The organism is Streptomyces sp. NPDC056883 (genome assembly GCF_042788835.1).
Classification (GTDB): Bacteria; Actinomycetota; Actinomycetes; order Streptomycetales; family Streptomycetaceae; genus Streptomyces; species Streptomyces stoeckheimensis.
On sequence record NZ_JBHUBS010000005.1, the window covers coordinates 183551 to 236743 of the forward strand.

The 53193-nt window shown below is 68.8% G+C and carries 67 protein-coding genes (1 of these 67 running past the window's edge); 15 read left to right on the top strand and 52 right to left on the bottom strand.

The genetic code is table 11. The features are described 5' to 3' along the window. Positions 1–125: 125 nt before the first annotated feature. The 45 genes from glmM to rfbB all read right to left on the bottom strand — a co-directional run bounded on the left by glmM (position 126) and on the right by rfbB (position 34598). A complete protein-coding gene (gene glmM / locus ACFRU2_RS15425; protein WP_351381514.1) occupies positions 126–1484 on the bottom strand; it encodes a phosphoglucosamine mutase in 1359 nt (452 codons plus the stop codon). 132 nt (positions 1485–1616) lie between these two features. Next, entirely contained in the window at positions 1617–2135 is a 519-nt protein-coding gene (gene rpsI / locus ACFRU2_RS15430; protein ID WP_250751473.1) for a 30S ribosomal protein S9, read from the bottom strand. Positions 2136–2181: 46 nt separating this feature from the next. After that, on the bottom strand, positions 2182–2625 hold the full coding sequence (rplM, locus tag ACFRU2_RS15435; RefSeq protein WP_112447734.1) for a 50S ribosomal protein L13: 444 nt from the start codon (positions 2623–2625) through the stop codon (positions 2182–2184). A 245-nt stretch (positions 2626–2870) separates the two neighbouring features. Then, positions 2871–4130 carry a glycosyltransferase family 87 protein gene (locus ACFRU2_RS15440; RefSeq protein WP_382972155.1) on the bottom strand — a complete coding sequence of 420 codons (1260 nt, stop codon included), beginning with the start codon at positions 4128–4130 and terminating at the stop codon, positions 2871–2873. 66 nt (positions 4131–4196) lie between these two features. Continuing rightward, positions 4197–5816 (bottom strand): ABC-F family ATP-binding cassette domain-containing protein, encoded by a 1620-nt coding sequence (locus tag ACFRU2_RS15445; RefSeq protein ID WP_382972157.1) that lies wholly within the window; start codon positions 5814–5816, stop codon positions 4197–4199. Between the two features lie 59 nt (positions 5817–5875). Further along, positions 5876–6727: a tRNA pseudouridine(38-40) synthase TruA gene (gene truA / locus ACFRU2_RS15450; RefSeq protein ID WP_243333379.1), complete on the bottom strand. Its 852-nt coding sequence runs from the start codon at positions 6725–6727 to the stop codon at positions 5876–5878. 104 nt (positions 6728–6831) lie between these two features. Further along, complete coding sequence (gene rplQ / locus ACFRU2_RS15455; RefSeq protein WP_250751467.1) at positions 6832–7296, bottom strand: 50S ribosomal protein L17; 465 nt, start codon at positions 7294–7296, stop codon at positions 6832–6834. A gap of 90 nt (positions 7297–7386) precedes the next feature. Beyond that, complete coding sequence (locus tag ACFRU2_RS15460) at positions 7387–8409, bottom strand: DNA-directed RNA polymerase subunit alpha (protein WP_008739666.1); 1023 nt, start codon at positions 8407–8409, stop codon at positions 7387–7389. Positions 8410–8567: 158 nt separating this feature from the next. Then, positions 8568–8972 (bottom strand): 30S ribosomal protein S11, encoded by a 405-nt coding sequence (gene rpsK / locus ACFRU2_RS15465; RefSeq protein ID WP_003956432.1) that lies wholly within the window; start codon positions 8970–8972, stop codon positions 8568–8570. Positions 8973–9026: 54 nt separating this feature from the next. Next, the gene (gene rpsM, locus ACFRU2_RS15470; protein ID WP_254387356.1) at positions 9027–9407 is read right to left on the bottom strand and encodes a 30S ribosomal protein S13; all 381 of its coding nucleotides are present in this window, start codon (positions 9405–9407) and stop codon (positions 9027–9029) included. Positions 9408–9607: 200 nt separating this feature from the next. Then, positions 9608–9721, bottom strand: a complete 114-nt coding sequence (rpmJ, locus tag ACFRU2_RS15475; RefSeq protein WP_003956441.1) for a 50S ribosomal protein L36 — start codon at positions 9719–9721, stop codon at positions 9608–9610. A gap of 76 nt (positions 9722–9797) precedes the next feature. After that, positions 9798–10019: a translation initiation factor IF-1 gene (gene infA, locus ACFRU2_RS15480; protein WP_003956442.1), complete on the bottom strand. Its 222-nt coding sequence runs from the start codon at positions 10017–10019 to the stop codon at positions 9798–9800. 203 nt (positions 10020–10222) lie between these two features. Further along, entirely contained in the window at positions 10223–11074 is an 852-nt protein-coding gene (gene map / locus ACFRU2_RS15485) for a type I methionyl aminopeptidase (RefSeq protein WP_382972161.1), read from the bottom strand. Positions 11075–11174: 100 nt separating this feature from the next. Next, entirely contained in the window at positions 11175–11822 is a 648-nt protein-coding gene (locus tag ACFRU2_RS15490) for an adenylate kinase (RefSeq protein ID WP_250751463.1), read from the bottom strand. Beyond that, positions 11822–13138 carry a preprotein translocase subunit SecY gene (secY, locus tag ACFRU2_RS15495; RefSeq protein WP_250751461.1) on the bottom strand — a complete coding sequence of 439 codons (1317 nt, stop codon included), beginning with the start codon at positions 13136–13138 and terminating at the stop codon, positions 11822–11824. The genes ACFRU2_RS15490 and secY overlap by 1 nt, the downstream gene beginning before the upstream one ends. A gap of 186 nt (positions 13139–13324) precedes the next feature. Beyond that, positions 13325–13780, bottom strand: a complete 456-nt coding sequence (gene rplO, locus ACFRU2_RS15500; RefSeq protein ID WP_243333371.1) for a 50S ribosomal protein L15 — start codon at positions 13778–13780, stop codon at positions 13325–13327. A 1-nt stretch (position 13781) separates the two neighbouring features. Then, positions 13782–13964, bottom strand: a complete 183-nt coding sequence (gene rpmD / locus ACFRU2_RS15505; protein ID WP_215079434.1) for a 50S ribosomal protein L30 — start codon at positions 13962–13964, stop codon at positions 13782–13784. Beyond that, on the bottom strand, positions 13964–14566 hold the full coding sequence (gene rpsE / locus ACFRU2_RS15510; RefSeq protein ID WP_008739695.1) for a 30S ribosomal protein S5: 603 nt from the start codon (positions 14564–14566) through the stop codon (positions 13964–13966). The genes rpmD and rpsE overlap by 1 nt, the downstream gene beginning before the upstream one ends. Before the next feature lie 45 nt (positions 14567–14611). Next, complete coding sequence (gene rplR, locus ACFRU2_RS15515; RefSeq protein ID WP_030008471.1) at positions 14612–14995, bottom strand: 50S ribosomal protein L18; 384 nt, start codon at positions 14993–14995, stop codon at positions 14612–14614. A gap of 2 nt (positions 14996–14997) precedes the next feature. Then, a complete protein-coding gene (gene rplF / locus ACFRU2_RS15520; RefSeq protein WP_382972165.1) occupies positions 14998–15537 on the bottom strand; it encodes a 50S ribosomal protein L6 in 540 nt (179 codons plus the stop codon). A gap of 20 nt (positions 15538–15557) precedes the next feature. Beyond that, positions 15558–15956 carry a 30S ribosomal protein S8 gene (gene rpsH / locus ACFRU2_RS15525; protein ID WP_008739698.1) on the bottom strand — a complete coding sequence of 133 codons (399 nt, stop codon included), beginning with the start codon at positions 15954–15956 and terminating at the stop codon, positions 15558–15560. 223 nt (positions 15957–16179) lie between these two features. Beyond that, positions 16180–16365, bottom strand: coding sequence for a type Z 30S ribosomal protein S14 (locus tag ACFRU2_RS15530; RefSeq protein ID WP_003956452.1), 186 nt, complete (start codon positions 16363–16365; stop codon positions 16180–16182). Positions 16366–16370: 5 nt separating this feature from the next. Beyond that, positions 16371–16922, bottom strand: coding sequence for a 50S ribosomal protein L5 (gene rplE / locus ACFRU2_RS15535; RefSeq protein ID WP_030008469.1), 552 nt, complete (start codon positions 16920–16922; stop codon positions 16371–16373). Further along, the gene (rplX, locus tag ACFRU2_RS15540) at positions 16922–17245 is read right to left on the bottom strand and encodes a 50S ribosomal protein L24 (protein ID WP_215023444.1); all 324 of its coding nucleotides are present in this window, start codon (positions 17243–17245) and stop codon (positions 16922–16924) included. Before rplX ends, rplE begins: the two co-directional genes overlap by 1 nt. Before the next feature lie 2 nt (positions 17246–17247). Then, the gene (gene rplN, locus ACFRU2_RS15545) at positions 17248–17616 is read right to left on the bottom strand and encodes a 50S ribosomal protein L14 (RefSeq protein ID WP_003956455.1); all 369 of its coding nucleotides are present in this window, start codon (positions 17614–17616) and stop codon (positions 17248–17250) included. Between the two features lie 124 nt (positions 17617–17740). Beyond that, a complete protein-coding gene (rpsQ, locus tag ACFRU2_RS15550; RefSeq protein WP_243333368.1) occupies positions 17741–18022 on the bottom strand; it encodes a 30S ribosomal protein S17 in 282 nt (93 codons plus the stop codon). Next, entirely contained in the window at positions 18022–18246 is a 225-nt protein-coding gene (gene rpmC / locus ACFRU2_RS15555; protein ID WP_008739703.1) for a 50S ribosomal protein L29, read from the bottom strand. The genes rpsQ and rpmC overlap by 1 nt, the downstream gene beginning before the upstream one ends. Beyond that, positions 18246–18665: a 50S ribosomal protein L16 gene (gene rplP / locus ACFRU2_RS15560; RefSeq protein WP_030026326.1), complete on the bottom strand. Its 420-nt coding sequence runs from the start codon at positions 18663–18665 to the stop codon at positions 18246–18248. Before rplP ends, rpmC begins: the two co-directional genes overlap by 1 nt. 5 nt (positions 18666–18670) lie before the next feature. Continuing rightward, positions 18671–19513, bottom strand: coding sequence for a 30S ribosomal protein S3 (gene rpsC, locus ACFRU2_RS15565; RefSeq protein WP_254387361.1), 843 nt, complete (start codon positions 19511–19513; stop codon positions 18671–18673). Next, entirely contained in the window at positions 19513–19860 is a 348-nt protein-coding gene (rplV, locus tag ACFRU2_RS15570) for a 50S ribosomal protein L22 (protein WP_007265904.1), read from the bottom strand. The genes rpsC and rplV overlap by 1 nt, the downstream gene beginning before the upstream one ends. A 43-nt stretch (positions 19861–19903) precedes the next feature. Further along, a complete protein-coding gene (gene rpsS, locus ACFRU2_RS15575) occupies positions 19904–20185 on the bottom strand; it encodes a 30S ribosomal protein S19 (protein ID WP_023539342.1) in 282 nt (93 codons plus the stop codon). Between the two features lie 12 nt (positions 20186–20197). Further along, positions 20198–21034, bottom strand: coding sequence for a 50S ribosomal protein L2 (gene rplB / locus ACFRU2_RS15580; RefSeq protein WP_254387362.1), 837 nt, complete (start codon positions 21032–21034; stop codon positions 20198–20200). 39 nt (positions 21035–21073) lie between these two features. Next, entirely contained in the window at positions 21074–21397 is a 324-nt protein-coding gene (rplW, locus tag ACFRU2_RS15585; RefSeq protein WP_030154694.1) for a 50S ribosomal protein L23, read from the bottom strand. Further along, a complete protein-coding gene (rplD, locus tag ACFRU2_RS15590) occupies positions 21397–22047 on the bottom strand; it encodes a 50S ribosomal protein L4 (protein ID WP_254387363.1) in 651 nt (216 codons plus the stop codon). The genes rplW and rplD overlap by 1 nt, the downstream gene beginning before the upstream one ends. Before the next feature lie 4 nt (positions 22048–22051). After that, positions 22052–22696 (bottom strand): 50S ribosomal protein L3, encoded by a 645-nt coding sequence (gene rplC, locus ACFRU2_RS15595; RefSeq protein WP_266880616.1) that lies wholly within the window; start codon positions 22694–22696, stop codon positions 22052–22054. A 14-nt stretch (positions 22697–22710) separates the two neighbouring features. Further along, positions 22711–23019, bottom strand: a complete 309-nt coding sequence (gene rpsJ / locus ACFRU2_RS15600) for a 30S ribosomal protein S10 (protein WP_003948644.1) — start codon at positions 23017–23019, stop codon at positions 22711–22713. Between the two features lie 457 nt (positions 23020–23476). Then, entirely contained in the window at positions 23477–24610 is a 1134-nt protein-coding gene (locus tag ACFRU2_RS15605; protein ID WP_382972170.1) for a hypothetical protein, read from the bottom strand. Positions 24611–24639: 29 nt separating this feature from the next. Continuing rightward, on the bottom strand, positions 24640–27255 hold the full coding sequence (locus ACFRU2_RS15610; protein ID WP_382972172.1) for a peptidoglycan recognition protein: 2616 nt from the start codon (positions 27253–27255) through the stop codon (positions 24640–24642). A gap of 108 nt (positions 27256–27363) precedes the next feature. After that, entirely contained in the window at positions 27364–29178 is a 1815-nt protein-coding gene (locus ACFRU2_RS15615; RefSeq protein WP_382972174.1) for a hypothetical protein, read from the bottom strand. 39 nt (positions 29179–29217) lie between these two features. Next, positions 29218–30117 (bottom strand): glycosyltransferase family 2 protein, encoded by a 900-nt coding sequence (locus tag ACFRU2_RS15620; RefSeq protein WP_382972176.1) that lies wholly within the window; start codon positions 30115–30117, stop codon positions 29218–29220. A gap of 9 nt (positions 30118–30126) precedes the next feature. Then, complete coding sequence (locus tag ACFRU2_RS15625; protein ID WP_382972178.1) at positions 30127–30561, bottom strand: DUF2304 domain-containing protein; 435 nt, start codon at positions 30559–30561, stop codon at positions 30127–30129. Next, complete coding sequence (locus ACFRU2_RS15630; protein WP_382972180.1) at positions 30558–31247, bottom strand: glycosyltransferase family 2 protein; 690 nt, start codon at positions 31245–31247, stop codon at positions 30558–30560. The genes ACFRU2_RS15625 and ACFRU2_RS15630 overlap by 4 nt, the downstream gene beginning before the upstream one ends. A 68-nt stretch (positions 31248–31315) precedes the next feature. Then, positions 31316–32647, bottom strand: a complete 1332-nt coding sequence (locus tag ACFRU2_RS15635) for a lipopolysaccharide biosynthesis protein (protein WP_382972182.1) — start codon at positions 32645–32647, stop codon at positions 31316–31318. Continuing rightward, positions 32644–33513, bottom strand: coding sequence for a dTDP-4-dehydrorhamnose reductase (gene rfbD, locus ACFRU2_RS15640; protein WP_382972562.1), 870 nt, complete (start codon positions 33511–33513; stop codon positions 32644–32646). Before rfbD ends, ACFRU2_RS15635 begins: the two co-directional genes overlap by 4 nt. Before the next feature lie 107 nt (positions 33514–33620). Beyond that, positions 33621–34598, bottom strand: coding sequence for a dTDP-glucose 4,6-dehydratase (gene rfbB, locus ACFRU2_RS15645; protein WP_266955891.1), 978 nt, complete (start codon positions 34596–34598; stop codon positions 33621–33623). A 104-nt stretch (positions 34599–34702) separates the two neighbouring features. Between rfbB and rfbA the strand changes: the two genes are divergently transcribed. Continuing rightward, on the top strand, positions 34703–35578 hold the full coding sequence (gene rfbA, locus ACFRU2_RS15650; RefSeq protein ID WP_266955893.1) for a glucose-1-phosphate thymidylyltransferase RfbA: 876 nt from the start codon (positions 34703–34705) through the stop codon (positions 35576–35578). Further along, on the top strand, positions 35575–36174 hold the full coding sequence (gene rfbC / locus ACFRU2_RS15655) for a dTDP-4-dehydrorhamnose 3,5-epimerase (RefSeq protein WP_382972184.1): 600 nt from the start codon (positions 35575–35577) through the stop codon (positions 36172–36174). The genes rfbA and rfbC overlap by 4 nt, the downstream gene beginning before the upstream one ends. 222 nt (positions 36175–36396) lie before the next feature. Here rfbC and tuf read toward each other — a convergent pair whose 3' ends face one another. The 5 genes from tuf to ACFRU2_RS15680 form a co-directional block, all read right to left on the bottom strand. Further along, a complete protein-coding gene (gene tuf / locus ACFRU2_RS15660; protein WP_356649529.1) occupies positions 36397–37590 on the bottom strand; it encodes an elongation factor Tu in 1194 nt (397 codons plus the stop codon). Between the two features lie 148 nt (positions 37591–37738). Beyond that, a complete protein-coding gene (gene fusA, locus ACFRU2_RS15665; RefSeq protein ID WP_382972186.1) occupies positions 37739–39868 on the bottom strand; it encodes an elongation factor G in 2130 nt (709 codons plus the stop codon). Between the two features lie 39 nt (positions 39869–39907). Next, a complete protein-coding gene (gene rpsG / locus ACFRU2_RS15670) occupies positions 39908–40378 on the bottom strand; it encodes a 30S ribosomal protein S7 (protein ID WP_215023410.1) in 471 nt (156 codons plus the stop codon). Between the two features lie 3 nt (positions 40379–40381). Beyond that, entirely contained in the window at positions 40382–40753 is a 372-nt protein-coding gene (gene rpsL, locus ACFRU2_RS15675; protein ID WP_007265893.1) for a 30S ribosomal protein S12, read from the bottom strand. Between the two features lie 485 nt (positions 40754–41238). Next, a complete protein-coding gene (locus ACFRU2_RS15680; RefSeq protein WP_382972188.1) occupies positions 41239–41703 on the bottom strand; it encodes a helix-turn-helix domain-containing protein in 465 nt (154 codons plus the stop codon). A 243-nt stretch (positions 41704–41946) separates the two neighbouring features. Here ACFRU2_RS15680 and ACFRU2_RS15685 point away from each other — a divergent pair, with 243 nt between their 5' ends. Genes ACFRU2_RS15685 through ACFRU2_RS15695 form a run of 3 tightly spaced genes read left to right on the top strand, consistent with a single transcriptional unit; the run spans position 41947 to position 43180 of the window. After that, positions 41947–42216, top strand: coding sequence for a WhiB family transcriptional regulator (locus ACFRU2_RS15685; protein WP_250754687.1), 270 nt, complete (start codon positions 41947–41949; stop codon positions 42214–42216). Then, complete coding sequence (locus ACFRU2_RS15690; protein WP_382972191.1) at positions 42213–42968, top strand: hypothetical protein; 756 nt, start codon at positions 42213–42215, stop codon at positions 42966–42968. Before ACFRU2_RS15685 ends, ACFRU2_RS15690 begins: the two co-directional genes overlap by 4 nt. Continuing rightward, entirely contained in the window at positions 42965–43180 is a 216-nt protein-coding gene (locus tag ACFRU2_RS15695) for a hypothetical protein (RefSeq protein WP_382972193.1), read from the top strand. Before ACFRU2_RS15690 ends, ACFRU2_RS15695 begins: the two co-directional genes overlap by 4 nt. Positions 43181–43260: 80 nt before the next feature. Here ACFRU2_RS15695 and ACFRU2_RS15700 read toward each other — a convergent pair whose 3' ends face one another. Then, positions 43261–43878, bottom strand: a complete 618-nt coding sequence (locus tag ACFRU2_RS15700) for an ankyrin repeat domain-containing protein (protein ID WP_382972195.1) — start codon at positions 43876–43878, stop codon at positions 43261–43263. 261 nt (positions 43879–44139) lie between these two features. Here ACFRU2_RS15700 and ACFRU2_RS15705 point away from each other — a divergent pair, with 261 nt between their 5' ends. From ACFRU2_RS15705 to ACFRU2_RS15720, 4 genes are all read left to right on the top strand, one after another. Further along, on the top strand, positions 44140–44547 hold the full coding sequence (locus ACFRU2_RS15705; protein ID WP_266955902.1) for a hypothetical protein: 408 nt from the start codon (positions 44140–44142) through the stop codon (positions 44545–44547). 140 nt (positions 44548–44687) lie between these two features. Next, a complete protein-coding gene (locus tag ACFRU2_RS15710) occupies positions 44688–45290 on the top strand; it encodes a phage tail protein (RefSeq protein ID WP_250754696.1) in 603 nt (200 codons plus the stop codon). A gap of 95 nt (positions 45291–45385) precedes the next feature. Further along, the gene (locus ACFRU2_RS15715; protein ID WP_382972197.1) at positions 45386–45676 is read left to right on the top strand and encodes a hypothetical protein; all 291 of its coding nucleotides are present in this window, start codon (positions 45386–45388) and stop codon (positions 45674–45676) included. A gap of 47 nt (positions 45677–45723) precedes the next feature. Then, positions 45724–46140 (top strand): hypothetical protein, encoded by a 417-nt coding sequence (locus ACFRU2_RS15720; protein WP_382972564.1) that lies wholly within the window; start codon positions 45724–45726, stop codon positions 46138–46140. Between the two features lie 21 nt (positions 46141–46161). Here ACFRU2_RS15720 and ACFRU2_RS15725 read toward each other — a convergent pair whose 3' ends face one another. Beyond that, the gene (locus tag ACFRU2_RS15725) at positions 46162–47076 is read right to left on the bottom strand and encodes a hypothetical protein (protein ID WP_382972199.1); all 915 of its coding nucleotides are present in this window, start codon (positions 47074–47076) and stop codon (positions 46162–46164) included. 303 nt (positions 47077–47379) lie between these two features. Here ACFRU2_RS15725 and ACFRU2_RS15730 point away from each other — a divergent pair, with 303 nt between their 5' ends. The 6 genes from ACFRU2_RS15730 to ACFRU2_RS15755 form a co-directional block, all read left to right on the top strand. Beyond that, on the top strand, positions 47380–47589 hold the full coding sequence (locus ACFRU2_RS15730) for a hypothetical protein (RefSeq protein ID WP_382972201.1): 210 nt from the start codon (positions 47380–47382) through the stop codon (positions 47587–47589). An 85-nt stretch (positions 47590–47674) separates the two neighbouring features. Continuing rightward, entirely contained in the window at positions 47675–48631 is a 957-nt protein-coding gene (locus ACFRU2_RS15735) for a hypothetical protein (RefSeq protein WP_382972203.1), read from the top strand. A 26-nt stretch (positions 48632–48657) separates the two neighbouring features. Then, positions 48658–49851 (top strand): phage tail protein, encoded by a 1194-nt coding sequence (locus ACFRU2_RS15740; protein WP_382972205.1) that lies wholly within the window; start codon positions 48658–48660, stop codon positions 49849–49851. Then, positions 49848–51128, top strand: a complete 1281-nt coding sequence (locus tag ACFRU2_RS15745) for a tape-measure protein (protein WP_382972207.1) — start codon at positions 49848–49850, stop codon at positions 51126–51128. The genes ACFRU2_RS15740 and ACFRU2_RS15745 overlap by 4 nt, the downstream gene beginning before the upstream one ends. 94 nt (positions 51129–51222) lie before the next feature. After that, the gene (locus tag ACFRU2_RS15750; protein ID WP_382972209.1) at positions 51223–52131 is read left to right on the top strand and encodes a phage distal tail protein; all 909 of its coding nucleotides are present in this window, start codon (positions 51223–51225) and stop codon (positions 52129–52131) included. 130 nt (positions 52132–52261) lie between these two features. After that, positions 52262–53193 carry the 5' portion of a hypothetical protein gene (locus ACFRU2_RS15755; RefSeq protein WP_382972211.1) on the top strand. Its footprint extends 253 nt past the window's final position, so the window shows 932 of its 1185 coding nt (coding positions 1–932); it begins with the start codon at positions 52262–52264; its stop codon lies beyond the right edge, outside the window.

Here is a 53193-nt window from a genome sequence, read left to right on the forward strand (position 1 = left end):
ACACAAGGCGAGCACTGGGGAGAGAAACCCCCCCAAGCTCCGCCCCCCCCCCCCCCCCAAGCACCACCCCCCCCCCCGCGGCCTCTCCTCCCTGTTGTCCCTGTGCCATGACCGTCGGGCGGGCTCTAGCCGAGCGCCGACTTCACCACGTCCGCGAGGCGCCCCGCGACCGAGCGGGCCTGCTCGATGTCGGCGGCCTCCACCATCACGCGCACGAGGGGCTCAGTGCCCGACGAACGCAGCAGCACGCGCCCGGTCGTGCCGAGCTCCCGCTCCGCCTCGGCGACGGCCGCGGCCAGCTCGCCCGAGGTGGTGACCCGCGACTTGTCCACGTCGGGGACGTTGACCAGCACCTGCGGCAGCCGCGTCATGACGCCGGTCAGCTCGGCCATGGACTTGCCGGTGGCCGCGATCCGGGCCGCCAGCATCAGGCCGGTCAGGGTGCCGTCGCCGGTGGTGGCGTGGTCGAGGATGATCACGTGGCCGGACTGCTCGCCGCCCAGCGCGTACCCGTGCTCCTTCATCGACTCCAGGACGTACCGGTCGCCGACGCCGGTCTGCACGACGTTGATGCCCTCGGACTCCATGGCCAGCTTGAAGCCCAGGTTCGACATCACGGTCGCGACGACGGTGTCCTCGCGCAGGTGCCCGGCCTCGCGCATCGCCAGCGCGAGCACCGCGAGGATCTGGTCCCCGTCGACCTCTTCGCCGTTCGCGTCCACGGCGAGGCAGCGGTCGGCGTCCCCGTCGTGCGCGATGCCGAGGTCGGCCCCGTGCTCGACGACGGCCTGCTTCAGCAGACCGAGGTGGGTGGAGCCGCAGCCGTCGTTGATGTTCAGGCCGTCGGGCTCGGCACCGATGGTGACGATCTCCGCGCCGGCCCGGGTGAAGGCCTCGGGCGAGACGTAGGCGGCCGCGCCGTGCGCCTCGTCCAGGACGACCTTGAGGCCGTCGAGGCGGTTGGGCAGCACACCCATGAGGTGGGCGACGTACTTGTCGAAGCCCTCGGTGTAGTCGGAGACGCGGCCGACGCCGCCGCCCGTCGGGCGGTCCCAGGGAGCGCCCGTGCGGTGGTCCTCGTAGACCGTCTCGATCCGGTCCTCCAGCTCGTCGGCGAGCTTGTGGCCGCCGCGCGCGAAGAACTTGATGCCGTTGTCGGGCATGGCGTTGTGGCTGGCCGAGAGCATGACACCGAGGTCGGCGCCCAGCGCACCGGTGAGATACGCCACCGCCGGGGTGGGCAGCACACCGACGCGCAGGACGTCCACGCCCGCGCTCGCGAGGCCGGCGACGACTGCGGCCTCCAGGAACTCGCCCGAGGCGCGGGGGTCCCGGCCGACCACCGCGGTGGCCCTGTGACCAGCGAAGGTGCCCGCCTCGGCCAGTACGTGCGCGGCCGCCACGGAGAGGCCGAGCGCGAGCTCGGCCGTCAGATCCGCGTTGGCGACGCCCCGTACACCGTCCGTCCCGAAGAGTCGTCCCACTGTTGTCCTCCCGAGTTCACACTTCGCTATGAGCAGTTGTGCCAATTATTTGCCGCTTTTGGCGGTAAACGAACCGCCCCGGCAGCACACAGAGTGCTGCCGGGGCGGAATCGTGCTGAACAGCAGGCGAGATTAACGCTTGCTGTACTGCGGGGCCTTACGGGCCTTCTTGAGACCGGCCTTCTTGCGCTCGACCGCACGGTCGTCGCGGGAGAGGAAGCCGGCCTTCTTCAGCGCCGGGCGGTTGTTGTCCACGTCCGCCTCGTTCAGCGCACGGGCCACACCGAGGCGCAGGGCGCCGGCCTGGCCGGACACGCCGCCACCCGAGATGCGGGCGATGACGTCGTAGCGGTTGTCGAGCTCGAGCAGCTTGAACGGCTCGTTGACTTCCTGCTGGTGCACCTTGTTGGGGAAGTAGTCCTCAAGGGTGCGACCGTTGATCTTCCACTTGCCGGTGCCCGGAACGATCCGGACGCGGGCGATGGCGTTCTTGCGACGGCCCAGGCCGGCGGCCGGCTGGGGGTCGCCGAAGCGGCCGGCAAGGGACTCGGACGTGTAGTCACCCTCGACTACGTCCGCGGTCTCGGTGGTGTATTCCTCGACGTTGCCCTCGAACTCTTCGACGACAGTCTCGGCGGTGGTCTCGGCCACGATGCTCCTCAGAAGTTTCTTGTCTTAGGGGGTGTGGTGGCCGGAACTACTGCGCGACCTGGGTGATCTCGAACGGCACCGGCTGCTGAGCAGCGTGGGGGTGCACATCGCCCGAGTAGACCTTCAGCTTCGAGAGCATCTGACGGCCCAGGGTGTTCTTGGGGATCATGCCCTTGATGGCCTTCTCGACGGCCTTCTCCGGGTTGTTCGCCAGGAGGTCGTCGTAGCGGACCGAACGCAGACCGCCCGGGAAGCCGGAGTGGCGGTACGCCATCTTCTGGGTCGCCTTGTTGCCGGACAGGTGAACCTTGTCGGCGTTGATGATGATGACGAAGTCGCCCATGTCCATGTGGGGGGCGTAGGTCGGCTTGTGCTTACCCCGCAGGAGGGTAGCGGCCTGGGTCGCCAGACGGCCGAGGACAACGTCCTGGGCGTCAATGACGTGCCACTGGCGCGAGATGTCGCCGGGCTTGGGGCTGAACGTACGCACGCGTATGCCTTCGCTTCTTCAGTGGTGGGTCATCCCATAGGGCGCTAAGCCCCGCGGGACGGGTCCTGACAGGGTCACCACGGACGATCACGACAGCCCTCGTTCGCAACAGGGACGAAGCCCGTGCGAACTGCTTGAACTGCTTGTCATCGGTCCGGTGGACCGGCGCAAGGCCCTTTCACGTGAGAATGAGAAAGCCAATACGCATAACAAACAAGCAGAGTACCCAGAAGGACCCGTACGGGTCAAAACGCGGTCCGCGAAGCCGTTTGAGCTGGCGTCGCGGCGCACTCCGGTTCGGTCCTGGGTGGGGACCCCGCAGTTGTTACGGGTTCCAGAGTAACCCGGATCGGACGCAGTGCTCGACGCGCCAGCAGTCCGGCGAGCGCGCACAGGGTCACCATGTCCCTGAATGCCCGCCTTTTGGCCTCGAACTCCGAGGGCCACGGAATGCCCGCGGTCTGCGGCACCAGGGCCAGCCAGAACCAGGGCGAGCGCGGCATCGAGCCCGCCCGCACCCCCGACGCCAGCAGCAGCGGGAGCACCACGATCAGGTAGTGGTCGAAGGAGGGCCGCGACACCAGGAACGCGGCGAGCATCACCATGCAGGCCGTCTCCACCAGCCGCAGCTCACCCGCGTCGCCGTCCGCCTCGACCGGCCGCCGCCAGCGCCGCCAGGTCGCCCACAGCCCGCACCCGGCCCCCGCGAAGGCCAGCACCACCGCCAGCGGAGCGGGCACCCCCAGCCGGGGCAGCGCCGCGATCGGCGAGGCGTCCCAGGGCAGTGCGTAGGAATCCTGGCCCTGCAGCAGGAACGGCAGGGTCTTGGTGAAGAACAGCATCGGGTGCGGCATCATCAGCGCCCCCGCCAGCGAGAGCCCCACCGGCACCCCCACCGCCAGGGCCAGCCCCCGCCACTGCCGGGCCAGGAGGAAGAGCAGCCCGATCGGCACCAGCATCGGCTTGCACGCGATGGCCAGGCCCACCACCAGGCCGGCCGCGGCCCAGTGCTTGCGGTGCGCCAGCAGCAGCGCCACCGGCAGGGCGGCGGCGGAGATGGCCGTCCAGTTCGCGATCAGCACGAGGTTGATGTACGGCTTGTAGGCCAGCGCGAACAGCGCGAAACCGCCGACCGCGAACCGCGAGCGCACCGGGACCGAGAACAGTCGCAGCGAGGCCCACCAGCCGAGGCCGACGAGCCCGGTCATCCCCAGCGGCAGCACGCAGCGCAGCAGCGGCGCCGGCAGCAGGGCCTCGGGAATCGCCATGATCACGGCGCTGGGCAGGTAGAGGAACCGCTTGTCCTCGTACGGGGAAACCCCGGCGAGCAGGGCGTCGGCCGCCTTGACCACGAAGGCGTTGTCCGAGCCCCAGTTCTCCCGCAGGCTCGCCGAGACCGCCACCGACAGCAGGATCACCAGACCCACGAAGCGCCAGGACCGGGGAGCCGGCCGCAGCAGCCAGGCCACCCCCCGGTCCCACGAGGACGGGCTGTCCCACTTCATGACCCAGACACTCGGCCGCAGCCCCACAACGAAGTCCCCTCGACCCAAGCCGGGGGCGGTCTCCCCCTAGCGCTTCCGCTCGACCCTACGTTCGTCCCAGACGGGCTCCGTAGTCTCCCGTACAACACCGTCTGAACCGAAGACCAGGTAACGGTCAAAAGTCCGGGCGAACCACCGGTCGTGCGTGACGCACAACACAGTGCCGTCGTACGCCTCCAGCCCGTCCTGCAGCGCTTCCGCCGATTCCAGGTCGAGGTTGTCCGTCGGCTCGTCGAGCAGCAGCGCCGTCGTACCGGCGAGCTCCAGCAGCAGGATCTGGAAGCGCGCCTGCTGACCGCCCGAGAGCCTCTCGAAGGGCTGCTCGCCCTGGCGCTCCAGCTCGTAGCGGCGCAGGGCGCCCATCGCCTGGCCCAGCGGCTTCGCCGCCTCCGTCCACAGGATGTCGACGAGCGTGCGGCCGAACAGCTCGGGGTGGGCGTGGGTCTGCGCGAAGTGGCCGGGGACCACGCGGGCGCCGAGCTTCCACGTACCCGTGTGCTTGACGTCCTCCCCCGCCATCAGGCGCAGGAAGTGGGACTTCCCGGAGCCGTTCGAGCCCAGGACCGCGACCCGCTCCCCGTAGAAGACCTCCAGGGAGAAGGCCTTCATCAGCCCGGTGAGCTCCAGGTTCTCCACCGTGAGCGCGCGCACGCCGGTACGGCCGCCCTTGAGCCGCATCTTGATCTCCTGCTCGCGCGGCGGCTCCGGCGGCGGGCCGGCATCCTCGAACCGCTTGAAGCGGGTCTGCATCGCGTGGTACCGGGAGGCCATGTCCGGGCTGCTCGCGGCCTGGCCGCGCAGGCGCAGCACCAGGGCCTTCAGCCGGGCGTGCTCCTCGTCCCAGCGCCGCTTGAGTTCCTCGAAGCGCGCGAAGCGCTCCTTGCGGGCGGCGTGGAACGTGCCGAAGCCTTCGCCGTGCACCCAGACGTCGGAGCCGTTCGGGCTCGCCTCCAGGCTGATGATCTTCTCGGCGGCCTGGGTCAGCAGCTCCCGGTCGTGGCTGACGAAGAGCACCGTCTTGCGGGTGGCCGCCAGCTGCTCCTCAAGCCACCGCTTGCCCGGGACGTCGAGGTAGTTGTCCGGCTCGTCGAGCAGCAGCACCTCGTCCGGCCCGCGCAGCAGCGCCTCCAGCACGAGCCGCTTCTGCTCACCGCCCGAGAGCGTGCGCACCTCGCGGAACTGCGCCGTGTCGTACGGGATCGCCAGCGCGGCCATCGTGCAGACGTCCCACAGCGTCTCCGCCTCGTACCCCTGCACGTCGGCCCAGTCGCTGAGCGCCTGGGCGTACTGCATCTGGGCGGCCTCGTCGTCCACCGTCAGGATCAGCTGCTCGGCCCGGTCCACCGCCTTGGCGGCCTCCCGGATCCGCGGCTGGGCCACCGAGACCAGCAGGTCCCGTACGGTCGTCTCGTCGCGGACCGAGCCCACGAACTGCGACATCACACCGAGCCCGCCGCTGACGGTCACTCCGCCGCCGTGCGGCTGGAGCTCGCCGGAGATCATCTTCAGCAGTGTGGTCTTGCCGGCCCCGTTCGCCCCGACCAGGGCGACGACCGACCCCTCCCCCACCCGGAAGGAGACGTCGGGGAGCAGAACCCGCCCGTCGGGAAGGTAGTACTCCAGGTGGCTGGCTTCGAGATGTCCCATGCGGGGCATTGTCCAGGTCCGGCCCCGATCCGCCCAAACGAGTTAGCCCGGTACCCGTCCTAGCAGCAGCCGGCTCCGGGCAGGGTCCGCAGGTTCCGCGCTTCCTTGCTCCGCGCGGCCAGCAGCTCGTCGGCCGGGTAACCGACCTCCTCCAGGGTCAGCCCGTGCGGCTTGACCACGTGCACCGAGGAGTCCCGTACGGCCGCGGCCAGCACCTTCCCGGGCCAGTCGGTCGTCCGGTGGCCGTCGCCGACGTGCAGCAGGGCCCCGACCAGCGAGCGGACCATGTTGTGGCAGAAGGCGTCGGCGCGGACGGTCGCGGTGATGATCCCCTCCGCGTCCCGCTCCCAGCTGAGCTGCTGGAGGGTGCGGATGGTCGTGGCCCCCTCGCGCTTCTTGCAGTACGCGGCGAAGTCGTGCTCCCCGACCAGCGCGGCGGCAGCCTCGTTCATGGCGTCCACGTCGAGCGGCCACTGGTACCAGAGCACGTGCCCGCGGCGCAGCGGGTCCACGCCGGCCTGGTGGTCGCCCACGCGGTAGGCGTAGCGGCGCCAGATCGCGGAGAACCGCGCGTTGAACCCGGCGGGGGCCTCGGCGGCCTTCCACACCCGTACGTCGTGCGGCAGCCGTCCGGCGAGGCGGCGCAGCAGCTTGTCCTGGTGCTCGGCCCACACCTCGTCCCGTACGTCGAACTGCGCGACCTGTCCGCGCGCGTGCACGCCCGCGTCGGTCCGGCCGGCGACGGTCAGCTCCACCGGGTCGGGCAGCCGCATCACGGTCTGCAGGGCCGACTCCAGCTCCCCCTGGACGGTCCGCAGCACGCGCTGCTTCGCCCAGCCGGAGAAGTCCTTGCCGTCGTAACTCAGGTCCAGCCTGACCCGGACGTGCCCGGGCTCCACCTCGTCACTCACGTGACAGATCCTCTCAGCTGCGTCTTTCGCACGAAATGCAGAACGGGCCCGCCCCGGAAGGGGGCGGGCCCGTTCAGAGCCATTCAGCGTGATCCCGGAAGGGATCAGGCCTCCTTGGTCTCCTCGGCGGCGGGAGCCTCAGCGGCCTCCGCCTCCTTCACGGCGCGCTTGGTGGCGGCCTCGGCCTCACCAGTGGCCTGCTGGGCGACCGTAAGGGCCTCGACCAGCTCGATCACGGCCATCGGGGCGTTGTCGCCACGACGGTTGCCGATCTTGGTGATGCGCGTGTAACCACCGGGGCGGTTCTCGTAGCGCGGGGCGATCTCGGTGAACAGCGTGTGCACGATGCTCTTGTCCGTGATCGTCTGCAGCACCAGGCGACGGTTGTGGATGTCGCCCTTCTTGGCCTTGGTCACCAGACGCTCGGCGTAGGGACGCAGGCGGCGGGCCTTGGCCTCGGTGGTGGTGATGCGGCCGTGCTCGAAGAGCGACTTCGCGAGGTTCGCGAGGAGGTGCTTCTCGTGCGCGGCGCTGCCGCCCAGACGGGCACCCTTTGCGGGACGCGGCATGGTCTTACTCCTTCATATCTGCACCGGCCGTGTCAGGTACCGGTGACAGTTCCCCCGAGGCGGATGCCGCGGGAAAGTTTCTGGTGGTGCTTAGTACTGCTCGGTCTCGACGAAACCGGCGTCCGCGTCGTCGTCGGCGCCGAAGGCGTCGGCAGCGGCGGTCGGGTCGAATCCGGGCGGGCTGTCCTTGAGGGCCAGGCCCATGCCGGCCAGCTTCGCCTTGACCTCGTCGATCGACTTCGCACCGAAGTTGCGGATGTCGAGCAGGTCGGCCTCGGAGCGGGCGACGAGCTCACCCACGGAGTGGATGCCCTCGCGCTTGAGGCAGTTGTACGACCGAACGGTGAGCTCGAGCTCCTCGATCGGCAGCGCCAGGTCGGCGGCCAGGGCCGCGTCCGTCGGCGAGGGGCCCATGTCGATGCCCTCGGCGTCGATGTTGAGCTCGCGGGCCAGACCGAACAGCTCGACCAGGGTCTTGCCGGCGGACGCCATGGCGTCGCGCGGGCGCATGGCCTGCTTGGTCTCGACGTCGACGATGAGCTTGTCGAAGTCGGTGCGCTGCTCGACTCGGGTCGCCTCGACCTTGTAGGTGACCTTGAGGACCGGGCTGTAGATGGAGTCGATCGGGATGCGACCGATCTCCTGGCCCAGCTGCTTGTTCTGGACGGCGGAGACGTAGCCGCGACCGCGCTCGACGGTCAGCTCCATCTCCAGCTTGCCCTTGCCGTTGAGCGTGGCGAGGACCAGGTCCGGGTTGTGCACCTCGACACCGGCCGGGGGCGCGATGTCGGCAGCGGTGACCAGGCCGGGACCCTGCTTGCGCAGGTACATCACGACCGGCTCGTCGTGCTCCGAGGAGACGACCAGCTGCTTGATGTTGAGGATGATGTCGGTGACGTCTTCCTTGACACCCGGCACGGTGGTGAACTCGTGCAGGACGCCGTCCACGCGGATGCTGGTGACAGCGGCACCCGGGATCGAGGACAGGAGCGTGCGGCGGAGCGAGTTGCCGAGGGTGTAGCCGAAGCCCGGCTCCAGCGGCTCGATCACGAACCGCGAGCGGTACTCGTCTACGACCTCTTCGGTCAGCGAGGGGCGCTGAGCGATAAGCATGTGGATTCCTTCATTCGTGGACGCCCACTATTTGACGCCCGACGGATCGTGGCCCAGGGGCCACGGACTACAAGGGTACGGGCGGTACGTCCCCCGCGAGGGGTTCGTACCGCCCGGACACTCAAAGACGCACAGGCGCGAAGCCCGGCGTCGCCGAATCAGACGCGGCGACGCTTGGGCGGACGGCAGCCGTTGTGCGGGGTGGGGGTGACGTCCTGGATCGAGCCGACCTCGAGGCCGGTGGCCTGGAGGGAGCGGATCGCGGTCTCACGGCCGGAGCCGGGACCCTTGACGAAGACGTCGACCTTGCGCATGCCGTGCTCCTGCGCGCGACGGGCGGCCGACTCGGCGGCCATCTGCGCGGCGAAGGGGGTGGACTTGCGCGAGCCCTTGAAGCCGACGTGGCCGGCGGAGGCCCAGGAGATCACGTTGCCCGAGGGGTCCGTGATCGAGACGATGGTGTTGTTGAACGTGCTCTTGATGTGGGCGTGCCCGTGAGCGACGTTCTTCTTTTCCTTGCGGCGCACCTTCTTGGCAGCGCCCTGACGACCCTTGGGGGGCATCTAAATCTCCTACGGGAGGTGGTCGGTCCTACAGCGCAAGACCGCTGAACAGGACTACTTCTTGCCCGGCTTCTTCTTACCGGCGATCGCGCGACGCGGACCCTTGCGGGTACGGGCGTTCGTGCTGGTGCGCTGACCGTGCACGGGCAGGCCGCGACGGTGACGAACACCCTGGTAGCACTGGATCTCGACCTTGCGGCGGATGTCGGCCTGGATCTCGCGGCGGAGGTCACCCTCGGTGCGGAGGTTGGCGTCCACGTACTCGCGGATCTTGACCAGGTCCTCTTCGGCCAGGTCACGAACGCGGGTGTTCGGGTTCACACCGGTGGCCGCAAGGATTTCCTTGGACCGGGTGCGACCGACACCGAAGACGTAGGTAAGTGCGATCTCCACACGCTTTTCGCGCGGGATGTCAACACCGGAAACGCGTGCCATTCAATGGCTCCTGTGTGTTCGGGGGTCTTCAGCAGAACCGAACCCCGACCGCCGACCACACCTGATGGGTGGTGGTACGTCCGGGTCCCCGGCCCCCGCCGGAGGTGCCGCCGGCCCTGGTCGGGGCTAGGCGGGTTCTGCGTATGTACTTTTTCTTACGTCGCGCGAAGAACTGCGTAGTGCAGGTCGGTCGGCGTGCGTCAGCCCTGGCGCTGCTTGTGGCGCAGGTTGTCGCAGATGACCATGACCCGACCGTGACGGCGGATCACCTTGCACTTGTCGCAGATCTTCTTGACGCTCGGCTTGACCTTCATGTTGGTGAGGTTCTCCGGGTCAGTGCCACCACCCGCGCGTCAGGACAGGATGTCCGGACGGGAGTGAAGACAAGATCTACTTGTATCGGTAGACGATCCGGCCACGCGTCAGGTCGTAGGGAGAAAGCTCCACGACAACCCGGTCATCAGGGAGGATGCGGATGTAGTGCATGCGCATCTTGCCGCTGATGTGCGCGAGGACCTTGTGACCGTTCTGGAGTTCCACCTTGAACATCGCGTTCGGGAGGGACTCGATCACGGTGCCCTCGATTTCGATGGCACCTTGCTTCTTGGCCACGCTTCGCCTTTCGAATCGGCTACCTTGATCAGCTCCCCGCCTTCGCATGAGGACATGCGGGTGCAAAGGAGCCGACGAGTCAGTCTACGTCAGGGCCCACTGAAAGACGAATCCGGAAAGTGTGCCCTACAGGATAGATCATCAATCCTGCCCATACCGGTCGGCCCGGCGGGCCCGACGGGCCCGGCCCGGCCGGCCGCGGCTCAGCCCAGCGGGTCCGGCGCGGTGGTCACGCCGTACTCCGCCAGCTTCGCCTTGCCGCAGTCCGGGGAGGTCAGGACGATCGGTCCCTCCTCGGTCAGGGCGATGGAGTGCTCCCAGTGCGAGGACCAGGTGCCGTCCGTGGTGATGACCGTCCAGTCGTCCGCCAGGACCTCCGTCTGGGCGGTGCCCAGCGAGACCATCGGCTCGATCGCCAGGCACAGGCCGGGGACGAGCTTGATGCCCTTGCCCCGCTTGCGCGAGACGTAGTTCAGCAGGTGCGGGTCCATGTGCATCTCGGAACCGATGCCGTGGCCGCCGTAGTCCTCGATGATCCCGAACTTGCCGAGGCTGTGCTCGCCCGTGGTCGGGCGCGGCTGCCGCTTGATGTAGGTCTCGATCGCCTTCGAGATGTCCACGAGGCGGTTGCCGAGCTTCATGGCGGCGATACCGGCCCACATGGACTCCTCGGTCACCCGGGAGAGCTCCACGAGCTCAGGGGCGTGTCCAGAGCCCACGAAGGCGGTGTACGCGGCGTCGCCGTGCCAGCCGTCGACGATCGCGCCGGCGTCGATCGAGATGATGTCGCCGTCCTTGAGGACCGTCTTGTCGTCGGGGATGCCGTGGACCACGACCTCGTTGACCGAGGTGCAGATGGTCGCGGGGAACCCGCCGTAGCCGAGGAAGTTCGACTTGGCGCCGGCGTCCGCGATGACCTTGCGGGCCACCATGTCCAGATCCCGCGTCGTGGCGCCCGGCAAGGCCGCCTCACGGGTCGCCGCGTGGATCGCCGCGACGACCAGCCCCGCCTCACGCATCTTCGCGATCTGCTCGGGGGTCTTGATCTGGACCATGACGTACCTGCCACCTTCGGATTCGGGTCTTTCAACAGTACGGCCGCGGCGTCCTGGGGACACCGCGGCCGGGGCTGCACTACAGGTGAACTGCTTCTTGCTACTTCTTCAGGGCGTCCATCGCGCGCTGCGTGACGTCCTTGACCTCGCCGAGGGCGGGGATCGTCACGAGCAGGCCCTGGGCCTTGTAGAAGTCGATGATCGGCTCCGTCTGCGTGTGGTAGACGTCGAGGCGGTTGCGCACCGTGGCCTCGGAGTCGTCCTCACGCTGGTAGAGCTCGCCACCGCACGTGTCGCACACGCCTTCGGTCTTCGGCGCGGCGTAGTCCACGTGGAAGATGTGCTTGTTGTCCTTGCGGCAGGTGCGCCGCCCGGCGATCCGCTTCACGACCTCGTCCTCCTCGACCTCCAGGTCGAGGACGGCGTCGAGCTTGATGCCCTGCGCCTTGAGGATCTCGTCCAGCGCTTCGGCCTGGGAGACGTTGCGCGGGAAGCCGTCGAGCAGGAAGCCGTTCGCGGCGTCCGGCTGCTCCATGCGGTCCTTGGCCATGTCGATCGTGACCTGGTCGGGGACGAGGTCACCCTTCGACATGTAGGACTGGGCGCGCTGGCCCAGCTCCGTCTTCTGGCTGATGTTGGCCCGGAACAAGTCGCCCGTGGAGATGTGCGGGATCGACAAGGTTTCGGCAAGCACAGTCGCCTGCGTTCCCTTGCCCGCGCCCGGCGGGCCGACGAGGACGATTCGCATCAGCGGAGGAACCCTTCGTAATTACGCTGCTGGAGCTGGCTCTCGATCTGCTTCACGGTTTCCAGACCCACACCCACGATGATCAGGATGCTCGTCCCGCCGAACGGGAAGTTCTGGTTCGCTCCGAAGCCGGCCAACGCCATCGTCGGCACAAGAGCGATCAGACCCAGGTACAGCGACCCCGGCCAGGTGATCCGGTTGAGTACGTAGCTGAGGTACTCGGCGGTAGGCCGACCGGCGCGGATGCCCGGAATGAACCCACCATACTTCTTCATGTTGTCTGCAACTTCCTCGGGGTTGAACGAGATCGCCACGTAGAAGAACGCGAAGAAAACGATCAGGAGGAAGTAGGTGGCGATGTAGTACGGGTGGTCGCCCTTGACGAAGTGCTTGCTGATCCAGTTGGCCCAGCCGGCGGTGGAACCGCTGAACTGGACGATCAACGCCGGGATGTACAGCAGCGACGAGGCGAAGATGACCGGGATGACACCGGCCTGGTTCACCTTGAGGGGGATGTACGTCGAGGTGCCGCCGTACGCGCGCCGGCCGATCATGCGCTTCGCGTACTGGACCGGGATCCGCCGCTGCGCCTGCTCGACGAAGACCACCAGGGCCACCATCGCGAGGCCGACCAGGATGACCACGCCGAACTCGACCCAGCCGTCCGCGATCTTGCCCTGCTCCTTGATGGCCCACAGGGAACCGACGAAGCCCGCGGCGATCGAGATGAACATCAGGATCGACATACCGTTGCCGATGCCCCGGTCGGTGATGAGCTCACCGAGCCACATGACGAGGCAGGTACCGGCGGTCATGGTGAGCACCATGACGACGGTGGTGAAGATCGACCGGTCGGGAACGATCTGGTCTTTGACGGAGCACGTCCCGAAGAGGGCTCCACTGCGGGCGGTGGCCACGAGGCCGGTGCCCTGCAGGATCGCGAGCGCGACCGTCAAATAGCGCGTGTACTGAGTGATCTTCGACGTGCCGGACTGACCCTCTTTTTTGAGGTTCTCCAGCTTCGGGATGACCACGGTCAGCAGCTGCAGGATGATGCTCGCCGTGATGTACGGCATGATGCCGAGCGCGAAGATCGTGATCTGGAGCAGCGCGCCACCGCTGAACATGTTGACGAGACCGAAGAGGCTGTTGTTGCCCGCCCCCATCTGGTCCACACAGATCTGAACGTTCTTGTAGCTCACGCCGGGTACCGGCACGTGGGAACCGAGTCGGTACAGCACGATGATGGCGAGCGTGAAAAGCAGCTTCTTGCGCAGGTCGGGCGTCTTGAACGCCCGGGCGAACGCGGTGAGCACGGTGCCTCCTGCGACCCCCGCGCTACTGCGTCAGAGGTGACGGTCTGAGGGATCGACGAATGTGTACAAGCAAAGGTGCAGGCCACCTTACCGGCGTCTGCACCTCCCACGGAACGACCAACCGGGGATGCCCCATATGTGAGGCATCCCCGGTCGGGTTTCTAGCTATTTGTCACTGAGTTCGTCTTAGACGAGCTCGGTCACAGAGCCACCAGCGGCGGCAATCTTCTCCTTGGCGGAGCCGGAAACGGCGTCAACCGAAACCTGCAGCGCCACGGAGATCTCGCCCTGGCCCAGGACCTTGACGAGGCTGTTCTTGCGAACCGCGCCCTTGGCGACCAGGTCGGCCACCGTGACTTCTCCACCCTCGGGGTAGAGAGCGCCGAGCTTGTCCAGGTTCACGACCTGGAACTCGGTGCGGAACGGGTTCTTGAAGCCCTTGAGCTTCGGCAGACGCATGTGGAGGGGCATCTGCCCACCCTCGAAGCGCTGCGGGATCTGGTAGCGGGCCTTCTGGCCCTTCGTACCACGACCGGCCGTCTTACCCTTCGACGCCTCACCACGACCGACACGGGTCTTCGCGGTCTTGGCGCCGGGGGCGGGACGGAGGTTGTGGGCCTTCAGCGGGCTGCTCTCAGCCATGTTAGTCAACCTCCTCAACCGTCACGAGGTGGCGGACGGTGTGAACCATTCCGCGGAACTCGGGGCGGTCCTCCTTGACGACGACGTCGTTCAGGCGCTTGAGCCCGAGCGAACGCAGCGTGTCGCGGTGGTTCTGCTTGCTGCCGATGTACGACTTGACCTGCGTGACCTTGAGACGAGCCATTACGCACCCGCCCCAGCACGCGCACGGAGCAGAGCCGCGGGGGCGACGTCCTCGAGGGGCAGACCACGGCGAGCCGCGATCTCCTCGGGACGCTGCAGGCCCTTGAGGGCCGCCACGGTCGCGTGCACGATGTTGATCGCGTTGGAAGAGCCGAGCGACTTCGACAGGATGTCGTGAACGCCGGCGCACTCCAGAACGGCGCGCACCGGGCCACCGGCGATAACACCGGTACCGGGGGCGGCCGGCTTCAGCAGCACGACGCCCGCGGCACGCTCACCCGTGATCGGGTGAGGAATGGTGCCCTGGATGCGCGGAACCTTGAAGAAGGACTTCTTGGCTTCCTCGACACCCTTGGCAATGGCCGCGGGAACTTCCTTGGCCTTGCCGTAACCGACACCTACAGTGCCGTCACCGTCGCCCACCACGACCAGCGCGGTGAAGCTGAAGCGGCGACCACCCTTGACAACCTTGGCGACGCGGTTGATCGCGACAACGCGCTCAACGTAAGCGGTCTTCTCGGCGGCAGGGCCACCGTCGCGACCCTTCCGGTCCCGCCGCTCGCCGCCACCGGCACCGCTTCCGCGGCGCTGGGGTCCAGCCATTGGATTACCTCTCTCTGTTACGTCCGTGAGTCCCGGAACCGGGGCTTAGAACTTCAGCCCGGCTTCGCGGGCGGCGTCAGCCAGAGCGGCAATGCGCCCGGCGTATCGGTTGCCACCGCGGTCGAACACGACGGTCTCGACACCCGCAGCCTTGGCACGCTCGGCGACGAGTGCGCCGACGGCCTGGGCCTGCGAGCTCTTGTCGCCTTCGCCACCACGGATCGAAGCGTCCAGGGTCGACGCGGACGCCAGGGTGTGACCCTGGAGGTCGTCGATGACCTGAGCAACGATGTTGCGGTTGGAACGCGTCACGACGAGGCGCGGACGCTCCGCCGTACCCGAGACGTTCTTGCGGATGCGGATGTGGCGGCGGGCCTTGGCGGCACGCTTGTACGCGTCGCCCTTGGCGATCTTTACACCGTATGCCATGGCTACTTACCAGCCTTTCCGACCTTGCGGCGGATGACTTCGCCGGCGTACTTGACACCCTTGGCCTTGTACGGGTCGGGCTTCCGCAGCTTGCGGATGTTGGCGGCGACCTCGCCGACCTTCTGCTTGTCGATGCCCTCGACCGAGAACTTGGTGGGCGACTCGACCTTGAAGGAGATGCCCTCGGGCGCCTCGATCAGGATCGGGTGGCTGTAGCCAAGCTGGAACTCCAGGTTGGAGCCCTTCGCGGCGACGCGGTAACCGACACCGCTGATCTCAAGAGCCTTGACGTAACCCGTGGTCACGCCGGTGATCATGTTCGCCACCAGCGTGCGGGACAGGCCGTGCAGGGCCTTGTTCTGACGCTCGTCGTTGGGGCGGGTGACGTTCAGAACGCCGTCCTCACCCTTGACGATCTCGATCGGCGCCTTGACGGTGAGCGCGAGGGAACCCTTGGGGCCCTTCACGGACACAGCCTGGCCGTCGATGGTGACGTCCACACCGGCGGGAACCTGGATGGGGAGCTTGCCGATTCGCGACATTGCTTTTCCTCCGTTCCCGACTACCAGACGTAGGCGAGGACTTCCCCACCTACGCCCTTCTTGCCTGCCTGCTGGCCGGTGAGCAGACCGTGGGACGTGGAGATGATCGCCACGCCCAGGCCGCCGAGCACCTTCGGCAGGTTGGTGGACTTTGCGTACACACGCAGACCGGGCTTCGAGATCCGCTTGATGCCCGCAATGGAGCGCTCGCGGTTCGGGCCGAACTTCAGCTCGAGGACGAGGTTCTTGCCGACCTCGGCGTCCTCGACCTTCCAGCCGGTGATGAAACCCTCCTGCTTGAGGATTTCTGCGATGTGCGACTTGATCTTGCTGTGCGGCATCACGACAGAGTCGTGGTACGCCGAGTTAGCGTTACGCAGACGCGTGAGCATGTCTGCGATCGGGTCAGTCATGGTCATGAAGTGGCCTTCGGCCTCTCTCGCCGGGGTTTCCTGTATGCGCCATCCCTCTCCCCACTCAGTGGCGGGACGGGTGCGGTGCGGGGACCTACGGCGTAGTAAGTCGTTATGGGCGGCGGACGCCCAACCACACAAGCCTAAGGCATGCGCGGCCGGGCATCCGCCGACCAGATGCTTACCGAGAGTCTCTGGTTCTCCCCAAGTCCTTGCGGACGAGAGGGAATTACCAGGAGCTCTTGGTCACGCCCGGCAGCTCGCCACGGTGAGCCATCTCACGAAGGCAGACGCGGCACAGGCCGAACTTGCGGTACACGGAGTGGGGGCGACCGCAGCGCTGGCAGCGGGTGTACGCACGCACACCGAACTTGGGCTTGCGGGCAGCCTTCGCGATGAGAGCCTTCTTCGCCATCTCGCTTACGCCTCCTTGAAGGGGAAGCCGAGGTGACGAAGGAGCGCGCGGCCCTCAGCGTCGTTGGTCGCCGTGGTGACCACGGTGATGTCCATACCCCGGGTACGGTCGATCTTGTCCTGGTCGATCTCGTGGAACATGACCTGCTCCGTGAGACCGAAGGTGTAGTTGCCACGGCCGTCGAACTGCTTCGGCGACAGACCACGGAAGTCACGGATACGCGGCAGCGCGAGCGACAGCGTACGGTCCAGGAACTCCCACATGCGGTCACCACGGAGGGTGACGTGGCAGCCGATCGGCTGACCCTCGCGCAGCTTGAACTGCGCGATGGACTTGCGGGCCTTCGTGACGGCCGGCTTCTGACCGGTGATCGTCGTCAGGTCCTTGATGGCGCCGTCGATCAGCTTGGAGTCGCGGGCGGCGTCGCCCACACCCATGTTGACCACGATCTTCACGAGGCCGGGGATCTGCATGACGTTCTCGTAGGAGAACTCTTCACGCAGCTTGCCCGCGATGTCCTCGCGGTACTTCGTCTTGAGACGCGGAGTGGTAGCCATCAGATGTCCTCACCCGTCCGCTTGGCAACGCGGATCTTGTTGCCCTCGTCGTCGAAGCGGAAACCGACGCGGGTAACGACCTTCTGGCCGTCCTTCTCCACAACCAGCTGAACGTTGCTGACGTGGATCGGCGCCTCGGTGATCACGATGCCACCGGTCTGCGAGCCACCAGCGGTCTGGCCGGCCTTGGTGTGCTTCTTGACCCGGTTGACACCCTCGACCAGGACGCGGTTCTCAGTAGGGATGGCCAGAATGACCTTGCCCTGCTTGCCCTTGTCCTTACCGGTGATGACCTGAACCAGGTCGCCCTTCTTGATCTTCATGCTTACAGCACCTCCGGCGCGAGCGAGATGATCTTCATGAACTTCTTCTCGCGCAGCTCACGGCCCACCGGGCCGAAGATACGGGTGCCGCGAGGGTCGCCGTCGTTCTTCAGAATGACGGCGGCGTTCTCGTCGAAGCGGATGTACGAGCCGTCCTGGCGGCGGCGTTCCTTCACGGTGCGAACGATGACCGCCTTGACGACGTCACCCTTCTTCACGTTGCCACCGGGGATCGCGTCCTTGACGGTGGCAACGATGACGTCACCGATGCCCGCGTAGCGGCGACCGGAACCACCGAGAACACGGATGCAAAGGATCTCCTTGGCACCAGTGTTGTCGGCGACACGCAGTCGCGACTCCTGCTGGATCACGTCTATCTCCTGTTTGTCTGCCGGTTCCCGGCGGGGGCATCACTCCGAAGAGCTACCGCCCCCACCGAGCCTGGCGGAACGAACCTGAGGGGCCCCTGGGCTTGCTGCCCAGGGCCTCAGATAATTACTTGGCCTTCTCGAGGATCTCGACGATGCGCCAGCGCTTGCTCGCCGACAGCGGACGCGTCTCCATGATGAGGACGCGGTCGCCGACGCCGGCAGCGTTCTGCTCGTCGTGCGCCTTGAGCTTGTTCGTACGGCGGATGACCTTGCCGTACAGAGCGTGCTTCACGCGGTCCTCGACAGCGACGACGACGGTCTTGTCCATCTTGTCGCTGACGACAAGACCCTCACGGGTCTTGCGGAAGCCGCGGTCAGTCGTCTCAGTCACGTTCTTCTCGCTCATCAGGCGCTCTCCACCGTCTCGATACCGAGCTCACGCTCGTGCATCAGGGTGTAGATGCGAGCGATGTCCTTACGGACGGACTTGAGCCGGCCGTTGTTCTCCAGCTGACCCGTGGCCGCCTGGAAGCGCAGCTTGAACAGCTCTTCCTTGGCCTCGCGCAGCTTGCCAACGAGCTCCTCGTTACCGAGCTCACGCAGCTCGGACGCCTTGGTTCCCGTCGCCATCACGACTCACCTGCCTCGCGCCGAACAATCCGGCACTTCATCGGAAGCTTGTGAGCAGCGCGGGTGAGCGCCTCACGAGCAATCTTCTCGTTCGGGTAGGACAGCTCGAACATGACCCGGCCCGGGTGCACGTTCGCGATCCACCACTCGGGAGAACCCTTACCGGAACCCATGCGGGTCTCGGCAGGCTTCTTCGTCAGGGGACGGTCCGGGTAGATGTTGATCCAGACCTTGCCGCCACGCTTGATGTGGCGGGTCATCGCGATACGAGCCGCCTCGATCTGGCGGTTCGTCACGTAGGCGGGGGTAAGCGCCTGGATGCCGTACTCGCCGAACGAGACCTCAGTACCGCCCTTGGCCATACCGCGGCGCTTCGGGTGGTGCTGCTTGCGGTGCTTGACCCTACGAGGGATCAGCATGTCGGTCAGGCCTCCGTTCCGGTGCTCTCAGCCGGAGCGGCGGCGGGAGCGTCGGCCTTGGGGGCCTCCACACCAGCAGCCTGCTGCGGCTTGCGGCCACCACGGCCGCCGCGCTCGCCACCACGGCCACCACGGCCGGCGGGACGGTCGCCAGCGCCGGCGGCACCACGGGCCGGGCGGTTACCCGCACGGGCCGCAGCGTTCTCGGCGCGAACCTCGGCGATGTTCTTGACGTCGCCCTTGTAGATCCAGACCTTCACACCGATACGGCCGAAGGTGGTCTTGGCCTCGAAGAAGCCGTAGTCCACGTTCGCGCGGAGGGTGTGCAGCGGCACACGGCCTTCGCGGTAGAACTCGGAGCGGGACATCTCGGCGCCGCCGAGGCGACCGCCACACTGGATCTTGATGCCCTTGGCGCCGGCCTTCATCGTGCCCTGCATGCTCTTACGCATGGCGCGACGGAAGGAGACGCGGGAGGAGAGCTGCTCGGCAACGGCCTGCGCGACGAGCTGAGCGTCGACCTCGGGGTTCTTGACCTCGAGGATGTTCAGCTGGACCTGCTTGCCCGTGAGCTTCTCGAGGTCACCGCGAATGCGGTCGGCCTCGGCGCCACGGCGGCCGATGACGATGCCCGGACGAGCGGTGTGGATGTCCACACGCACGCGGTCACGGGTGCGCTCGATCTCAACCTTCGAGATGCCGGCGCGCTCCATGCCGGACGTCATCATCCTGCGGATGGCGACGTCTTCCTTGACGTAGTCCTTGTACAGCTTGTCGGCGTACCAACGCGACTTGAAGTCGGTGGTGATGCCGAGCCGGAACCCGTGCGGGTTTACCTTCTGGCCCATTACCGGGAACCTTCCTTGCTGCTGACGACCACGGTGATGTGGCTGGTCCGCTTGCGGATCCGGTAGGCACGGCCCTGGGCACGCGGACGGAACCGCTTCAGGGTCGGGCCCTCGTCCACGTACGCCTCGCTGATGACCAGCGTGGAGGCGTCGGGGTGGTTGTAGTTGTGTGCGGCGTTGGCAATGGCGCTGTCCAGCACCTTGCCGACCGGCACGCTCGCGGCCTGCGGGGCGAAACGCAGGACCGCCTGAGCCTCCGTGGCATCCATGCCACGGATAAGGTCCACCACTCGGCGGGCCTTCATGGGCGTGACGCGGATGTACCGCGCCTGGGCCCTGGCTTCCATGGTTGTCCCTTCGGTGTAAGTCATAGTCGTTTCCACCCCGCCTTTAGCGGCGCTTCGACTTCCGGTCGTCCTTGACGTGGCCGCGGAAGGTGCGAGTCGGCGAGAACTCGCCGAGCTTGTGGCCGACCATCGACTCGGTGACGAACACCGGGACGTGGATCTTGCCGTTGTGCACCGCGATGGTGTGACCCAGCATCGCCGGGATGATCATCGAGCGACGGGACCAGGTCTTGATGACGTTCTTGGTACCGGCTTCGTTCTGTACGTCCACCTTCTTGATGAGGTGTCCGTCGACGAAGGGTCCCTTCTTGAGACTGCGCGGCATCTAAACCCGCTCCTAGCGCTTCTTGTTCGTCTTGCGGCGGCGGACGATGTACTTGCTCGAAGCCTTCTTCGGCGAGCGAGTACGACCCTCCTTCTGACCCCACGGGGAGACCGGGTGACGACCACCGGAGGTCTTACCCTCACCACCACCGTGCGGGTGGTCGACCGGGTTCATCGCGACACCGCGGACGGAGGGGCGAACGCCCTTCCAGCGCATGCGGCCGGCCTTGCCCCAGTTGATGTTCGACTGCTCGGCGTTGCCGACCTCACCGACGGTGGCGCGGCAGCGGGCGTCGACGAGACGGATCTCGCCGGACGGCATGCGGAGGTGGGCCATGACGCCCTCCTTCGCGAGCAGCTGCACAGAGGCACCAGCGGAGCGGGCGAACTTGGCGCCGCCACCGGGACGGAGCTCGATCGCGTGGATCGTGGTACCGACCGGGATGTTGCGGAGCGCCAGGTTGTTACCGGGCTTGATGTCGGCCGTGGGGCCGTTCTCAATCCGGTCACCCTGCTTCAGGTTCTTCGGCGCAATGATGTAGCGCTTCTCACCGTCGGCGTAGTGCAGGAGCGCGATGCGCGCCGTGCGGTTGGGGTCGTACTCGATGTGCGCGACCTTGGCCGGCACGCCGTCCTTGTCGTGACGACGGAAGTCGATCACACGGTAGGCGCGCTTGTGGCCGCCACCCTGGTGTCGAACCGTGATCCGACCGGTGTTGTTACGGCCGCCCTTGCTGTGCAGGGGGCGGACCAGCGACTTCTCCGGCGTGGACCGCGTGATCTCGACAAAGTCGGCGACGCTGGAGCCACGACGGCCCGGGGTCGTCGGCTTGTACTTGCGGATACCCATTTCTCAGTCCTCGTCCGATTCCGGACGACTAGACCTCCGTTAGGAGGCCTGGCCGCCGAAGATGTCGATTCGGTCGCCCTCAGCGAGGGTCACGATGGCGCGCTTGGTGTCAGCGCGCTTGCCAAAACCGGTCTTGGTGCGCTTGCGCTTACCCTGACGGTTGATCGTGTTGACCCCGGTGACCTTGACCCCGAAGACCGCCTCGACGGCCTGCTTGATCTGGGTCTTGTTGGAGCCGGGCGCGACGATGAACGTGTACTTGTTCTCGTCCAGCAGCGCGTAGCTCTTCTCCGAGACAACCGGCTTGATCAGCAGGTCGCGCGGGTCAGTGAAGGTCTTGCTGGTAACGGTCGCCTCAGACATCAGGCGTCGCTCCCTTCGGTCTCGTCGGCCTTGGGGCCAGACACGAAGGACTCGAAAGCGGTCTGGGTGAAGACCACGTCGTCAGAGACGATCACGTCGTACGTGTTCAGCTGGCCCGGCTCCAGGATGTGAACCTGGGGCAGGTTGCGGGCGGACAGCCACGCGGCCTCTTCGGAGCGGTCGACGACCAGGAGCAGGTTCTTGCGCTCCGAGATCTTGCCGAACAGCGTCTTGGCGGCCTTCGTGGAGGCGGCACCCTCGACCACGCCGGTGACGACGTGGATGCGGGAGTGACGCGCACGGTCCGAGAGGGCACCGCGGAGGGCGGCGGCCTTCATCTTCTTCGGGGTCCGCTGCGAGTAGTCACGCGGCTGCGGGCCGTGGACGACGCCACCGCCGACGAACTGCGGAGCGCGGGTGGAACCCTGGCGAGCGCGGCCGGTGCCCTTCTGGCGGTACGGCTTGCGGCCACCACCACGGACTTCGCCACGACGCTTGGTCTTGTGCGTGCCCTGACGGGCAGCAGCCAGCTGAGCGACGACGACCTGGTGGATCAGCGGAACGCTGGTCTTCGCGTCGAAGATCTCCGCGGGGAGCTCGACGGTACCGGCCTTGTCGCCTGCCGGCGAAAGGATGTCAATGGTGCTCATTAACTCAAGCCCCCTTAACCGCGGTACGGACCAGGACGAGGCCGCCGTTCGGACCGGGAACTGCGCCCTTGATGAGGAGCAGACCCTTCTCCGCGTCAACCGCGTGGATGGTCAGGTTCTGGGTGGTGACGCGCTCGTTGCCCATACGACCGGCCATGCGCATGCCCTTGAAGACACGCCCAGGGGTGGCGCAGCCACCGATCGAACCGGGGGAGCGGTGCTTGCGCTGGACGCCGTGGCCGGCGCCGAGGCCCTTGAAGTTGTGACGCTTCATGACACCGGCGAAGCCCTTGCCCTTGCTGTTGCCCGTGACGTCAACCTTGACGCCGGACTCGAACACGGCAGCCGTGATCTCCTGGCCGAGCGTGTACTCGCTGGCGTCGGAGGTACGGAGCTCCACCAGGTGGCGGCGGGGGGTGACGTCAGCCTTGGCGAAGTGACCCTTGAGGGGCTTGTTCACCTTGCGCGGGTCGATCTCGCCGAAGGCGATCTGGACCGACTCGTAGCCGTCGACGTCGTTCGTACGGACCTGGGTAACAACGCAGGGCCCGGCCTTGACCACGGTCACCGGGACGACACGGTTGTTCTCGTCCCAGACCTGGGTCATGCCGAGCTTCTCGCCCAGGACGCCCTTGATCTGCTTTGCCATCTTCTCCGTGCCTCTCAGAGCTTGATCTCGATGTCAACGCCGGCCGGAAGGTCCAGGCGCATCAGCGAGTCAACGGTCTTGGGCGTCGGGTCGAGGATGTCGATCAGGCGCTTGTGAGTGCGCATCTCGAAGTGCTCGCGCGAGTCCTTGTACTTGTGCGGCGACTTGATGACGCAGTACACGTTCTTCTCAGTGGGCAGCGGCACCGGGCCCGCGACCGACGCACCAGTGCGCGTCACCGTCTCGACGATCTTCTTCGCCGACGAATCGATGACCTCGTGGTCGTAGGCCTTGAGCCGGATGCGGATCTTCTGTCCCGCCATGGCTACTCCGTAGTCCTGTCTGTTGTGGAAACGCTCTGGTTCCCGGCCGGCTGCGGATCGCTCCGCCGCTCTCCTCCGACCCACGCGGTCGGGCGTGTCGCGCTCCCTCTACAGAAAATTCCCATACGGAAATTCCCTCGTCCAAGGGGGCGCGGTCCCAAGACCGCAGATCGGGGGCGAACACCCACCGAGTACCTGGCAGGCACCGTGCTGACGCTTCCCGAAAGATTCCCGTACGTCCGCCCCATTGCTGCCCCGAGAGGCAGGTAGAGCGACGAGTACTGTGGGACTTGCTTCCGGTCCTCCCGGCGGGAGGCGCGCAGCATCGGCACACGGCCGAGCAACTTGAGTAGTCTGCCATACGAGACACGTATGGCGCCAATCGGGCGGAAGAGAATACCCCGCCACGCTGAGTGGTCAAACTGCACCACGCGGCGGAGTCCCGTGCGGCATCCGGTCAGGAGCGGGACAGGGTCCCGCAGCCCTCCTCGGCGGGCCGCTGGTCGAGGCCCTTGCTCCGGTCGTACGGGTCCTGGGGCGTGCCGGAGGGGGTCGGGCCGGAATCCGGCCGATCCTCGGAGAAGCCCGGGTGCAGGGCCCCGTCGTAGACGAAGCAGGCGCTGTTGCCGACGTCGTAGAGGTACGCGCCGAGCTGGACCGTGCCGGGCTTGACCCGCCACTCCCGGGGGTTGGCGACCGTGAACTTCATCTGCCGCCGGACGATCGACCGGCTGACTTCGTCCGCACCGGGGTTCGTCTGCATCAGCGGGTAGACGAACGTGTAGTCCGCGAGGACGTCCACCTGACCGTGCGCGTCGCCGGGCTGGACCTGGAGCCGGCCGCGCACCTTCACCACGTCACCGGCGAGCTTGGTCTCGCGGCCGGCCCGTACGAACATCTGGAGCGGATCGTTTCCCTTGGCGGGCTTGGCCAGCGCCTGCTCCAGCCGCTTGAGCAGCTCCCCCTGTGCCGGGTCGATCAGGTCCAGCGCCGCCTGGGGGCGGTCGCCCCGGATGGTGGCCGGGTCCAGGTTGGCCGCCACGAGGAACCGCTTGCTCAGTTCCAGCCCGGCGGCCACCTGCTCCTTGGACAGTCCGTTCAGCGCGGCCGCTTCCGGCAGCTCGATGCCCGAGGCCCCGTCCGCCCACTGCACGGCGGGCGACCCCTTGAAGGGTTCGCTCAGCGTCGGCCGATCCGGGTCCACGGCGGAGGGTGCCGCACTCGGCCGGGCGGTCTCGGGGGCCAGCGGAACCCGGGCCTTCGCGTCCTGCTCGGCCTTACCGGTGAGCTTGTCGATGACCAGCTCCGGCCGTACGGCGATCAGCGCGAGCGCGGCGACGAAGGCGATGGCCAGCGCCGCCTTGATCCGGCGCCCGCCCCTCCCCCGCTCGCGCCGGGCGACACCGGCCCGCCAGGCGGGCGGCTCGGCGGAGCCGCGCCGGGCGTCCTCCTCGCGCAGCCGGGCGGCCACCATGCGCGCCCGCGCGGACGGCTCCTTGGGGGCCTCCCCCGCGCCCGCCTCGGCCTGTGCCAGGAACCGCGCCCACTCCTCGTCGGAGACGGCCGGTATGCCCTCGTCGTTCTTCCCCATGTCCCCCACCCCGCCTGCGGAACCCCGTATCACTCGGCGAAGTAGCCGGTGATGTCCGCGATCAGATCGACCGTGCCGTCGTTGTTGTAGAAGCTGATCTTCCCGTCGACCACGGGGACGACCACCAGGTTCGGGATCGTCCGGCCGGGGGTGAAGTTCAGGTTCGAAGCGCTGGAGCGCACCGTCCCGCTCGGGTACACCGAGACGTAGCTCGCCGCCGTCGGGTTCGTCGCCGTCACGTTCAGGACGACCGCGGTGACACCCGTCGCGGGGATCCCCGCGGTACCCGCCACCGGGAGCGTCACCACGCCCTGAGCACCGACCTTCGCCTTCGGCACGCCGAGCCCCGCGCGCGTGTCCATCAGCCGCTTCGGACCGGTGTTGACGTGCGCCGATCCGCCGCCGGCCGAGGTGAAGTAGCCGGTGACGTCCGCGATCAGGTCGACGCTGCCGTCGTTGTTGTAGAAGCTGACCTTGCCGTCGACCACGGGGACGATCACCAGGTTCGGGATCGTCAGTCCCGGCGTCACGTTCAGGTTCGAGGCGCTGGAGCGGGTCGTGCCGCTCGGGTACACCGAGACGTAGCTCGCGGCCGTCGGGTTCGTGGCCGTCACGTTGAGGACGACCGCGGTGACGCCCGTCGCCGGGATCCCCGCCGTGCCCGCCACCGGCAGGGTCGCCACGCCCTGAGCGCCGACCTTCGCCTTCGGCACGCCCAGGCCCGCGCGCGTGTCCATCAGCCGCTTCGGACCGATGCTGACGTGCGCCGATCCCCCGTCCGCCTTGGCGAAGTAGCCGGTGACGTCCGCGATGAGATCGACCGTGCCGTCGTTGTTGTAGAAGCTGACCTTGCCGTCCACCACCGGGACGACCACCAGGTTGGGGATCGTCTGCCCCGGCGTCACGTTCAGGTTCGAGGCGCTGGAGCGCACCGTCCCGCCCGGGTACACCGAGACGTAGCTCGCCGCCGTCGGGTTCGTCGCCGTCACGTTCAGGACGACCGCGGTGACACCCTCGGCCGGGATCCCCGCCGTACCCGCCACCGGGAGCGTCACCACACCCTGCGCGCCCACCTTCGCCTTCGGCACGCCCAGGCCCGAGCGCGTGTCCATCAGCCGCTTCGGCGGGACCGGAACGAACGTGGCGGACTTCGGCACGGGGACGTCGGCGACGACGGTGACCGGCAGGCTCGTGGAGACCTTGCCGTTCAGCGCGGTGGCCTTGACCTGGACCGTGTGGGTGCCGGTGGTCAGCACCGCGTTCGCCGTACGGGCCGTGCCCGCGGCCGTCGCGGCCGGTGCGCCGTCCACCAGGACCTCGAACGAGCCCAGCAGGGCGTCGGCCGTGCTGGTGGTCCAGTCGACCTTCAGGGGGCCGGTGGACCTGAGGGTCGTGTCCGGCCCGGGGACCGTGCCGTTCACCCTGGCGATCTTCAGCTGCTGCGCCGGACCGCTGGTGCGGATCGCGGCGAGCTGGTCGTAGAGCCCACCGCCCGGGCAGATGGTGTTGAAGCCGTCCCGGTGGCCCGAGAGGGTCTTGAACGCGTACGGCTGGCCCCCGGTGAACGAGGTGCCCAGGTAGTTCTTCTGGCTGCTGCCGGCCACCAGCGTGGTCGTGCCGTTCAGGTCGCCGTCGTACTGGCCGAGCTTGTAGGCCGCGATCCGGGAGATCGAATCCAGTGCGGCGGCCGAGGCTCCTGCGGTCTGGTGGTCGCCCAGGACGGCGATGCCCATCGACTCGGCGTTCCAGCCGAGGGTGTGCGCACCCTGGACGGGCTGGTCGATGCCGCCCTTGCGGCCCTCGAAGATCGTGCCGCACTTGTCGATCAGGAAGTTGTAGCCGAGGTCGCGCCACTGCTCGACCTTCACGTGGTACTCGTGGATGCCGCGCACGATGGCCGCGGACTGCGAGCAGTCGTACGGTTGCGCGCTCGCGGTGTGGTGGACGAAGGCGGCCTTGACGCTGCCTCCGGGGAGGTAGCCGGGGGCTTCGTCGTTCAGGCTCTCGTCGGCCTGCCATTCGGCCCGGGTGACCACCGCGGGCTGCGGGGCGGTGGAGGCCGGTCCGGGCGGCAGCGCCTCCGTGGCGAAGGCGGCCGGTTCGGCGGGCAGCTCGCCCTTCTTCGTGGCGGCGCCGGCTGCGGCGGGGTCCACCAGGTTCAGGGTCAGGCCCGCCGGAAGGGCCGCGCCGCCCTTCACGCGCACCTCGGCGCCGTTCGACGGGCCGACCCACACCGGCTCGGTGGCGCCGGGCGCGCCGGGGCGCTTGCCGTCGAGGCCGGGCTGCACCGGGTCCAGGGTGATCCACCGGGACCACTTCCCGGTCTCCGAGCTGCGGGAACGGGCCTCGATGGCGCCGTTCACCCTGGCCTCGGGGTCCGTCCAGGACACGCCGAGGAGGCCGAAGAGGTCCGTGTCCTGCTGGGCGAGCACGGCCTCGCCGGAGCCCTTGGACTTCAGGGCGAGCCGGTCGACCCCGGTCTTCGCCCGGCCCGGCTGACCGGCCGCGGCGCTGTAGGCCTTCGCCCCGCCCGCCTCACCCGGCGCCTTCCCCTCGGGGAGGGCCGGTCCGGATCCGCCCGCCACTCCCTGGAACCCGAGCACCGCCGCCACACCGAACGCGGCGGCCAGCGCCGTACCGCGCACACGACCCAGTCTCAACTTGTCCCCGACCCCTGTTCCGAACACCTCGGATGACCCATCCGACCGCCCGGATGCTACTGGCAGGAGTACGGGACGAGGCGGGCGGGGGCCTCAGCGGTGACGCCAGAGCACCCATTCGTGCAGCGTGTTCACCTTGGCCACGTACCAGCCCTTGGGGGCGTTCGGCCAGGAGTCCTCCGGCTTGGCGTCCTTCGAGGTCAGGCGCAGTACGGCCGCGTCCGCCGCGGCCGGCGGCTGGTCGCCTTGCTCCAGCTTCCTCGTCCAGACCCGGCCGTCGTACACCTCGTACGCCTGGGCCATCCGCAGGCCCCAGTCGACGTCCTCGTCCATCACCAGGTTCTCCCCCGGCTTGAGCTCCGCGGACTGGGTGAAGCCGGTGGCCAGGTACTTGCGGATCTTGCGGTGCGGCTCGGCCACGTTCGAGGTGACCGTGGTCGTCGCGTACGCGGCGAACAGGGCCAGCGACACCGCGACGGCCCACACCACCCGGCGTCCGCCGGCCACCCGGAACATCACGCAGGCGGCGAGCACCAGCAGGGCACCGGCGATGGTCCGCCACATGTGCAGCTTCGTCCACTCCGAGGCCAGGAACAGCGCGTCCGGCATGGCCCACGGGATGATCCAGCGCGCGTAGAGGCCCTTGCCGACCACCATGATCACGAACTCGGCGGTGACCGCGGTGAACACCACCGCGCTCAGCACCAGCCGCAGCAGGGCTCCGGTCCGTGCGCGCCACAGCGCGGCGACGCCGACCACGAAGAACGCCGGCACGAGCACGGCCAGGTACCGGGCGTAGACCCAGTTGTCGATCCGCTTGTCCCCGGGCAGTCCGGCGGCCGCCGCGAGCGCGATCCCGAACAGCAGGGCGACCATGGCGAAGGAGACCACCCGCGAGGCCCGGGTGAAGCGGGAGCTGAACACCGCGAACACGCACAGGGCGAGGGCGATCGCACCGAAGCCCCAGGAGGAGACCGAGAAGTACCAGAGCTGGCCGATCGTACGGGTCACCGTGCGGCGCAGCAGTTCGGGCTCGACGAGGTTGTCCATCACCTGCGTGCCGACCGAGCTCGGCGGGGTGTCCTTGAACTGCGCCTCCAGCCAGGTGGCGAGGAGCTTGGCGCCCAGGACGGAGACGGCGAGGCCGCCCCAGGCGGCGAGCGTGGAGCGCAGCGGCGCCCACTTGAAGACCAGTGCGCCCAGGAACACCAGCGCGGTGATGGCCACGACCACGCCGCCGCGGTCGTGCACCGCCATGGAGTAGCCGGCCAGCAGTCCGGCCCCCGCTCCGTACCAGGTGCGGCGGCGCGAGTCGCCCTCGCTGAGCCAGCCGTGCAGGGTGATCAGCCAGCCGAGGAGGACCACCGGGAGCACGGTGTCGGACATCGCGAACTCGGAGTAGAAGACCACGGGCGGCATCAGCGCGGCCGCCGTGGCGATCAGGAACGAGAGCCCCCTGGGCAGGTCGAGCCTGCGCAGGGCCACGTAGGCCAGGGGGAAGACCAGCGCGTTGAGCACCGTGTTGATGCCCATGACCAGCTGGTACGCGGTGACCGGGTCGTTGGCGATGCGCAGGGCCGGGGAGAGCAGCAGCGGGTAGCCGCCGGGGATGACGGAGCCGACCGGCATCTCGGTCGTCGGCCTGCCGGCGAGCACCCGGGCCAGGACGAGGTACGAGGGCTCGTCCGCGTGGACCGAGGGGTAGCTGTTGCCCCACACCAGGGAGAGCCGGAACAGCACCTGCGTCAGGTATCCGGTGACCAGGGCCGCGGGCCAGAACCACCGCCGGCGCAGAGCGGAGTCCCGCAGGGCGAGCAGCCGCTCGGTCCCGGCGGGCTTGCCGCTCCGGTCAGGGGCGGACGCGTCCCTCGCTCCGGCCGCGTCCATCGTTTCGGTTCCCGACTGCACCCCTGGCACTTCCTGTTCTGGTTGGACTGCCGGGCAGGCTCAGCTCTGCCCGGAGGTGAAGGCGTGCCGGGCCAGGTTCTTGGCGCCCTCACGGTTCCCGCTGCGCAGTGCGCCCGGGAGCATCGTGATCGCGTGGAGGCGGGAGGCACTGTGGATGCGGGCGGCGCGGGCGGCCTTGGGCCAGCCGCGGGCGTCCATCCGGGCGGCGACCGCCTCGAAGTAGCGCGCCTGCTCCGTGAAGCGGGTGCCGGTGAAGGCCTGGACCGAGGACTCGCTGACGGCGTGCCGGCGGTACTGGAAGACGGTGGCCGAGGCGTCGATCACCATCGCCTCGCCGAGTTCGAGCAGGTCGACCACGAGCGCGAGGTCCTGGACCACGGAGTACTCGGACTGGAAGTTCACCTTGCGCAGGGCGTCACCGCGCCAGGCGATGGACGGGAAGTACAGCCAGTTCCCGCGCAGCACGCTGACGGCGAGCTCCTCGCCCGCCATCGTGCGGTTGCCCTTGACCTGCGGGGCGTAGAGCTTGCGCTTGACGTTGTCGGCGAGACCGGCGGTGACCCGGCCCTCGCCGTCGATGACCTCGACGCCGGGCTGGATCATGCCGATGCCCGGCTGGGCCTCGGCCAGGCCCCGTACGGTCTTCAGGTAGTCCGGGTGCAGCACGTCGTCGCAGCCCATGATGACGACGTAGTCGGCCTCGGAGAGGCGCACGCACTTCTTGAAGTTCTCGTTGATGCCGAGGTTCTGCTCGTTGCGGGTGTACTGGACCCGCTCGTCGCCGAGCTCCGCGAACCAGCCGGGTACGTCCGGCTCCTTGCCGTCGTCGATCACGACGAGCCGGAAGTCCGGATCCGTCTGCGCCAGGATGCTGCGGACCGCGTCCTGCATCAGCCGGACGTCCCCGTAGTAGGGGAGCATGAAGTCGAAGGTCACCACGGTGATTCCTCAGGCCTTGACGGAGTCTGCGGGTTCGGTGGCCGGCGCCTCGGGCTCGACGGGAGCGGCGGTCTGGCGGACGGCGTCCGGGCCGAGGCGCTCGTCGTTGTGGCGCGCGCCCTCGCTGAGGGCCACCGTCCGGGCCAGGTCGGTGATCTTCTTCTCGAGCGAGCGGAAGCGCAGGAAGGTGTTGAGCGTGAGGAAGCCCATGGCCAGGACCATCACGTACAGCACCAGGTCGGTGCCGCGGCCGACGCCGAGCTGGTGGGCCAGCCAGGTCACGTCGGTGGGCCGCAGGACGGCGTACACGTTGACGAGGACGAACACCGAGAACGCGATGCGCTTCCAGGCACGGGTCTTCGCCTGGTCCCAGTTGCGTATGAACATGAGGGCCAGCGACACGGAGCCCACGATGAGCACCAGCTGGATCCAGAAGTACTTCATCGGCGGCCACGCTCCCGCAGGGTGATGTCGAAGAGGATGTTGACGCCGTTGATCAGGGACTGACCCTTGGCGCGCGAGTACTCGGTGTAGAGGATGTCCACGGGGACCTCGACGACGCGCAGTCCGGAGCCGGCCAGGTAGCCGACGATCTCGGAGGCGTGGGCCATGCCGTTGTGCGTGATCTGCAGCTTCTCCGCCGCCGCGCGGCCCAGGACGCGCAGACCGTTGTGCGCGTCGGTGAGGTTGAGCTTGCGGGCGGTCGGGCTGACGGCCGCGGCCGTGCGCAGCACGACCCGCTTGATCCACGGCACCTGGCCGTTCTGCTCGATGAACCGGGAGCCGAGCACCACGTCGGCCTCGTCGGAGCGCAGGACGGCGACCATCTTCTCGACGTCGTGGGTCTGGTGCTGGCCGTCCGCGTCGAACGTGGCGAAGTAGCGGGCTCCCGGCTGGGAGAGGGCGTACTTCAGGCCGGTCTGCAGGGCTGCGCCCTGGCCGAGGTTGACCGGGTGCTGCACCAGGTGGGCACCGGTGGAGGCGATGTGCTGCGCGGAGTCGTCCGAGCTGCCGTCGTCGACGACGACTATGTTCGGAAAGGTCTTGCGCGCTCCCTCGACGACACCGGCGATCACCTGGCCCTCGTTATAGGCCGGTATGACCAGCCAGACATCGTCGTATTGGGACACGGTAGCTCCAGCGGAATGTGGCACATACGAGTGCTCGGGGATCTGTGGGACTTCGGTGGCGGGCACGGTCACTTCCCCGCTGCGCCGGCGCCCAGCGGGCTCGCGACGTCCGTCCGCCCGGGAGCGTCGCCGGCTCCCGGAACGGCTTCCGGGAACTTCAGTCTCAGCGCTGTCAGCATAGCGACGACGGTGGCGACGGAGCCGAGAGCATAGGCCAGGATCACCCGCAGAGCCACGTCACCGGGGGCGAAGGTGACGCCGACCAGCACGGCGGTACCGATGGCCCAGCAGAGCAGTTGCAGGTTGTGTCGCTTGAATACCATCAGCGCCTGACCGAGCACCATCGCGAACATGTACGCCACGGTCCCTGCGGACAACAGGAAGAAGTCGAAGCAGCCCAGCGCCGGCTTGGCGCCGAAGAGCACGCCGATCAGCCAGGGGCCGAGCACGGTGGCGGGGATGCCGCCGAGCAGGCCGAGCGCGCCCACGACCATGCCGATCCGGCGCAGCATCGCCGAGAAGGCGGCCCGGTCGCCGGCCTGGAAGGCGGCGCTGAGCCCGTTGAGCAGGGAGGCCTGGAGCGAGCCGAAGACGAAGAGCGGTACCCGGGCCAGGACCAGGGCGTTCAGCAGGGCCGCGATCAGCACGCTGTCCGTGGGCGCGAGCAGCTTGGTGCTCATCACGGCGGCGTTGACCACGACCTGGGACAGCAGGGTCGAGCAGATCAGCAGGCCCAGTCCGGAGGTCAGCTCGCGCCAGGCGATCTCCTCGCCGGGTTCGACGACGCGCAGCAGCGCGGGCAGCGTGACCAGGGCGGCGATGACCGGAGCCAGTGCCAGTACGAGGCTGAAGGCGAGCGCGGAGTCCGGTACGACCACGGCGCAGCCGAACGCGAGCACGATCCGCAGCCCGCCGTCGATGGCGAGCTGGGTGCCGTACGCGCCGAACCGGCCGAGGCCGGCCAGGACCCCGCGGGTGAGGTAGCAGACGGCCATGCCGGTGAAGGCACCGCCGAGGGCCGCCACCAGGGCCCGGTCCCCGTGGAAGAGCAGGTCCGCGAGGGGGTCGGCGGCGGCGGTGAGGACGAGCAGGGTCGCGCCGAGGATCGCCGCGGTGAGCAGGGTGGCCCGGCGCAGGACGGGAGCCGCCCCGTGCCCGTCGACCGCGCGGGCGGCGACGATCCGGGTGAGCTCCTGCTCGATGGGGAAGAAGATGCCGAGCCCGATCGCCATCACGATCGTCCACAGCACCGAGACGTTCGCCATGGCTTCCGTGGACAGGCTGTGGCCGGCCACGCCGAGGTGGACGTACGAGGCCGCCCCGAGCACGACGGTGCCGCCGGCCACCGCAACGGTGCCCGGCGGCAGGGCCGCGCTGATCTTGCTCAGCAGGCTCTTCATCCCGAGCTGCCGTTCCTGTCCGCGCCCTCGGGCGCTGCGAAGGCGGGCAGTGCCAGGGCCGCTGCCAGCTGCTCGCGCCAGTCGGCGAGCGGGGGCAGGCCTGCCTCGGCCCAGCGGTCGTGCGCGAGCACGCTGAACGCCGGCCGGACGGCGGGGCGTACGAACGCGGAGGAGTCGGTGGGCCGGATCCGCTCGGGGTCCAGACCGCTCAGCCGGTAGGTCTCGCGGGCCAGCCCCATCCAGGTGGTCCGGCCGCTCGCGGTGCCGTGGTAGACCCCGCCGGGGGCGCGGCCCGCCAGGGCGGCCTGACCGAGCTCGACGAGGCGGCCGGCCAGCGCGTAGGACCAGGTGGGCTGGCCGTGCTGGTCGTCGACCACGTCGAGGGTGTCCCGCTGGGCGGCGAGCTTGAGCATGGTGGCGACGAAGTTCGGGCCGTGCTCGCCGTACAGCCAGGCGGTGCGGACCACGTAGCCGTGCTGCGGCAGCAGTTCGGCCACGGCCTGCTCGCCGACCAGCTTGGAGCGGCCGTACGCGTTGACCGGGCCGGTCGCGGAGTCCTCGGCGTACGGCTGCTCGGCGTCGCCGGGCAGCACGTAGTCGGTGGAGACGTGCAGGAGGCGGGCTCCGGCCGCGGCGCAGGCCTCGGCCAGAACGCGTACGCCGGTGCCGTTGACGGCGGTGGCGGCCTCTTCGGCGCTCTCCGCACCGTCGACGTCGGTCCAGGCGGCGCAGTTCACGACCACGGCAGCGCCCTCGACGGCGGCCCGGACGGCGGCCGGGTCGGTGATGTCGAGGTCGGTGCGGCGCAGGCCCGTCGCTGCGATGCCGGCGTCCTTGAGGACGGCCAGGACGTCCTGGCCGAGCATGCCGGCGGCGCCGGTGACGACCCAGTGGGCGCCCGCGGTGCCGTCGGCGCCGTCGGTGCCGTCGGCGCCTTCAGTACCGTTGTTGCTCTTGCTCACGTCCGCGGCGGTCACTTCTGCAGCGCTGCCTTGGCCTTCAGGGGCTCCCACCAGGCGCGGTTCTCGCGGTACCAGGCGATGGTCGACGCGATGCCTTCCTCGAAGGTGACCTGCGGGGCGTAGCCGAGCTCCGAGCCGATCTTGCTGATGTCGATGGAGTAGCGCAGGTCGTGGCCCTTGCGGTCCTCGACGCGCTCGACCATCTCCCAGCCCAGGCCCGCGGCCTCCAGCAGGACGCCGGTGAGCTCCTTGTTGGTGAGCTCGACGCCGCCGCCGATGTTGTAGACCTCGCCGCCGCGCCCCTTGCGCATGGCCAGGTCGATGCCGCGGCAGTGGTCGGAGACGTGCAGCCAGTCGCGCACGTTGCCGCCGTTGCCGTACAGCGGGACCTTCTTGCCGTCCATCAGGTTGGAGACGAACAGCGGGATGACCTTCTCCGGGAACTGGTAGTGCCCGTAGTTGTTGGAGCAGCGCGTCACCACGACGTCCATGCCGTGCGTGCGGGCGTAGGCCAGCGCGAGCAGGTCGGAGGAGGCCTTCGAGGCGGAGTACGGGGAGTTGGGCACCAGCGGCCACTCCTCGGTCCAGGAGCCCTCGCTGATCGAGCCGTAGACCTCGTCGGTGGAGATGTGGACGAAGCGGCCGACGCCGTGCTTGCGGGCGGCGTCCAGGAGGACCTGGGTGCCCACCACGTTGGTCATCACGAAGGGGCCCGCGCCGGCGATCGAGCGGTCCACGTGGGACTCGGCCGCGAAGTGCACGACGACGTCGTGGCCGGGCATCACCTGGTCGACGGCCTCGGCGTCGCAGATGTCACCCTTGACGAACGAGTAGCCGGCGTGGCCGGCGACCGGTGCGAGGTTGGCTTCGACGCCGGAATACGTCAGCTTGTCGAAGACGGTGATCTGGGCCGTGGGGTCCGAACCGAGCTGCTGGCGGACGAATTCTGAACCGATGAAGCCGGCGCCGCCGGTCACAAGGATGCGCATAATACAAACAGTCTAGCCGCTCGCCTACTCCGCCTCGGCCGCCCGCCCGCTCCCTCCCGGGCCCGGACGGCGCGCCTCCGCCGGTCTCGCATAGGGTTGTGCCTATGCGTGGAATTCTCTTGGCCGGCGGCACCGGATCCCGACTCTGGCCGCTGACGCGGGCAGTGTCGAAGCAGCTGCTGCCCGTCTTCGACAAGCCGATGATCTACTACCCGCTCTCGACGCTGGTCATGGCCGGGATCAGCGAGATCCTCGTCATCACCACCCCGGAGGACCGCGACCAGTTCGAGCGTCTGCTCGGCGACGGTTCGCAGTTCGGCATCCGGCTGGAGTACGCCGTCCAGGAGCGCCCCGAGGGCATCGCCCAGGCCTTCGTGCTCGGCGCCGACTTCATCGGCGACGACTCCGTCGCCCTGATCCTCGGCGACAACATCTTCCACGGCAGCGGCCTCGGCACTCGCCTGGCGGAGCACACCGACTCCAAGGGCGGCCGGGTCTTCGCGTACCCGGTGGCGGACCCGACGGCGTACGGCGTGGTCGAGTTCGACGAGAACGGCCAGGCCATCTCCATCGAGGAGAAGCCGGCCCAGCCCAAGTCCCGTTACGCCGTGCCCGGCCTGTACTTCTACGACAACCGCGTCGTGGAGATCGCCCGCGGCCTGAAGCCCAGCGCCCGCGGCGAGCTGGAGATCACCGCCGTCAACGACGCGTACCTCCAGGCCGGTGAGCTGAATGTCACCATCCTCGACCGCGGTACCGCCTGGCTGGACACCGGCACCTTCGTCTCGATGGTGCAGGCCTCGGAGTTCGTGCGCGTGATCGAGGAGCGCCAGGGCTTCAAGATCGGCTGCATCGAGGAAGCCGCCTGGCGTGCGGGTCTCATCGACTCCGCGCAGCTGCGCGCGCTGGCCGAACCGCTGGTCAAGAGCGGCTACGGCGACTACCTGATCGGTCTGCTGGAAGAGGAGGCCGCACGATGAAGTTCCGCGAACTCTCCATCGAGGGCGTTTTCGAGATAACACCCCAGCAGCACGGTGACCCGCGCGGCATGTTCATGGAGTGGTACCGCTTCGACCACCTCGCCGAGGTCGTCGGGCACCCGCTGAACCTGGCGCAGGCCAACCTCTCGGTCTCCCAGCGCGGCGTGGTCCGCGGCATCCACTTCGCCGACGTCCCGCGCGGCCAGGCCAAGTACGTCACCTGCGTGCGCGGCGCCGTGCTGGACGTCATCGTGGACATCCGGGTCGGCTCCCCGACCTTCGGCCGGTGGGAGGGCGTCCGGCTGGACGACGTGGACCGCCGCGCCGTCTACATCCCCGAGGGCATGGGCCACGGCTTCTGCGCGCTCACCGACGACGCCACGCTGTCCTACCTCTGCTCGGAGACGTACAACCCGACGGGTGAGCACTCGGTCCACCCGCTCGACCCCGACCTGGGCATCGACTGGCCGGCCGACGTCCCGCTGCTGTCCGCCCGTGACGACGCGGCCCCCTCGCTGGCCGACGCCACCGCCTCCGGCCTGCTGCCGGACTACGCCGCCTGCATGGAGTTCACGGAGTCCCTGCGGGTGAAGTGACCGCCGCGCACGGAGCTGCGTACGCGAAGAGGGCCGTACCCCCGGGGGTGCGGCCCTCTTCGCATGCCCGGCCGCGGCACGCAGGCCCGTACGCCGGGAAAGTCCGTACGACGGAAGGTCCGTACGACGAAGGGCCCCTTCCCCGTCGCGTGAACGACGGGGAAGGGGCCCTCCTGTCAAACATGGTGCTCGCTCGCACGAGCTACCAGGTCAGAACACGAATTACTTCGTGATCTTGGTGACCTGGCCGGCGCCCACGGTACGACCACCCTCACGGATGGCGAACTTCAGGCCCTCCTCCATGGCGACCGGCTGGATCAGCGCGACCGTCATCTCGGTGTTGTCGCCCGGCATGACCATCTCCGTGCCGGCCGGCAGGGTGACAACACCCGTGACGTCGGTGGTACGGAAGTAGAACTGCGGACGGTAGTTGTTGAAGAAGGGGGTGTGACGGCCACCCTCGTCCTTCGACAGGATGTAGGCCTGGGCCTCGAACTCGGTGTGCGGGGTGACCGAACCGGGCTTGATGATGACCTGGCCGCGCTCGACGTCCTCGCGCTTGATGCCACGGAGGAGCAGACCGACGTTCTCGCCCGCCTGGCCCTCGTCGAGCAGCTTGCGGAACATCTCGATACCGGTGACCGTGGTGGTGGTCTTGGTCTCCTTGATACCGATGATGTCGACGGTCTCGTTGACCTTCAGGACACCACGCTCGATACGGCCGGTGACGACGGTACCGCGACCGGTGATCGTGAAGACGTCCTCGACGGGCATGAGGAACGGCAGCTCGGTGTCACGCGGCGGGGTCGGGATGGCCTCGTCGACGGCGGACATGAGGCCGAGAAGCTTCTCGCCCCACTCCTTGTCGCCCTCGAGCGCCTTGAGCGCCGAGACGCGGACGACCGGAAGGTCGTCGCCCGGGAACTCGTAGTCGGAGAGGAGCTCACGAACCTCGAGCTCGACGAGCTCCAGGATCTCCTCGTCGTCCACCATGTCGGCCTTGTTCAGGGCGACGACGATGTACGGAACGCCGACCTGGCGGGCCAGGAGCACGTGCTCCTTGGTCTGCGGCATCGGGCCGTCGGTGGCGGCGACCACGAGGATCGCGCCGTCCATCTGCGCGGCACCGGTGATCATGTTCTTGATGTAGTCCGCGTGACCCGGGCAGTCGACGTGGGCGTAGTGACGCGCCTCGGTCTGGTACTCGACGTGCGCGATGGAGATGGTGATACCGCGCTGGCGCTCTTCGGGAGCCTTGTCGATCTGGTCGAAGGCCGAGGCCTCGTTCAGGTCCGGGTACGCGTCGTGCAGCACCTTGGTAATGGCGGCCGTGAGGGTCGTCTTACCGTGGTCAATGTGACCGATGGTGCCGATGTTGACGTGCGGCTTAGTCCGCTCGAACTTCGCCTTCGCCACGGGGTCCTCCTGGAGAGTGGTTCTGTACGCCTTACAGATTGGCGCCAGGTGATCTTTGCTGGAAAGCCGGTTCCCCGGGGCAACGGGAGGGTTGCTCCTGTTGCCCCAGAGGCTCCGGTGACAAGCCTAAAGCGTGTACTCGGAAGAGTTACTCGCCCTTGGCCTTCGCGATGATCTCCTCAGCGACGTTCCGGGGAACCTCGGCGTAGGAGTCGAACTGCATCGAGTAGCTGGCGCGACCCGAGGTCTTGCTGCGGAGGTCTCCGACGTAGCCGAACATCTCCGAGAGGGGCACGAGGCCCTTCACGAGGCGAGCGCCGTGACGCTCCTCCATGGCCTGGATCTGGCCACGGCGGGAGTTGATGTCACCGATGACGTCACCCATGGACTCCTCCGGCGTGGTGACCTCGACGGCCATCATCGGCTCGAGGAGCACGGGAGAAGCCTTGCGCGCGGCCTCCTTGAAGGCCTGCGAACCGGCGATCTTGAAGGCGAGCTCGGAGGAGTCGACCTCGTGGTAGCCACCGTCGAGAAGGATGACGCGAACGCCGGTCATCTCGTAGCCGGCGAGGATGCCGAACTTCATGGCTTCCTGCGCACCCGCGTCGACCGAGGGGATGTACTCCCTCGGGATGCGGCCACCGGTGACCTTGTTCACGAACTCGTACGCCGGACCGTCGGCCTCGAGGATCGGCTCGATCGCGATCTGCACCTTGGCGAACTGACCGGTACCACCGGTCTGCTTCTTGTGGGTGTAGTCGTGACGCTCCACCGTCTGGCGGATCGTCTCGCGGTAAGCGACCTGCGGCTTGCCGACGTTGGCCTCGACCTTGAACTCGCGCTTCATACGGTCGACCAGCACCTCGAGGTGCAGCTCGCCCATACCACCGAGGATGGTCTGGCCGGTCTCTTCGTCCGAGTGAACGTGGAAGGAGGGGTCCTCCTCCGCGAGAGACTGGATGGCGACACCCAGCTTCTCCTGGTCACCCTTGGACTTGGGCTCGATGGCGACCTGAATGACCGGGGCCGGGAAGTCCATGGACTCCAGGATGACCGGGTTCTTGTCGTCACACAGCGTCTCACCGGTGGTGGTCTGCTTCAGGCCCATGACGGCGACGATGTCACCGGCGCCCACCGCTTCGATCTCTTCACGCTTGTTCGCGTGCATGCGGTAGATCTTGCCGATGCGCTCCTTCTTGCCCTTGACGGAGTTCAGCACCGAGGTGCCGGCCTCCAGGCGGCCCGAGTAAACCCGGACGAAGGTGAGCTTGCCGAGGTGCGGGTCACGCATGATCTTGAACGCGAGCGCCGCGAGGGGCTCGTCGTCCGAGGGCTTGCGCTTCACGACGACCTCGGCGTCCCGGACGTCGTGGCCTTCGATGGCCTCGATGTCCAGGGGCGACGGGAGGTAGCGGACGACGGCGTCGAGCAGGGGCTGAACGCCCTTGTTCTTGAACGCCGTGCCACAGAACACCGCGGTGACGGTGGCACCCTTGTCGCCCTTGGAGCCGATGATGATGCGACGCACGGCCTCGTGCAGCTGCTCGACGGTGGGCTCGACGCCCTCCAGGAACAGCTCCATGATCTGGTCGTCGTTCTCGGCGACCGTCTCGACGAGCTTCGCACGCCACTCTTCAGCGGCTTCGGTGTGCGTGGCCGGGATGTCGACGATGTCGTACATCTCGCCCTTGGTCGCCTCGGCGGACCAGACGAACGCCTTCATGGTGACCAGGTCGACAACGCCCTGGAAGTCCATCTCGGCGCCGATGGGGAGCTGCATGACGATCGGAACCGCACCGAGGCGGTCCTTGATCATGTCGACGCAGCGGTGGAACTCGGCGCCGGTGCGGTCGAGCTTGTTGACGAAGCAGATGCGCGGCACGCCGTAGCGGTCCGCCTGACGCCAAACGGTCTCGGACTGCGGCTCGACGCCGGCCACACCGTCGAACACGGTGACGGCGCCGTCGAGGACGCGGAGCGAACGCTCCACCTCGACGGTGAAGTCGACGTGACCCGGGGTGTCGATGATGTTGATGGTGTGGTCAACATCTTCGAGCGGCCAGTGGCAGGTGGTAGCGGCAGACGTGATGGTGATACCACGCTCCTGCTCCTGCTCCATCCAGTCCATCGTGGCAGCGCCGTCGTGGACCTCACCGATCTTGTAAGACACACCGGTGTAGAACAGGATGCGCTCGGTGGTGGTCGTCTTGCCCGCGTCGATGTGGGCCATGATGCCGATGTTGCGCACCTTGGCCAGGTCAAGCGAAGTGGTAGCCATATCGGCTCAGTCTTCTCTCGGTCTCGATGTGGGTTCGGACTACCAGCGGTAGTGCGCGAAGGCCTTGTTGGACTCGGCCATCTTGTGCGTGTCTTCGCGCTTCTTGACAGCAGCGCCAAGACCGTTGGAGGCGTCGAGCAGCTCGTTCATGAGGCGCTCGGTCATCGTCTTCTCGCGGCGGGCGCGGGAGTAACCCACGAGCCAGCGCAGCGCGAGGGTCGACTGACGACCCGGCTTGACCTCGATCGGCACCTGGTAGGTGGCGCCACCGACACGGCGGGACTTGACCTCGAGCGACGGCTTGACGTTCTCCAGCGCGCGCTTCAGCGTGATGACCGGGTCGTTGCCGGTCTTCTCGCGGAGGCCTTCCATGGCGCCGTAAACGATGCGCTCGGCGGTGGAGCGCTTGCCGTTCAGGAGGATCTTGTTGATGAGCGACGTCACCAGAGGAGATGCGTAGACCGGGTCGATGATGACCGGGCGCTTCGGGGCGGGGCCCTTACGAGGCATTTTTTACTTCTCCTTCTTGGCGCCGTAGCGGCTGCGGGCCTGCTTGCGGTTCTTGACAGCCTGGGTGTCAAGCGCACCGCGGATGATCTTGTAACGAACACCCGGCAGGTCCTTCACACGGCCACCACGCACGAGCACGATGGAGTGCTCCTGCAGGTTGTGTCCCTCACCCGGAATGTAAGCGGTGACCTCGATGCCAGAGGTCAGACGCACACGCGCGACCTTACGCAGCGCCGAGTTCGGCTTCTTCGGGGTGGTCGTGAACACTCGCGTGCAGACGCCGCGACGCTGGGGCGAAGCCTCAAGCGCGGGGGTCTTTGTCTTCTCGACCTTGTCCTGCCGGCCCTTACGGACCAGCTGCTGGATCGTAGGCACTACTTCTCCGGTTTCTGTGTGCCGTGTAGTGAAGCTAACCTGGAACATTTGCCGACCCACGCGGTCGGGTGTGTCGGATCCGGCGGACCTCCACGCAAGCGTGGAGACGCATGAATCGCGGTGGCTGATGTGGCTCAGGTGCGGTTGATGGACACGCACAGGAGCCCAGGCACACCCCAGGCACAAGGTCTGAGCGTACCCACCGCATCCACTCCGGTCAAAACAAAAGCCCCGGTCCCGGCAGCCCGAAGGGCCCTCCGGCCAGTCGCCACAAGGCCGAGGCCGGGATGCAGTCCCTCCGACGTGCGGCCGTGGTGCAGGTGTGCTAAGCGGAGGCCGCCGCACCTCCCCGCCGACGGCGGCTCCTGGTCGGGCGCGGGGTCGGTCCGCGGCGGTTCGCGCGCGGCGCGGCGGCCGGTCCGGCGGTCGGTCCGGCGGTCGCGGTCGGTCCGGCGGTCGCGGTCGGTCCGCGGCGGTGCCCGTGGTTACTCCCGCGCGGTGCGGCGGCCCTCGGCGGGCTGTTCGGGGGCGGCGGGCGCGGGCGCCTCTTCGCCCTCGGTGGGCTCCAGGAACTGGCTCACCACCTTGACGAACACCGCGCGGCGCTCCTCCGGCACTCCGAGCCAGCGCGCGAAGTCCTCGATGGCGGGCCGCTGCCCGCCGGCCGGCAGCGGGAGCGGCGCCAGCGGCAGCTCCTCCGGGCTGACCCGGCCGGAGCGGATCAGCATGTCCCGCACGGAGACCCCGAGGTACGGAGCCATGCGCCGCATCGTTTCGAGGTCGGGCATGCTCTGCCGCTGCAGCAGCCGGGTCACCGCCGCGCGGTGCACACCGGCCTCGTCGGCGATCCGGGACTTGCCTCCGCCGCGCGGGCTGTCGATGTCGTAGCCGCGCTGCCGCATCAGGTCTTCCACCCAGGCCGCGAACGCGTCCAATTCGCGAGTGCTCATGTGTCGCTCCTCAGTCCACCCCATGGGGAACTCACCCTAGCGTGCTTGCGCGCACAGAATCAGACCTTACACAGGGCATACAGGATCCCCTCACAAGATTCTTAATTGCGCGCTCGCGCGCAACGTGTCAGAGTGGCGGCCAGGCCCCACCTGCCACACCGATCAACGTCTTCTCCCGCGGTCACGGCAGGCGCCGAGCACCCGCGCCCCGTCACCGCCCAGCTCCTCAGTCATGGAGTCGCCATGCCCTTCCGCTCCCCGCCGCCCCGCCCCCACGCAGTCCCGTGGCAGTCCGCCGCCGCCTGCGCCGCCCTCTCCCCGGCCGTGGTCTTCGCCCGCCGGGCCAAGGACGCCGCGCCCGCGCTGCGTGCCTGCGCCGTATGTACGGTCCACACCGAGTGCGAGGAGGCCGTCGCCCCGGCCGAGAGCCGGTTCGACGGGGTCTGCGGCGGCCGGCTGTGGCGCAACGGCATTCCCTCCGCCGTCCCCCAGCTCTCCGGGAGCCCCTCGTGACCGCCCGCGCCGCCGATGACAGCGCCCTCTGGATCGCCGCACTGATCCGCCAGTTCCCGGAGCTCGCCCGGGAGCTGGCGCCCGGCCGCTCCGGCCCCCTCGCCCCGCACGCCTCGTACGGCTCGTACGGCTCGTACGGCTCGTACGGCGAGCGGCCCCCGGCGGCGTCGCGGCCGGCGGCCGAGGCACGGATGCGCGAGGAGAAGCGGGAGGCCCTCCTGCTCCAGCAGCGCCACGGGCTGGCCGTGCCCGGGTACGGCGCCGCCCCCATCCGCCTGCACGTCTCCGACACGATCCGGGACATCACCGACGGCGTGATCGAACTGGAGGAGGCGGCCTGCGCCCGGCTGGGCGTCCCCCGCCCGCGCGCCGCCGGCGTACCGGTGCGGCTGCGCCGCATCGCCGCGCTGCTGGAGCAGATCGGGGCGCACCCCGTGCTGGCCCGGCACGTACGGGACGAGCTGCGCCGGATGGCCCGCCGCTGCGCCCGCGCCCTCGGGGACACCGAACAGGTGGTCCGGGTGTCCGGCCGGTGCCCTTGGTGCGACTCCGTGTCCTTGCGCGCCTTCCCCGACCGGCGGGCGGTGCTGTGCGTGAACCCGGCCTGCCGCTGCACCGACGAGGAGTGCGGCTGCCACGACGACCCCGCTTACCGCCACCTGTGGCCCGAGGGCGAGTGGGCCCCGCTGGCCGCCGCCGCGGGGTGCCGTACGGACGAACTCGACGCCGCGATGGAAGGTACCGCCCCGTGACCCCTGCACCCTCCTCTTCCCGTGTCCCTCTGCTCCCCGCACTGGTCCCCGGTCCGCTGGCCGCCCGGGAGGCGGGAGTCGCCCCGGCCACGATCCGCAAGTGGGTCCAGCTCGGGCGGCTCGCGGCGGCGGGGCGGGTCGGGCGGGCGCAGCTGTTCCGGCTGGAGGACGTGTTCGCCGCCGAGCGGGCCGCCAGCCGCCGGCCCGCCTGACCGCCTGACCTGCCCGTTCCACCCGCGCGCCGGTGCCCGGCCTCCATCACGGAGGCCGGGCACCGGCGCTTTCGCGTGCGTCAGGCCTTGGGCCACTCGGGGTAGAGGGCGGCGTGCATGACGCTGAAGAGGGGCCTGTACACCGCCTCGTCCTCGGGCGACTGCTTCGCGCGCCGGTACGCCGCGCTCAGCGCGTACTCCGTCGGCTTCGCGCCGCGGCGCAGCAGCCAGCGCGCCATCCGCCACTTCCCGCCCACGACCGCGAGCTCCAGCGCCGTGCGGCCCCGCATCAGGACGTCGATGTCATGGCCGCGGTCGAGGAACTGGACCACGAGGTGCGGGTAGCCCTCGTCCCCGCTGGCCGCCGCCACCGGCATCGGCACCAGGCCGTGCTGGCCCTGGGGGCCCACGGGGGCACCGGCGTCGAGGAGGATCCCGACCACCTCGGCGTCGGGGTACATCGCCGCCAGGAGCATCGGCGTCAGCTCCTCGTACTCACCCGCCTCTCCGCCCGGATCCGCCCCCGCGGCGAGGAGCAGCCGGACGGCCTCCGCCCGCCCCTCGCGCACCGCGAGCTCCAGAGGGGTGCGCCGGTCCGTGTTCCGGGCGTCCGCCTCGGCGCCCCCGGCGAGGAGTCGTGCCACGGTGGCCGCGTCGCCGTCCTGCGCCGCCTTCGCCAGCTGATCCGGTATGTCCATGCCCACATGATCACCGGCCCTGCCTGTTTCCGGGCCGATCCCGCACGGATCTCGCGCGGATCCCGCACGGAGGTCAGGCGGATTCCCGGTTTAGTTGCGCGCGCGCACGCACCATGTCACAGTTGGCGCAGCGGCAGAGCTGCGCCCGACGGGAACGCCGGGAAGACAGCCACCGCTCCGCGTCGGGCGGTGTCCGCCCCCGCCCCCATCCGGGCACCGCCCGACAGCCCCTTTCCACCCATCAGCCCGAGGTGAATCGTCGTGACCACTCCCCCGAGTGCCTTCCCCGACGTCGAGGCCCTGGTCGTCGACGTCCTCCAAGCTGATCCGGCCCTGTCCACCGCCGTCGTCGCCGTCAGCCCGCCCGCCGGATTCGACGGCACCCAGCGGGCCGTCATGGTCAACCGGCGCGGCGGCGCCTGGACCGGCGACCTGCACGTGGACATGCCGCTGATCGAGTTCGAGGTGTACGGGCCCACCAAGGCCGCCGCGCACACGCTGGCCAACGCCGCCCGGCGGGCCCTGCTCGCCGCGCTCGGCAAGACGTACGGCTCGAACACCTTCACCGACGTCGTCGAGCACGACGGACCGCGCTGGCTCCCGGACTACCTCTACCGGGGCGCCAACCGCTACGTCTGCGTCATCGAGGTGTCCCTCAGCGTCTTCTGACGCGCCCGCCGGCGGGCGCGCTCCCGCGCCCCGGCCCCACAGACCAAGGCCCTGCCGTCCGGCGGGGCCTTCGCCGTACCCGGCCCCGGAGAGATCCGGGGTCCGGAGCGGCAGCCCCCTATATAAGGAGAAGCATCACCATGGCAGGAAACTCGTCCGAGATCCGCGTAGCCGGCAACGGTCGCCTCTTCGTCGCCGCTGCCGGCACGGCGCTGCCGACGGCCTTCACCGGCAAGCCGGACATCGACTGGGGCGCCAGCTGGAAGGACCTCGGCTTCACCACCGCCGACGGCGTCACCTTCTCCAAGAAGGACAAGCTGGAGCCGGTCGACTCGTGGCAGGCCGTCAGCCCGGTCCACTTCACGTACTCCGACCGGGACCTGAGCATCAAGTTCTCGATGCTCCAGTTCAACGAGCTGACGCTGCCGTTCTTCATGGGCGGCGGCGCGGTGGCCGACGAGGCGACCCCGTCCAACGGCATCTACCGCTACGACATCGCGGACTCCCCGAAGTCGGACGCCCGCGCCCTCGGCCTGGAGTTCACCGACACCAAGGCCTCCGACGGCTCGGTCGTGACCTACCGCTTCTACATCCCGCGCGGCCAGGTCACCGCCTCCGACGACATCAAGCTGGCCCGCAAGTCGGCTTCCACGCTGGGCATCACCTTCACCGCCCTCACCACGGGTGACGACAAGCCGCTGGCGAGCTTCGTCATGAAGGACAGCGCGTACTCGCTCGTCTGACCGGCCGGCAGGCCCTGACGGGGGCGGGGCGGCCGCCGGGCCTCCCCGCCCCCACCCCTCACGACTTCCCTTCACCCAGAGGAGAACCCATCACCATGGCAGGCTTCGACGTCAACGCGGCCCGCGCCCAGCGCCAGGAGGCCCTCGGCCGCACCTGGTCCTTCCAGCTGGACGACGAGACGTACACCCTTCCCACCGAGCTCAGCCGGGCCGCGGCCAAGGGGCTGCGCAAGCTCGACGACAACGACGTGGACGGTCTGCTCCGGCTCCTTCTGGGCGACCGGCAGTTCACCCGCTTCGAGCAGCACGACATCACCATGCAGGACATCGCCGCGATCCTCGAGGCCTACGGCAAGGAGACGGGGCTCGGCCTGGGGGAAGGCTGAGCCTCGTCGAGTTCGTCGACGAACACGCCGAGGCCCTCGAAGCGGACCTGCTCCGCTACTACGGCAAGGACCTCCTGGACTGGCACCGGGGAGAACTCTCCTCCCGCCGGCTCCAGGTCCTGCTCAAGCACCTGCCGCGGGACAGCTCCGTCAACCGGGAGCTGTTCGGCGAAGCCGCCGACTGGTCGGTGACTGACCACCTGCTGGCGGCCACCGTGGACCACCTGGCGGCCGCCAACTGGATGTTCGCCTGCGTCAACGCGGCGGAGGACGGGGACGCCCCCGATGCTCCGGAGCCGGTGCCGCGGCCGGACGGCAAGCCGTACGCCGGCCCGGACGAGGAGCCGGAGCCGGCGGACGGCCCCGGCGGACCGGGGGAACCCGGACCGCCGAACCGGACGGGGGACACCGCGTCCGGGAGCATCGGGCTCAGCCCGGAGCGGCTCGTCGGCTTCTTCGGCTGACGGCGTGCCCCTGCCGGGCGGCTACTCCGGAGACGGTTCGCCCGAGCGGCGGCCGTCACCGGCGGGCTCGGGACGGCTGCTGCCGCCCCGTGCCTCCAGCTCCTGCGCCAGGGCCCGCGCCTTCTGCGCGAGGCTCCGCCGGCCGTCCGCCTCCGCCCGCTCCGGCCCGTCCGCCGGGGATTCGGCGGACGGCGCCTGCGCGCGGGGCTGTACGGGAACCGTCCTCAGCGGCGGCACGATGGGCCGGCCCCGGCGACGTACGACCTTCCGGCCGGCCGGGGCGGCGCGCTTGTCCCGCGCCTCCTGTGCGGAGGGCAGCGTGCCGGACCCCGGCTGCTCGTGCGCGCGGGGTTCCTCGGCGGCGGGTTCCTCCGCGGCGGCCTGCTCGTGGTCCGCGTCGGGCTGCCGGTCACCGATCTGATGGTCACCGATCTGATGGTCACCGGTGTCCTGGTCACCGGCCTGCCGGTCATCGGGCTGCCGGCCGACGCCGACGGGCTGCCGCGCCCTGCGGATGCGTTCCTCGGCCTCGGTGACCAGCGCGGGCGGGTCGAGGAGCAGCGCGAAGGGCAGCCGGATCACTTCGGCCCCGTCCGTACCGACGCCCGCGCCCGTGCCCGTGTTCGTACCCCGCCGGGCGGTCGGGCCGCCGCGTCCGGCCTCGCCGCCGGCGGCATAGGCCTCGACGACGCGCTTCTCGTACTCGCGCCGGATGCGGGGCAGGTCCTCGGCCATCGCCTCGGCCCAGCCGGCCGTGAACGCGGCCGTCTCTCGACGGTCGAGCTCGGACCGGGGTATCACGACGAGGTCCTCCGGCGCATGGCCCTCCGCGTGAACGAGCTCGGAGAGCCGGGCGAACAGATGGGGCAGGTCGTGAGGCACTTCGAGCCAGTCGATCCCCTGCTCCGGCCCTCGGCCGTTTGCGTCCCTATCCATCTGTAAGCAACTGCCTTCCCGCCCCCGGGGTCCCCCATCGCCCCCGCCGGCACCGCTTCTGGGGGCCCGGGGAACCAGTCTGCCAGCGTACCGGGTGTCCGAAACGGTCATGATCGGATGCGGATCCGCCCTGGGCGGACAGTCCCGATCCGGCCGTCCGGCTTACCAGCTCGACAAACATCGAACGAATGTTCCAAACTCTTGTTCGTACACTCGTTCGAGAACCGTTTCATCTCGTGATGCCCCTGCCCTGACTCGCGGCGCCATCACACGCAAGGGCCAGCAACCGGAAGGCAGGCGTCCATGACCCAGCAGGCCGAGGGATCACGACCGCAGATCACGCTCCACGACTTCCTCAGCCGGCTCCTGGACAGACCCACTCCCGTCGACAAGCTCGGCCAGCTCGACAAGAAGGCCCTGCTCGCCACGCTGCACGCCGAGATCACCAGCCGCGAGACGCGCGCGTACACGGCGGGCTGGAACGACGCCGTGTCGGAGTTGCGCCGCGCCTAGCCCTTCGTACGCCCCAGCCCCTGCCGCGCTTCTCCGGCAGGGGCTTTTCGGTGTCGGTCGTTACCGGTCAGAAGCGGAGAAACCCATGGCAGAACCCACACAGGCAGAGGTGCCCGCCCTCCTCCTGGAACTGAAGAACTACGTGATGGGCGGGCCCGTCACCAACCTCGTCGAGAGGATCCCCTCCTCTTCCTGGATCGCCACGGAGGGGTTCCTGGCATCGGCCCTCAAGAAGATCGACGACATCCACCAGGAAGTCGTCAACCCGGTGAAGGTCGAACTGCTGCAGCAAGCACGCATGGATACCCTCGCCGCCGCGGTCAAGAAGGTGACCGAGGGCAACCCGCTGGCCTGGGCGTACTTCGCATCGGCCGTCATCGGAATCGCCGTCCCCCTGGTCGCCGCCGCCCTCCTGCTCAAGATGGGCGGTTGGGTGGGCACCCTCACGACCAAGCTCTTGAACGCGGTCCAGGACAAATACCGCTCCGTGCGCGGGCTACCCGCGATCGACCGGAACGCCGGCAACGCCCTGAACGGTCCGACCCCGGAACAGGTGGAGGCGCTGCGTCTGGCGCTGGAGGAGGCGACCCCGTCCATCGCGGCCTTCAACGAACAGGTCAAGAAGCTCCCCCTGGCCAAGGAGCTGACCGCCCGGGCGAAGGCCGTGGAAAGGCTCAGCAAGGCCGCGCAGGGACAGAACGACACCAAGGTCACGAGCGCCGCCACCGCCATCCGCGCCCTCAAGACGGCCCTCAAGAACTTCAACCAGGCCAATATGCCCCGGGACCACGCGGAGCTGGGGAAGACCGCGACCGCCGTCGGAAGGCTCGCCACCGCACTCGGCCGACTGAGTAACGAAGGAGTGGAAGCGACCGCCACCGCCATCGGGCACCTCAAGACGGCGTTCCACAACTTCACCCCCACCACCGTGCGGGACACCGCGTCGGCCACCAGGACGCTCGGCGCCGAGACCCGCACCCTCACCAACCGGTTCGCCGATCTCCGCGCCGAGGCCGGCCGGCTCGCCAACGTCGTCGGCTGACCCACCCCCCAGAAAGGAGGTGAGCCATGAGTCTCGTCAGCTCCATGAAGAAGGCCTCGGACTCCCTGCGGAACCTCAAGACGCAGGCATCCGGCGCCGCCGCCCCCGTCAAGCGCGTCGGTGACGCCGGGAACAAGGCGTCCGGACAGCTCAAGACGCTCCGGACATCCGCCCAGGGCTCCACCGGCCAGCTCAAGAACCTCAAGACCGCCGCCGACCAGGCCGAACGCTCCCTGTCCAAGGCCGGCCAGACCGGCCAGCGCAGCGGGACGCAGCTGGGGAAGTTCAAGACCGGCGCCGACCGCGCCGCCTCGGGCCAGGACAAGCTCAACAAGTCCATGAAGGGCAACTTCCTCGCCCGCCTGCTCGACCTGTTCATGCCGCTCATCGAGAAGATCGTCGAGATGGCGATGCGCTCGAAGACCATGCAGACGGTCCTGCGCACGGCGTTCACCGCCATCCGCACCGTGATCTCCGCGGTGATGAAGGCCATCGGCCCGATCATCAAGAGCGCCGGCAACCTGATCAAGTCGGTGTGGAACAGCGTCAAGAACGCCGTCATGCCGATCCTGAAGGCCATCGGCAGCGCCGTGAAGTCCGCCTTCAACGGCATCAAGTCGGCCATCAGCACCGTGATGAGCGCCGTCCGCTCGGTCATCAGCAGCGTGTGGAACGGCATCAAGGCCGTCATCATGCCGGTGATCAACTGGATCAAGTCGGCCGTCCCGAACGCCTTCAACGCCGTCAAGGACCGGATGTCCAGCGCGTGGAACGGCCTCAAGGGCATCGCCTCCGGCGCCTTCGGCGCCATCGTCGGCGCGGTGAAATCCCCGATCAACTCCGTCATCGGCCTGATCAACTCGATGATCGGCCGGATCAACCAGATCCGGGTCAGCGTCCCCGGCTGGGTCCCCTTCGTCGGCGGCAAGAGCTTCGGCGTCAGCCTGCCCACGATCCCGATGCTCGCCGCCGGCGGTGTCGTCATGCCGCGCAGCGGCGGTGTCCCGGCGATCATCGCCGAGGCCGGTGAGGCCGAAGCCGTCCTGCCGCTGTCCAAGCTCGACCGCCTGCTGGCCCGTACGGCCGCCCGCGCCCGGATGACGGCCACCGCCGCCGGCAACGGCTCGGCGCTCCACATCGAGAACTACTACGCCCACCAGTCGAGCGACCCGCAGCGCACCGCCGACGCGCTGATGTACCTGGCCAAGGCGCGCGGATGAGCGGGGCCGCCGCACTGAACCCCCTGGGCGGCCTCACCAAGTCGCTCGGCGGCCCCACCGGCCAGGCGAGGCGCGCAGGGCAGGCGGCGCGCCAGGTCAGCTCCTCGCTCAAACAGGTCGCCTCCGCCGCCCGCGAGGCCGCGACCGACACGGCCCGGCTCGGGCCGGCGGCCGACCAGGCGGCCAAGGTGCTGTCCGGGCTGAAGACCCAGGCGGGCACGGCGGCCCGGTCCGCGGCCGCCATCAGCCGGTCCGCCACCACGGCGTCCACCGGCGTCAAGCGCACCGGAAGCGCGGCCACCGGGCCCCGCTCCGCTCTGCTCAAGCTCGGCAAGGGCTCCGGCCCGGTCACGGCACTGCTCGGCCGCCTGCTCGACCTGAGCGGGATCGTCGGCACGCTGATGGGCGCCTTCGGCATCGCCATGACCGTCGGCTCCGTCGTCATGACCGGGATCAACGTGGCCATGCGCGCCAACCCGATCGGCTTCCTCATCGGGATCCTGGTCCCGGTGGCGGCCTGGCTCATCGAGCTCGCGCTGAACTCCGAGACCGGGCAGCGGCTCACGGAGCAGCTCTTCACGTACGTCGGGAAGGTGTTCGAGGAGCAGCTGAAGTTCCTCCTCCCGGTGCTGAAGATCATCGGAGAGGTGGTCGGCACCTACTTCCAGGGGTACCTCGCGGTCGTCTCCGGCGTCCTCGGCCTGCTGCGCGGCGACGTGAGCGGCCTCTCCCGCGTCGGCAGCTCGGTCGGCTCGGCCACCCGCGCCCTGCGCTCCATCGCCTCCGGCGCCTTCAACGCGATCATGGCCCCGATCCGCCCCGTGATCACCTTCCTGACCAGCGGTCTCCCCGGCGCCTTCGGCCGCGTGAGCGGCTCCCTCTCGGGCTCGCTCGGCGGCATCGGCCGCATGGTGACCACCGGGCTCCAGGCCGTACTGGCCGTGGTCACGGGCCCCTTCAACGGCATGATCGCCTTCGCCAACTGGATCATCGACGGCCTCGAGGACCTCAGCTTCTCGATCCTCGGCAAGAAGTTCGGGGTCGATCTCGACAAGATCCCGATGCTCGCGGAGGGCGGCGTCGTCTGGCCGACGTCCATGGGCCAGGCCCCGCGCATCAACCCCGTGTCGGACCTCGACCACCGCCGCGTCCCGCCCGTCGACCCGCGCGCCCCGGGCCCGGCGCCGTACCGCGTCGAGGAGTTCCGGGAGGAGGCGGGCGCCGGCCCCCGGGCCGTCGCCGAGGACCTGCTGTTCCTCGCCGGCGCCCACGCATGACCGGTACGGAGCCTGCGCCCCCGCGCACGCCTCGTAGCGAGGCCGCCCCCGTACGCCCCCACCGCCCCCACCCGAGATGAGGTGACGGCCCGCCATGGCCGAGACCACGCACCCGTACACCGCCGATCTCGCACCCGGCTCACTCATCACCCAGGACGGGCAGATGCAGTGGGCCGGGATGCTTTTCGGCCCCGGCACCCCCTACACCATCGAGAAGTCGGGGCTCAGCGGCTGGGAGGACCTGCCCGAGTTCGACAGTTCCGACGCCGAACGCCCCACCGGCCACGGCGCCTGGCCCGGCGCCCGCTACGCCAAGCCCCGCAAGATCGGCGGCACGCTGTGGATGGTCCCCGAGCAGGGTGCCTCCCTCGCCACCGTCCGGGCCCTGCGCCAGGCACTGACCCTCGGCGACCAGGAGCGCTGGCTCGCGGTCCGGCTGCACGGCGAAGTCCTGGCCGTACGGGCCCGCGTCGCCCAGCGGATCGTCCCGGCCGACCGGACGTACGCCACCCAGGGCGCGGCCAAGGCCTCCGTCCAGTGGCTGGCCACCGACCCGCGCCGGTACCTCGTCGACGAGCAGTCGGCGCTCGTGTTCGCACCGGAACCGGAGAGCGGCCTGACCTGGCCGCTGGTCTGGCCCCTGAAGTGGGGCACCGCCTCCAGGACGGGCGACGCCAGCGCCGACAACGACGGCTCCGCGCCCTCCCACCCGGTCATCACCTTCCGCGGCCCCTGCGGCACCCCCTCCGTGACGGAGCGGATCAGCCGCCGCCGGCTGCGGTACGCGATCGACCTGGCCGCCGGCGACGAGCTGGTCGTGGACACCGGCGCCGGCACGGTCACGCTCAACGGCAACGCCTCGCGGCGCCACACGGCCACCGCGGACAGCAGCCCGGAGGAGCTCTTCACCTTCGAACCGGGCCGCGCCGAGCTGTCCTTCCGCCCGGACACCGCCGCCCCCGGCGCCCTGATGTCCGTGCGCTGGCGCAACGCGGAGTGGTAGCGGGAACCCCCTGACTGCACCGGCTCTCCCGGCTCTGCCGGGCTCCCGGTTCGCCCGTTCCCCCACGCCCTCCCGCACCCGTCCCTCCCCCTGCTTCCTCGTCTTCCTTCCTCCCCGAACGGAGTTCCCCATGCCGCTCATCACCAGCTGGCTCTCCCCGACCGGCCAGACCCGCGAGAACACCCGGGTCAGCCAGATCGGCGCCACCACCCCGATCAACCCGCAGCAGGCCCGTTCGGGCATCCTGCCGGGCTCGTACGGCGGCGAGCACCGGGTCGCCGGGTTCTGGACCGACGGCACGTCCGCGATGACCCTCAACGTCAGCAACGGCCGGGCCGTCATCCAGGGCCTGCACTCCCAGGGCTACTACCAGGTGACCCTCGACGGCGGCGTCGCGCTCACCGTCGCCGACGGCGACGCCCAGTTCGCCCGCGTCGACCTGCTCGTCCTGCGCGTCTACGACGCCTCGTACGACACCTCCGGCAAGTCCGAGGCCGCCGTCGAGATCATCCGCGGCACCCCCTCCGCCACCCCGGTCGCCCCGGCCGCCCCGACCCTCTCCCTGCCCCTGTACGAGATCGCCGTCCCGGCCGGCGCCAGCGCGGGCAAGGGAGGCATCGTCTGGAACGGGGCCCTGAAGGACCTGCGCACCACGATCGTCGCGATCGGCGGCATCGTGCCCGCCTACGGCGAAACCGGCGCGGGCGCCTACCCGGGCCAGTACCAGGACGGCTACACCGCCCTGCAGCGCTGGGACGGCACCGCCTGGGTCCCGTACCCGGCGGCGATCGGCGGCATCGCTCCCAAGGGCGCCCTGTCCACGGCGAGCTACGTCGGCCAGTTCCGCGACACCCCGCAGCGGGTGCTCCAGCGGTGGAGCGGCAGCGCCTGGCTGCCGGCCGTCCCCCAGCCGAGCTTCGTGCAGAGCTGGGACGCCGGCAACACCACCTCCCTCACGTACACCGCCGCCCTGGCGGGCACGAGCGTCACCGCGCTGAGCACCACCTTCAACGCATCGCCGTCGGGCCAGGTCGCGCTGACCTTCGGCGCCCGGACCACGAA

Excerpts from the sequence above, each read along its gene's own strand:
- ACFRU2_RS15680 (WP_382972188.1), bottom strand. The coding sequence starts at position 41,703 with ATGAGCACTCGCGAATTGGACGCGTTCGCGGCCTGGGTGGAAGACCTG.
- ACFRU2_RS15730 (WP_382972201.1), top strand. The coding sequence starts at position 47,380 with ATGACCCAGCAGGCCGAGGGATCACGACCGCAGATCACGCTCCACGAC.
- rpsH (WP_008739698.1), bottom strand. The coding sequence starts at position 15,956 with ATGACCATGACTGACCCGATCGCAGACATGCTCACGCGTCTGCGTAAC.
- rplE (WP_030008469.1), bottom strand. The coding sequence starts at position 16,922 with ATGGCTACCACTCCGCGTCTCAAGACGAAGTACCGCGAGGACATCGCG.
- rplO (WP_243333371.1), bottom strand. The coding sequence starts at position 13,780 with ATGGCTGAGAGCAGCCCGCTGAAGGCCCACAACCTCCGTCCCGCCCCC.
- rpsE (WP_008739695.1), bottom strand. The coding sequence starts at position 14,566 with ATGGCTGGACCCCAGCGCCGCGGAAGCGGTGCCGGTGGCGGCGAGCGG.
- ACFRU2_RS15635 (WP_382972182.1), bottom strand. The coding sequence starts at position 32,647 with ATGAAGAGCCTGCTGAGCAAGATCAGCGCGGCCCTGCCGCCGGGCACC.
- rpsQ (WP_243333368.1), bottom strand. The coding sequence starts at position 18,022 with ATGAGCGAGAAGAACGTGACTGAGACGACTGACCGCGGCTTCCGCAAG.
- ACFRU2_RS15740 (WP_382972205.1), top strand. The coding sequence starts at position 48,658 with ATGAGTCTCGTCAGCTCCATGAAGAAGGCCTCGGACTCCCTGCGGAAC.
- rpsK (WP_003956432.1), bottom strand. The coding sequence starts at position 8,972 with ATGCCCCCCAAGGGTCGTCAGGGCGCTGCCAAGAAGGTGCGCCGCAAG.
- rfbB (WP_266955891.1), bottom strand. The coding sequence starts at position 34,598 with ATGCGCATCCTTGTGACCGGCGGCGCCGGCTTCATCGGTTCAGAATTC.
- ACFRU2_RS15625 (WP_382972178.1), bottom strand. The coding sequence starts at position 30,561 with ATGAAGTACTTCTGGATCCAGCTGGTGCTCATCGTGGGCTCCGTGTCG.
- ACFRU2_RS15530 (WP_003956452.1), bottom strand. The coding sequence starts at position 16,365 with ATGGCGAAGAAGGCTCTCATCGCGAAGGCTGCCCGCAAGCCCAAGTTC.
- rfbA (WP_266955893.1), top strand. The coding sequence starts at position 34,703 with ATGCGTGGAATTCTCTTGGCCGGCGGCACCGGATCCCGACTCTGGCCG.
- rpmD (WP_215079434.1), bottom strand. The coding sequence starts at position 13,964 with ATGGCTCGTCTCAAGGTCACGCAGGTCAAGTCGTACATCGGCAGCAAG.
- map (WP_382972161.1), bottom strand. The coding sequence starts at position 11,074 with ATGGTCCAGATCAAGACCCCCGAGCAGATCGCGAAGATGCGTGAGGCG.
- ACFRU2_RS15750 (WP_382972209.1), top strand. The coding sequence starts at position 51,223 with ATGGCCGAGACCACGCACCCGTACACCGCCGATCTCGCACCCGGCTCA.
- rpsG (WP_215023410.1), bottom strand. The coding sequence starts at position 40,378 with ATGCCTCGTAAGGGCCCCGCCCCGAAGCGCCCGGTCATCATCGACCCG.
- rpsS (WP_023539342.1), bottom strand. The coding sequence starts at position 20,185 with ATGCCGCGCAGTCTCAAGAAGGGACCCTTCGTCGACGGACACCTCATC.
- rplR (WP_030008471.1), bottom strand. The coding sequence starts at position 14,995 with ATGGCATACGGTGTAAAGATCGCCAAGGGCGACGCGTACAAGCGTGCC.
- rplD (WP_254387363.1), bottom strand. The coding sequence starts at position 22,047 with ATGAGCACCATTGACATCCTTTCGCCGGCAGGCGACAAGGCCGGTACC.
- fusA (WP_382972186.1), bottom strand. The coding sequence starts at position 39,868 with ATGGCTACCACTTCGCTTGACCTGGCCAAGGTGCGCAACATCGGCATC.
- ACFRU2_RS15735 (WP_382972203.1), top strand. The coding sequence starts at position 47,675 with ATGGCAGAACCCACACAGGCAGAGGTGCCCGCCCTCCTCCTGGAACTG.
- rpsJ (WP_003948644.1), bottom strand. The coding sequence starts at position 23,019 with ATGGCGGGACAGAAGATCCGCATCCGGCTCAAGGCCTACGACCACGAG.
- ACFRU2_RS15745 (WP_382972207.1), top strand. The coding sequence starts at position 49,848 with ATGAGCGGGGCCGCCGCACTGAACCCCCTGGGCGGCCTCACCAAGTCG.
- ACFRU2_RS15460 (WP_008739666.1), bottom strand. The coding sequence starts at position 8,409 with ATGCTTATCGCTCAGCGCCCCTCGCTGACCGAAGAGGTCGTAGACGAG.
- ACFRU2_RS15710 (WP_250754696.1), top strand. The coding sequence starts at position 44,688 with ATGGCAGGAAACTCGTCCGAGATCCGCGTAGCCGGCAACGGTCGCCTC.
- rfbD (WP_382972562.1), bottom strand. The coding sequence starts at position 33,513 with ATGCTCGGCCAGGACGTCCTGGCCGTCCTCAAGGACGCCGGCATCGCA.
- ACFRU2_RS15700 (WP_382972195.1), bottom strand. The coding sequence starts at position 43,878 with ATGGACATACCGGATCAGCTGGCGAAGGCGGCGCAGGACGGCGACGCG.
- rpsC (WP_254387361.1), bottom strand. The coding sequence starts at position 19,513 with ATGGGCCAGAAGGTAAACCCGCACGGGTTCCGGCTCGGCATCACCACC.
- rplP (WP_030026326.1), bottom strand. The coding sequence starts at position 18,665 with ATGCTGATCCCTCGTAGGGTCAAGCACCGCAAGCAGCACCACCCGAAG.
- rpsM (WP_254387356.1), bottom strand. The coding sequence starts at position 9,407 with ATGGCACGCGTTTCCGGTGTTGACATCCCGCGCGAAAAGCGTGTGGAG.
- rplC (WP_266880616.1), bottom strand. The coding sequence starts at position 22,696 with ATGGCAAAGCAGATCAAGGGCGTCCTGGGCGAGAAGCTCGGCATGACC.
- ACFRU2_RS15715 (WP_382972197.1), top strand. The coding sequence starts at position 45,386 with ATGGCAGGCTTCGACGTCAACGCGGCCCGCGCCCAGCGCCAGGAGGCC.
- rplF (WP_382972165.1), bottom strand. The coding sequence starts at position 15,537 with ATGTCGCGAATCGGCAAGCTCCCCATCCAGGTTCCCGCCGGTGTGGAC.
- rplB (WP_254387362.1), bottom strand. The coding sequence starts at position 21,034 with ATGGGTATCCGCAAGTACAAGCCGACGACCCCGGGCCGTCGTGGCTCC.
- ACFRU2_RS15490 (WP_250751463.1), bottom strand. The coding sequence starts at position 11,822 with ATGCGAATCGTCCTCGTCGGCCCGCCGGGCGCGGGCAAGGGAACGCAG.
- ACFRU2_RS15440 (WP_382972155.1), bottom strand. The coding sequence starts at position 4,130 with ATGAAGTGGGACAGCCCGTCCTCGTGGGACCGGGGGGTGGCCTGGCTG.
- ACFRU2_RS15685 (WP_250754687.1), top strand. The coding sequence starts at position 41,947 with ATGCCCTTCCGCTCCCCGCCGCCCCGCCCCCACGCAGTCCCGTGGCAG.
- ACFRU2_RS15725 (WP_382972199.1), bottom strand. The coding sequence starts at position 47,076 with ATGGATAGGGACGCAAACGGCCGAGGGCCGGAGCAGGGGATCGACTGG.
- ACFRU2_RS15445 (WP_382972157.1), bottom strand. The coding sequence starts at position 5,816 with ATGGGACATCTCGAAGCCAGCCACCTGGAGTACTACCTTCCCGACGGG.
- rplV (WP_007265904.1), bottom strand. The coding sequence starts at position 19,860 with ATGGAAGCCAGGGCCCAGGCGCGGTACATCCGCGTCACGCCCATGAAG.
- rpmJ (WP_003956441.1), bottom strand. The coding sequence starts at position 9,721 with ATGAAGGTCAAGCCGAGCGTCAAGAAGATCTGCGACAAGTGCAAGGTG.
- rfbC (WP_382972184.1), top strand. The coding sequence starts at position 35,575 with ATGAAGTTCCGCGAACTCTCCATCGAGGGCGTTTTCGAGATAACACCC.
- rplQ (WP_250751467.1), bottom strand. The coding sequence starts at position 7,296 with ATGCCGCGTCCCGCAAAGGGTGCCCGTCTGGGCGGCAGCGCCGCGCAC.
- rplX (WP_215023444.1), bottom strand. The coding sequence starts at position 17,245 with ATGAAGATCAAGAAGGGCGACCTGGTTCAGGTCATCACCGGTAAGGAC.
- rplW (WP_030154694.1), bottom strand. The coding sequence starts at position 21,397 with ATGTCTGAGGCGACCGTTACCAGCAAGACCTTCACTGACCCGCGCGAC.
- rpmC (WP_008739703.1), bottom strand. The coding sequence starts at position 18,246 with ATGGCGACGGGAACCAAGGCGTCCGAGCTGCGTGAGCTCGGTAACGAG.
- ACFRU2_RS15605 (WP_382972170.1), bottom strand. The coding sequence starts at position 24,610 with ATGGGGAAGAACGACGAGGGCATACCGGCCGTCTCCGACGAGGAGTGG.